The organism is Haloarcula sp. HT12 (assembly GCF_055271655.1).
This window is the reverse complement of sequence record NZ_JBUXKW010000002.1, coordinates 273,197-328,797: the sequence shown is the minus strand read 5'-3', so window position 1 is coordinate 328,797 and position 55,601 is coordinate 273,197. Positions and strand designations below refer to the sequence as shown.

At 66.1% G+C, this 55,601-nt stretch carries 56 protein-coding genes (2 of these 56 running past the window's edge); 28 read left to right on the top strand and 28 right to left on the bottom strand.

Annotated elements, in window-relative coordinates:
- A protein-coding gene (locus tag ACY9XZ_RS06795) for a cation:proton antiporter domain-containing protein (protein ID WP_463456296.1) crosses the window boundary here: on the bottom strand, positions 1-970 show its 5' portion. The gene continues 893 nt to the left of window position 1, outside the view; only the first 970 of its 1,863 coding nucleotides appear in the window; the start codon lies at positions 968-970; its stop codon lies beyond the left edge, outside the window.
- 82 nt (positions 971-1,052) lie between these two features.
- On the opposite strand from ACY9XZ_RS06795, the gene ACY9XZ_RS06790 reads away from it, so the two are divergent.
- From ACY9XZ_RS06790 to ACY9XZ_RS06765, 6 genes are all read left to right on the top strand, one after another.
- Entirely contained in the window at positions 1,053-1,823 is a 771-nt protein-coding gene (locus tag ACY9XZ_RS06790; RefSeq protein ID WP_463456295.1) for an alpha/beta fold hydrolase, read from the top strand.
- Between the two features lie 60 nt (positions 1,824-1,883).
- Positions 1,884-2,471 carry an imidazoleglycerol-phosphate dehydratase HisB gene (gene hisB, locus ACY9XZ_RS06785; RefSeq protein ID WP_463456294.1) on the top strand — a complete coding sequence of 196 codons (588 nt, stop codon included), beginning with the start codon at positions 1,884-1,886 and terminating at the stop codon, positions 2,469-2,471.
- A 74-nt stretch (positions 2,472-2,545) separates the two neighbouring features.
- A complete protein-coding gene (locus ACY9XZ_RS06780) occupies positions 2,546-3,049 on the top strand; it encodes an ACT domain-containing protein (RefSeq protein WP_137683421.1) in 504 nt (167 codons plus the stop codon).
- Positions 3,050-3,088: 39 nt separating this feature from the next.
- Positions 3,089-3,442, top strand: coding sequence for a DUF4260 family protein (locus ACY9XZ_RS06775; RefSeq protein ID WP_463456293.1), 354 nt, complete (start codon positions 3,089-3,091; stop codon positions 3,440-3,442).
- A 2-nt stretch (positions 3,443-3,444) separates the two neighbouring features.
- Positions 3,445-3,777: a 2Fe-2S iron-sulfur cluster-binding protein gene (locus ACY9XZ_RS06770; protein ID WP_463456292.1), complete on the top strand. Its 333-nt coding sequence runs from the start codon at positions 3,445-3,447 to the stop codon at positions 3,775-3,777.
- 61 nt (positions 3,778-3,838) lie between these two features.
- Positions 3,839-4,441, top strand: a complete 603-nt coding sequence (locus ACY9XZ_RS06765; RefSeq protein ID WP_463456291.1) for an IMPACT family protein — start codon at positions 3,839-3,841, stop codon at positions 4,439-4,441.
- Positions 4,442-4,447: 6 nt separating this feature from the next.
- Here the strand turns inward: ACY9XZ_RS06765 and ygfZ are convergent, their stop codons facing one another.
- From ygfZ to mutL, 4 genes are all read right to left on the bottom strand, one after another.
- Positions 4,448-5,533, bottom strand: coding sequence for a CAF17-like 4Fe-4S cluster assembly/insertion protein YgfZ (gene ygfZ / locus ACY9XZ_RS06760; RefSeq protein WP_463456290.1), 1,086 nt, complete (start codon positions 5,531-5,533; stop codon positions 4,448-4,450).
- Positions 5,534-5,571: 38 nt separating this feature from the next.
- The gene (locus ACY9XZ_RS06755; protein ID WP_463456289.1) at positions 5,572-6,810 is read right to left on the bottom strand and encodes a carboxypeptidase regulatory-like domain-containing protein; all 1,239 of its coding nucleotides are present in this window, start codon (positions 6,808-6,810) and stop codon (positions 5,572-5,574) included.
- Between the two features lie 51 nt (positions 6,811-6,861).
- Positions 6,862-7,806: a PfkB family carbohydrate kinase gene (locus tag ACY9XZ_RS06750; protein ID WP_463456288.1), complete on the bottom strand. Its 945-nt coding sequence runs from the start codon at positions 7,804-7,806 to the stop codon at positions 6,862-6,864.
- Positions 7,807-7,882: 76 nt separating this feature from the next.
- A complete protein-coding gene (gene mutL / locus ACY9XZ_RS06745) occupies positions 7,883-10,033 on the bottom strand; it encodes a DNA mismatch repair endonuclease MutL (RefSeq protein WP_463456287.1) in 2,151 nt (716 codons plus the stop codon).
- 135 nt (positions 10,034-10,168) lie between these two features.
- Between mutL and ACY9XZ_RS06740 the strand changes: the two genes are divergently transcribed.
- Together ACY9XZ_RS06740 and ACY9XZ_RS06735 are read left to right on the top strand one after the other, a co-directional pair.
- Positions 10,169-10,309 (top strand): hypothetical protein, encoded by a 141-nt coding sequence (locus ACY9XZ_RS06740; RefSeq protein WP_463456286.1) that lies wholly within the window; start codon positions 10,169-10,171, stop codon positions 10,307-10,309.
- A 119-nt stretch (positions 10,310-10,428) separates the two neighbouring features.
- Positions 10,429-11,685, top strand: a complete 1,257-nt coding sequence (locus ACY9XZ_RS06735) for an HAD family hydrolase (protein WP_463456285.1) — start codon at positions 10,429-10,431, stop codon at positions 11,683-11,685.
- Positions 11,686-11,694: 9 nt separating this feature from the next.
- On the opposite strand, the gene ACY9XZ_RS06730 is transcribed toward ACY9XZ_RS06735, so the two are convergent.
- Positions 11,695-12,552, bottom strand: a complete 858-nt coding sequence (locus ACY9XZ_RS06730; RefSeq protein WP_463456284.1) for a hypothetical protein — start codon at positions 12,550-12,552, stop codon at positions 11,695-11,697.
- 214 nt (positions 12,553-12,766) lie between these two features.
- Between ACY9XZ_RS06730 and ACY9XZ_RS06725 the strand changes: the two genes are divergently transcribed.
- On the top strand, positions 12,767-13,273 hold the full coding sequence (locus ACY9XZ_RS06725) for a hypothetical protein (protein ID WP_463456283.1): 507 nt from the start codon (positions 12,767-12,769) through the stop codon (positions 13,271-13,273).
- Between the two features lie 64 nt (positions 13,274-13,337).
- The gene (locus ACY9XZ_RS06720) at positions 13,338-13,538 is read left to right on the top strand and encodes a hypothetical protein (RefSeq protein WP_463456282.1); all 201 of its coding nucleotides are present in this window, start codon (positions 13,338-13,340) and stop codon (positions 13,536-13,538) included.
- 14 nt (positions 13,539-13,552) lie between these two features.
- Here the strand turns inward: ACY9XZ_RS06720 and ACY9XZ_RS06715 are convergent, their stop codons facing one another.
- The 8 genes from ACY9XZ_RS06715 to mutS all read right to left on the bottom strand — a co-directional run bounded on the left by ACY9XZ_RS06715 (position 13,553) and on the right by mutS (position 23,257).
- Positions 13,553-14,002 (bottom strand): molybdopterin-binding protein, encoded by a 450-nt coding sequence (locus tag ACY9XZ_RS06715; RefSeq protein ID WP_463456281.1) that lies wholly within the window; start codon positions 14,000-14,002, stop codon positions 13,553-13,555.
- Between the two features lie 78 nt (positions 14,003-14,080).
- The gene (locus tag ACY9XZ_RS06710; RefSeq protein ID WP_463456280.1) at positions 14,081-14,392 is read right to left on the bottom strand and encodes a DUF7521 family protein; all 312 of its coding nucleotides are present in this window, start codon (positions 14,390-14,392) and stop codon (positions 14,081-14,083) included.
- A 1-nt stretch (position 14,393) separates the two neighbouring features.
- On the bottom strand, positions 14,394-14,765 hold the full coding sequence (locus ACY9XZ_RS06705; RefSeq protein WP_463456279.1) for an ArsR/SmtB family transcription factor: 372 nt from the start codon (positions 14,763-14,765) through the stop codon (positions 14,394-14,396).
- 361 nt (positions 14,766-15,126) lie between these two features.
- Positions 15,127-16,308 carry a LolA family protein gene (locus ACY9XZ_RS06700; RefSeq protein ID WP_463456278.1) on the bottom strand — a complete coding sequence of 394 codons (1,182 nt, stop codon included), beginning with the start codon at positions 16,306-16,308 and terminating at the stop codon, positions 15,127-15,129.
- A 187-nt stretch (positions 16,309-16,495) separates the two neighbouring features.
- Positions 16,496-17,341 carry an ABC transporter permease gene (locus tag ACY9XZ_RS06695; protein ID WP_463456277.1) on the bottom strand — a complete coding sequence of 282 codons (846 nt, stop codon included), beginning with the start codon at positions 17,339-17,341 and terminating at the stop codon, positions 16,496-16,498.
- 19 nt (positions 17,342-17,360) lie between these two features.
- On the bottom strand, positions 17,361-18,377 hold the full coding sequence (locus ACY9XZ_RS06690) for an ABC transporter ATP-binding protein (protein WP_463456276.1): 1,017 nt from the start codon (positions 18,375-18,377) through the stop codon (positions 17,361-17,363).
- 99 nt (positions 18,378-18,476) lie between these two features.
- Positions 18,477-20,417, bottom strand: coding sequence for an ATP-binding protein (locus ACY9XZ_RS06685; protein WP_463456275.1), 1,941 nt, complete (start codon positions 20,415-20,417; stop codon positions 18,477-18,479).
- A gap of 74 nt (positions 20,418-20,491) precedes the next feature.
- Complete coding sequence (gene mutS, locus ACY9XZ_RS06680; protein WP_463456274.1) at positions 20,492-23,257, bottom strand: DNA mismatch repair protein MutS; 2,766 nt, start codon at positions 23,255-23,257, stop codon at positions 20,492-20,494.
- Between the two features lie 282 nt (positions 23,258-23,539).
- Here mutS and ACY9XZ_RS06675 point away from each other — a divergent pair, with 282 nt between their 5' ends.
- The 4 genes from ACY9XZ_RS06675 to ACY9XZ_RS06660 are packed head-to-tail and all read left to right on the top strand — an operon-like array spanning position 23,540 to position 26,509.
- Positions 23,540-24,253 carry a DUF4129 domain-containing protein gene (locus ACY9XZ_RS06675; protein WP_463456273.1) on the top strand — a complete coding sequence of 238 codons (714 nt, stop codon included), beginning with the start codon at positions 23,540-23,542 and terminating at the stop codon, positions 24,251-24,253.
- Positions 24,250-24,777 carry a DUF7269 family protein gene (locus ACY9XZ_RS06670; protein ID WP_463456272.1) on the top strand — a complete coding sequence of 176 codons (528 nt, stop codon included), beginning with the start codon at positions 24,250-24,252 and terminating at the stop codon, positions 24,775-24,777. The genes ACY9XZ_RS06675 and ACY9XZ_RS06670 overlap by 4 nt, the downstream gene beginning before the upstream one ends.
- Positions 24,774-26,030, top strand: a complete 1,257-nt coding sequence (locus ACY9XZ_RS06665) for a DUF58 domain-containing protein (RefSeq protein ID WP_463456271.1) — start codon at positions 24,774-24,776, stop codon at positions 26,028-26,030. Before ACY9XZ_RS06670 ends, ACY9XZ_RS06665 begins: the two co-directional genes overlap by 4 nt.
- The gene (locus tag ACY9XZ_RS06660) at positions 26,027-26,509 is read left to right on the top strand and encodes a DUF7519 family protein (RefSeq protein ID WP_463456270.1); all 483 of its coding nucleotides are present in this window, start codon (positions 26,027-26,029) and stop codon (positions 26,507-26,509) included. Before ACY9XZ_RS06665 ends, ACY9XZ_RS06660 begins: the two co-directional genes overlap by 4 nt.
- A gap of 20 nt (positions 26,510-26,529) precedes the next feature.
- Here the strand turns inward: ACY9XZ_RS06660 and ACY9XZ_RS06655 are convergent, their stop codons facing one another.
- Together ACY9XZ_RS06655 and ACY9XZ_RS06650 are read right to left on the bottom strand one after the other, a co-directional pair.
- The gene (locus ACY9XZ_RS06655) at positions 26,530-27,876 is read right to left on the bottom strand and encodes an ATP-binding protein (RefSeq protein WP_463456269.1); all 1,347 of its coding nucleotides are present in this window, start codon (positions 27,874-27,876) and stop codon (positions 26,530-26,532) included.
- A complete protein-coding gene (locus tag ACY9XZ_RS06650) occupies positions 27,876-29,486 on the bottom strand; it encodes a methyl-accepting chemotaxis protein (RefSeq protein WP_463456268.1) in 1,611 nt (536 codons plus the stop codon). Before ACY9XZ_RS06650 ends, ACY9XZ_RS06655 begins: the two co-directional genes overlap by 1 nt.
- A gap of 464 nt (positions 29,487-29,950) precedes the next feature.
- On the opposite strand from ACY9XZ_RS06650, the gene ACY9XZ_RS06645 reads away from it, so the two are divergent.
- The 5 genes from ACY9XZ_RS06645 (at position 29,951) to ACY9XZ_RS06625 (ending at position 34,370) form a co-directional block, all read left to right on the top strand.
- Positions 29,951-31,279 (top strand): ammonium transporter, encoded by a 1,329-nt coding sequence (locus tag ACY9XZ_RS06645; RefSeq protein ID WP_463456267.1) that lies wholly within the window; start codon positions 29,951-29,953, stop codon positions 31,277-31,279.
- The gene (locus ACY9XZ_RS06640) at positions 31,272-31,637 is read left to right on the top strand and encodes a P-II family nitrogen regulator (RefSeq protein WP_004517663.1); all 366 of its coding nucleotides are present in this window, start codon (positions 31,272-31,274) and stop codon (positions 31,635-31,637) included. The genes ACY9XZ_RS06645 and ACY9XZ_RS06640 overlap by 8 nt, the downstream gene beginning before the upstream one ends.
- Positions 31,638-31,646: 9 nt before the next feature.
- Positions 31,647-32,105 (top strand): HTH-type transcriptional regulator Lrp, encoded by a 459-nt coding sequence (gene lrp, locus ACY9XZ_RS06635; protein ID WP_463456266.1) that lies wholly within the window; start codon positions 31,647-31,649, stop codon positions 32,103-32,105.
- A gap of 96 nt (positions 32,106-32,201) precedes the next feature.
- Positions 32,202-32,846: a chemotaxis protein CheC gene (locus ACY9XZ_RS06630; protein ID WP_463456265.1), complete on the top strand. Its 645-nt coding sequence runs from the start codon at positions 32,202-32,204 to the stop codon at positions 32,844-32,846.
- 168 nt (positions 32,847-33,014) lie between these two features.
- Positions 33,015-34,370 carry a substrate-binding protein gene (locus ACY9XZ_RS06625; protein WP_463456264.1) on the top strand — a complete coding sequence of 452 codons (1,356 nt, stop codon included), beginning with the start codon at positions 33,015-33,017 and terminating at the stop codon, positions 34,368-34,370.
- 261 nt (positions 34,371-34,631) lie between these two features.
- Here ACY9XZ_RS06625 and ACY9XZ_RS06620 read toward each other — a convergent pair whose 3' ends face one another.
- The 3 genes from ACY9XZ_RS06620 to nasA all read right to left on the bottom strand — a co-directional run bounded on the left by ACY9XZ_RS06620 (position 34,632) and on the right by nasA (position 40,647).
- A complete protein-coding gene (locus ACY9XZ_RS06620) occupies positions 34,632-36,398 on the bottom strand; it encodes a nitrite/sulfite reductase (protein WP_463456263.1) in 1,767 nt (588 codons plus the stop codon).
- 497 nt (positions 36,399-36,895) lie between these two features.
- A complete protein-coding gene (locus ACY9XZ_RS06615) occupies positions 36,896-38,218 on the bottom strand; it encodes an MFS transporter (protein WP_463456262.1) in 1,323 nt (440 codons plus the stop codon).
- Between the two features lie 320 nt (positions 38,219-38,538).
- Complete coding sequence (nasA, locus tag ACY9XZ_RS06610; protein WP_463456261.1) at positions 38,539-40,647, bottom strand: assimilatory nitrate reductase NasA; 2,109 nt, start codon at positions 40,645-40,647, stop codon at positions 38,539-38,541.
- 176 nt (positions 40,648-40,823) lie between these two features.
- Here nasA and hemL point away from each other — a divergent pair, with 176 nt between their 5' ends.
- The 3 genes from hemL to ACY9XZ_RS06595 all read left to right on the top strand — a co-directional run bounded on the left by hemL (position 40,824) and on the right by ACY9XZ_RS06595 (position 43,939).
- Positions 40,824-42,161 carry a glutamate-1-semialdehyde 2,1-aminomutase gene (hemL, locus tag ACY9XZ_RS06605; protein WP_463456260.1) on the top strand — a complete coding sequence of 446 codons (1,338 nt, stop codon included), beginning with the start codon at positions 40,824-40,826 and terminating at the stop codon, positions 42,159-42,161.
- 1 nt (position 42,162) lies between these two features.
- The gene (locus tag ACY9XZ_RS06600) at positions 42,163-42,975 is read left to right on the top strand and encodes an HVO_0234 family beta-propeller protein (protein WP_463456259.1); all 813 of its coding nucleotides are present in this window, start codon (positions 42,163-42,165) and stop codon (positions 42,973-42,975) included.
- Positions 42,976-43,084: 109 nt separating this feature from the next.
- The gene (locus tag ACY9XZ_RS06595) at positions 43,085-43,939 is read left to right on the top strand and encodes a ribose-phosphate diphosphokinase (protein ID WP_463456258.1); all 855 of its coding nucleotides are present in this window, start codon (positions 43,085-43,087) and stop codon (positions 43,937-43,939) included.
- 62 nt (positions 43,940-44,001) lie between these two features.
- On the opposite strand, the gene ileS is transcribed toward ACY9XZ_RS06595, so the two are convergent.
- Together ileS and ACY9XZ_RS06585 are read right to left on the bottom strand one after the other, a co-directional pair.
- Entirely contained in the window at positions 44,002-47,253 is a 3,252-nt protein-coding gene (gene ileS / locus ACY9XZ_RS06590) for an isoleucine--tRNA ligase (RefSeq protein ID WP_463456257.1), read from the bottom strand.
- An 86-nt stretch (positions 47,254-47,339) separates the two neighbouring features.
- Entirely contained in the window at positions 47,340-47,510 is a 171-nt protein-coding gene (locus ACY9XZ_RS06585; protein WP_463456256.1) for a DUF4177 domain-containing protein, read from the bottom strand.
- Between the two features lie 102 nt (positions 47,511-47,612).
- Here ACY9XZ_RS06585 and ACY9XZ_RS06580 point away from each other — a divergent pair, with 102 nt between their 5' ends.
- Genes ACY9XZ_RS06580 through ACY9XZ_RS06570 form a run of 3 tightly spaced genes read left to right on the top strand, consistent with a single transcriptional unit; the run spans position 47,613 to position 49,470 of the window.
- The gene (locus ACY9XZ_RS06580) at positions 47,613-48,236 is read left to right on the top strand and encodes a uracil-DNA glycosylase (protein ID WP_463456255.1); all 624 of its coding nucleotides are present in this window, start codon (positions 47,613-47,615) and stop codon (positions 48,234-48,236) included.
- 34 nt (positions 48,237-48,270) lie between these two features.
- Positions 48,271-48,699 (top strand): HIT family protein, encoded by a 429-nt coding sequence (locus ACY9XZ_RS06575; RefSeq protein WP_463456254.1) that lies wholly within the window; start codon positions 48,271-48,273, stop codon positions 48,697-48,699.
- A gap of 42 nt (positions 48,700-48,741) precedes the next feature.
- Positions 48,742-49,470 carry a ParA family protein gene (locus ACY9XZ_RS06570; protein ID WP_463456253.1) on the top strand — a complete coding sequence of 243 codons (729 nt, stop codon included), beginning with the start codon at positions 48,742-48,744 and terminating at the stop codon, positions 49,468-49,470.
- On the opposite strand, the gene ACY9XZ_RS06565 is transcribed toward ACY9XZ_RS06570, so the two are convergent.
- Positions 49,467-49,841: a universal stress protein gene (locus ACY9XZ_RS06565; protein ID WP_463456252.1), complete on the bottom strand. Its 375-nt coding sequence runs from the start codon at positions 49,839-49,841 to the stop codon at positions 49,467-49,469. The genes ACY9XZ_RS06570 and ACY9XZ_RS06565 overlap by 4 nt on opposite strands.
- Positions 49,842-49,884: 43 nt before the next feature.
- A complete protein-coding gene (locus tag ACY9XZ_RS06560; RefSeq protein ID WP_463456251.1) occupies positions 49,885-50,973 on the bottom strand; it encodes a hypothetical protein in 1,089 nt (362 codons plus the stop codon).
- A gap of 156 nt (positions 50,974-51,129) precedes the next feature.
- On the opposite strand from ACY9XZ_RS06560, the gene ACY9XZ_RS06555 reads away from it, so the two are divergent.
- Positions 51,130-51,294 carry a hypothetical protein gene (locus ACY9XZ_RS06555; RefSeq protein ID WP_463456250.1) on the top strand — a complete coding sequence of 55 codons (165 nt, stop codon included), beginning with the start codon at positions 51,130-51,132 and terminating at the stop codon, positions 51,292-51,294.
- A gap of 78 nt (positions 51,295-51,372) precedes the next feature.
- On the top strand, positions 51,373-52,110 hold the full coding sequence (locus ACY9XZ_RS06550) for a ribonuclease H-like domain-containing protein (protein WP_463456249.1): 738 nt from the start codon (positions 51,373-51,375) through the stop codon (positions 52,108-52,110).
- A 99-nt stretch (positions 52,111-52,209) separates the two neighbouring features.
- On the opposite strand, the gene ACY9XZ_RS06545 is transcribed toward ACY9XZ_RS06550, so the two are convergent.
- The 5 genes from ACY9XZ_RS06545 to ACY9XZ_RS06525 form a co-directional block, all read right to left on the bottom strand.
- Positions 52,210-52,515, bottom strand: coding sequence for a hypothetical protein (locus tag ACY9XZ_RS06545; RefSeq protein WP_463456248.1), 306 nt, complete (start codon positions 52,513-52,515; stop codon positions 52,210-52,212).
- Between the two features lie 149 nt (positions 52,516-52,664).
- Positions 52,665-52,832 (bottom strand): DUF7837 family putative zinc-binding protein, encoded by a 168-nt coding sequence (locus tag ACY9XZ_RS06540; protein WP_463456247.1) that lies wholly within the window; start codon positions 52,830-52,832, stop codon positions 52,665-52,667.
- Positions 52,833-52,893: 61 nt separating this feature from the next.
- Positions 52,894-53,175 (bottom strand): DUF3006 domain-containing protein, encoded by a 282-nt coding sequence (locus ACY9XZ_RS06535; RefSeq protein ID WP_463456246.1) that lies wholly within the window; start codon positions 53,173-53,175, stop codon positions 52,894-52,896.
- The gene (locus ACY9XZ_RS06530; RefSeq protein ID WP_463456245.1) at positions 53,175-54,638 is read right to left on the bottom strand and encodes a lamin tail domain-containing protein; all 1,464 of its coding nucleotides are present in this window, start codon (positions 54,636-54,638) and stop codon (positions 53,175-53,177) included. The genes ACY9XZ_RS06535 and ACY9XZ_RS06530 overlap by 1 nt, the downstream gene beginning before the upstream one ends.
- Before the next feature lie 96 nt (positions 54,639-54,734).
- Entirely contained in the window at positions 54,735-55,367 is a 633-nt protein-coding gene (locus ACY9XZ_RS06525) for a rhomboid family intramembrane serine protease (protein WP_463456244.1), read from the bottom strand.
- Positions 55,368-55,458: 91 nt separating this feature from the next.
- Between ACY9XZ_RS06525 and ACY9XZ_RS06520 the strand changes: the two genes are divergently transcribed.
- Positions 55,459-55,601: the beginning of a hypothetical protein gene (locus ACY9XZ_RS06520; RefSeq protein ID WP_463456243.1), read on the top strand. 148 nt of this gene lie beyond the right edge of the window; the window shows 143 of its 291 coding nt (coding positions 1-143); it begins with the start codon at positions 55,459-55,461; the stop codon falls past the right edge of the window.

The following is a 55,601-nucleotide window of genomic DNA, read 5'->3' as shown; positions in this document are numbered from 1 at the left end:
GGAACACGCCCAGCGGGCGGACGAGCGCGACAACGACGATGACGACGACGAGCCCGCCGAGCCCGAGCGCGCGCAGGTCACCGAGCGAGAGCTGGGCGGCCAGCACGATGAACACGAACGAAAGCACGAACAGCGTGATACCGCCCTTGAAATCGGCGATTTCCTCCTCGTGTGGGATGTCGACGTTCCCCAACACGATACCGGCGACGGCGGCGGCCGCGATGCCGGCCTCCGAGAGCCACATGCTACCCAGCGCGTACGCCAGCAGCGCCGCGGTCAGGACCACGACCCGGGCGTTCTGCAGGGCGTTGTCCGCCGAGAGATTCGGCCGGCGGAGCAGGAGTGTGATACCCCCGCTGACGGCCACACCGACGACGACGCCCACGATCAGCCGGGCGACAAACGCCTCGACGACGACCACCGGTGAGGACTGGCTCGCGATGACGAATTCGAACGTCGCCACCGCGAGGATGGCGGCCGTCACGTCGTTGATGATGCCCTCGGTTTCCAGGGCGGCGGCGACCCGCTCCCGGACCGGAACGACCTGCATAATGGGCGTGATGACTGTCGGTCCGGTGGCGATCAGCAGGCTCCCGACCAGGACGGCCACCGGCCACGCCGTCCCGAACACGACCCTGACGGCCACTGCGGTCCCGGCGAGCGAGACCAATGCGCCAATTGTCACCAGTCCCAGCGCCTCCCTGGACGCTTCGCGGACACGCTCGACGGTGAGGTGGAACGCTCCCTCGAAGACGATGATACCGACGCTGAGGCCGACGATAGCCTGCAACCCGGTCTGTCCGAATATCGCAGGATCGACCAGCCCGAGCGCCTGTGGGCCGACGAGGACGCCGGCGACCAGCAGGAACGCGACGCTCGGAATCTGGAGCCAGTCGGCGACCAGCTGCGCGGCGACACCCAGACTCACGACCAGCACGACGACGCCGATAAGTGATGCTGCTCCGGACACGGGACGGGCGGCCCTTCGACAGCCAGCGACAAAGACCTACTTACCGAAAGAGACACACCGACAGCGCGGGTACCGACGAGCAATGCCGACCGCACGCAACCGCGACGTATCCCTCTACTACGAGACCGACGGTGACGGCCCGACTGTCGTGTTCGTCAACGACGTGGGGTACGGCGCGTGGCTCTGGGGCTGGCACTACGACGCCGTTGCCGGCCCCTACGAGACGGTAGTGTGGGACCTCCGTGGGACCGGCCGCTCGGACGCGCCGCCGGGACCGTACGACGTGGGGACGCTTTCGGCCGATCTGGAAGCCGTGCTGGCCGACCACGGCGTCGGGAGCGCCCACCTCGTCGGAGCCGGGCTCGGCGGCATGGTCGCGCTCAAATACGCACACCGGTACAACCGCGCCCGCTCGCTGACGCTGTACTGTACGGTCGGGTCGGGGGACGCTGTGGACCGAGACGCCCTAGACGGACTTGCGCTCGATGCCCCGTCGTCACTCGAAGGAGCGTTCTCGCCGGCGTTCCGCGAGCACGACCCGGACCTCATGGAGCGAATTGCGGACTGGCGCGCCGACGAGGACGCCACTGGCGAGGCACGGGCGGCACAGGCCGACGCAATGACGGCCTTCGATGCGCCGCCCTTGTACGAGATCACCCAGCCTGCCGAGGTGTACTACGGGCTGGACGACCCTGTCGTCGAACCCGAGGCCGTGGAGTCGCTGGCGGCCGACCTCCCTCGCGGGACCGGGGAAGCCGTCGAGGGCCGCCACTGCTGTTACGTCGAGCACGCGCCGGCGGTGACCGACCGACTGCTCGCGTTTCTCGACGAGCAGGCCGGCAGACCGTCGTAGCACTCGGCGACTGACGGGGCGGACACAATGCACAAATACGCGGCCTGATAGGTGCTAAGTATGACTGACCGGACGGCGGCCGTCACCCGGACCACGGCCGAGACGGACATCGAGGTCACGCTCGATGTCGACGGCCACGGCGACAGCACCATCGACACCGGTATCGGCTTTTTCGACCACATGCTCGACTCGTTTTCGACCCACGGGCTGTTCGACCTGACCGTGCAGTGTGACGGTGACCTGGATATCGACGACCACCACACCGTCGAGGACGTCGCCATCACGCTCGGCGAAGCGTTCACCGAGGCACTTGAGGACAAGCGTGGTATCCGCCGGTTCGCCGACCGCAAGGTCCCGCTGGACGAGGCCGTCGCGAGCGTCGTCGTCGATATCTCCGGCCGGCCGTACTTCGAGTTCGACGGCGAGTTCTCGCAGGCTTCGGTCGGCGGGATGACTAGCCATATGGCACAACACTTCTGTCGCTCGCTGTCGATGAACGCCGGGCTGACGCTGCACTGTGGTGTCGAGGGGGAGAACGCCCACCACGAGATCGAGGCGCTGTTCAAGGGACTCGCGCGTGCACTCGACGATGCGACCCGCATCGACGAGCGCCGCTCCGACGTGGCGAGTACCAAAGGCGAATTGTAGCCGATTGCGGTCTGGGGCTCTTCCGTTTCGGCCGCTGTCGGCATCGATTAGTGGCCCCGCGTCCACCGTTCGGTATGTTCGACGAGATTATGCAGAAATTCGAGGACTCTCCCGGCCAGCAGGACGTCATCCGCCTGCTGCTGGAACGGGGGTTCTCCGTCAACGAGGACGGCCGTGTCGTCTCGGGCGGCATCGAGATTCCGAACACGGGCATCGCCCGCGAGGCCGGCGTCGACCGCCGCGTGGTCAACGCCACGACGGACGCGATACTCGACGACGACGACCTCCGGCGCATCTTCCGCAACATCTCCTCCGTGCCGAGCCTGCTCGACCTCGCCCCGGTGCTCGATCTGCACGCGGTGACCGTCACCGTTCGCGCCGCCGACGAGTCCGGCATCGTCTCGACGGTCACGTCGGCCATCGCCGACCGCGACATCTCCATCCGGCAGGTCCTGAGCGAGGATCCCGAGTTCACCGACGAGCCGAAACTGTACGTCATCACCGACGAGGAACTGCCCGGCGACCTCATCAACGAGATCCGCCGCCTGGCGTTCGTTCGGACCATCGAACTGGCGTAGCGCCGGCCGATTTTTGACGGTTCCTGCCCACAATCCGGTATGAAGCCACGAACACTCGTCCGCCTCGAAGGCGCACTCGTCGGGGCCGGGGCGACCGGGCTCTACGTCCTGCAGGGGCGGTCCTTGCTCCTCTTTCTCGCCCTGATTCTGGCCCCAGACCTCTCGATGGCCGGCTATCTCCACAGCACGCGCGTCGGTGCAGCCAGCTACAACGCGGTCCACACGTACCTGGGTCCGGGGTTGCTGGCCGTCGCAGGTATCACCGCCGCGGTAGATATTGCCGTCGGCGCGGCGCTCGTCTGGGCAGCCCACATCGGGGCGGACCGCCTGTTCGGCTTCGGGCTGAAATACGCCGACCGCGAGTTCGGCGACACGCACGTCCAGCAACTCTGACGATGCCGGCAACGCTCACCGTCGAGACACCCGCGGGCGAAACGCACGAACTCAGTGCCGAGCCCGGTGCCGTTCTTCGGGACGTGTTGCTCGATGCCGATCTCTCACCGCATGGCCGCTACGCCACACGGGTCAACTGCGGTGGCCGCGGTATCTGTGCGACCTGCGGCGTCCGTCTCGCCGAACCGCTCGACCCAGACCACTGGCACGACGACCTCGCCGACCGATTCGGCTACCCGCGGCTTGCCTGTCAGCTCCGGGTCCGGGACGGAATGGCGGTCAAACTGCTTGACAAGCGGGTCTGGGGGTCGCGCCAGCGAGAGGACACCGGGTGAGCCTGCATCCGAGAACGTCCGAACGACAAACGCTATTCCGGCCCCGGACCTACGCCGGTTCGTGACGGACAGCTATCGGACCGTTCCGGGCCGCGGCGAGGCGCGCTTCGAGGTTCGGGGCTCGGAGTTCATCGGCCACGTCGCGCCGGCGACCACAGTACAGGACGCCGAGGCGTTCGTCGACGCCGTCCGCGAGGAGTACGCCGACGCGACCCACAACGTCCCCGCCTACCGCGTCCGATCCGACCCCTTCCGGGAGTACGCCAGCGACGACGGCGAACCGAGCGGCAGCGCCGGCGACCCCGCGCTGAACGTCCTCCAGCAACGTGAGGTCGAGAACGTCGTCGCCGTCGTCACGCGCTACTACGGCGGGACGAACCTCGGCGTCGGCGGCCTAGCCAGTGCCTACTCCAGAGCGGTGAAAGAGGGCGTCGACGACGCCGGCGTCGTCGAGGAGGTGCCCCACGAGCGGTTCACCGTAACCGTCGCCTACGACGACTCCGGGAGCGTTCGGAGCGTGCTTGAATCAGCAGGCGTCGAGTTTGGGGCCGACTACGAGGCCGAAGTCGTCTTCGAGATTCGGGTCCCGACAGCCGACGGGAGCGACCTGCGGGACCGGATTCGGAGCGCGACCAGCGGACGGGCGGCTATCGAACTGGCGTGACCCCCGCTACTCGTAGGTCGGCAGCCGCGCCGACTGTGCCGACCCGTCGATAAAGGGCAGGTCGACCTGCTGTGCGCTGACCGGCTCGCCGTCGACACGGATGGTGAGTGCGGCTTCGGGCCGTTCCCAGCTGAGATTCGCCAGTGCGATCGGGGCCTCCCGCATCGGGCTCTGGCCCGCTCGGGTGACCTCGCCGACGTGCTCGTCGCCGGCGAACACCGCGGCACCGGGGTCGGGGCACTCCTCGACGGCGAGGCCGACCAGCCGCTGGGTCGGGTGGCCGCGGTTCTCGATCCGGGAGACGACCTCCTGACCGACGTAACAGCCCTTCTCGAAATCAAGCGCGTTGCGGAGACCGAGATCGTTAGGGAGTGCTCCCTCGATTTCGGTGTCGAACAGCGGTGTACCGGCCTCTAACGTCAGCGTCTCCCAGGTCTGGTAGCCGAAGGGAACGGCGTTGAGCCCGCGGTTGACCAGCGTGTCGAAGACCGGTTCGGCGTCGTCGGCGCTACAGACCACGTCGTAGCTCTCCTCACCGGCGAGGTTGTCCGTCCGGATGACGGAGACGCCGGCGTCGCCGAGTTCGCCCCGCTCGAAGGTAAGCGGCGCCGCCGGGGTTCCGGTCTGGTGGAGCACGCTGGCGATCTTCTCGGTCGCCTTGGGGCCGTGGACGCCGAAGACGGCGAAGTCGTCGGTCGCCACCTCGAACTCGACGTCCTGAATGAAGGTCTTATCCGCCCAGTCAGCCGCGAGGTCCTCGGCCTTCTGGGGCGGCGTAAACACGAGCAGGCGCTCGCCGGCGTTGTACACGTACATATCCGTGTCGACGCGGCCGTCGGGATCGAGCAAGAGCGCGTAACAGCCTGCACCGTCCTGGTCGGGAACACGATTCGAGACGGCGTTGTCGACGTAGTCGACGCGGTCCTCGCCGGTGACGACGATCACGCCGTAGCCGTACTCCATCGCTCCGACGACGTTCCGAACCGCGCGGTGGGTCCGCTCCGGTCGCCCGTAGTTGTCGACGACGCGCTGACCACCGACCTCCCTGAACGTCGCTCCGTGGGCCTCGTGAACGGACTCGAGAACAGTCATTGTACTGGTATGCGGCCCTCGTGGGGAAAAACGTCCCGTTACCGCCGTCGGTGTGCGAGGGCGGCCACTGCGAGTAGTGCGGCCATCGTCAGGGCGACAGTGAAGCCCGGGCCGCTGCCGTCGGTCGTTTCGGTCTCCGTCTGCGTCTGGTCCGGTGTCGTGGCTGCTCCGTTCGTCGGTTCCTCGCCCGGTCTGAACGAGGTAATATTCGTCGTCGTGGTGAGGTCGCCGGAGGTCGCGGTGAACGTGACGTTTCCGGCCGTCGGGACCGTCGCGGTTATCTCACCGTCCGCGTCGGTCTCTCCCAGTTCGGTCCCGTTCCGAGACACGGTCGCGTTCGGAACCGGTTCGTCGTACTCGTCGGTGACCGTGAGACGGACGGTCGCGTCGACGACGACCTGTCTGTTATCGGGCGAGAGTGTGATCTCCGGAGTACGCCGGATATCGACGTCGATCGACTTCTCGTCTTCGGCGACGCTGACGCGTCTCTCGACTGTCTCGTAGCCCTCTTTGGTAACTGTGACGTCATAGCGGTCGTTGACCGGCACGCTGACCGATGCCGTCCCGTCAGAGAGCGTCGGGACGGTCCCGTCGAAGCCGTTGTTGGACTCGACCCGGACCGTCGCGTCACGGATCGGCCTGGAATCGTTGAAGTGATCGTCGACGACCGCGGCCTGCAGCAGAACCGACCCTTCCCGTATTTCCACCGTTGTGGTCGTCTCGCCGGTAACCGCCACTTTCGTCAGGTTGCGGTAGAACCCCGGCTTGGTGACGATGACACTGTACTCGCCGTCCTCGATGGGCTGTGTCGTGATGGTGCCGTCACTGCCTGCGTTCCTGTCGACCACGTAGTTCCCGTCTCGATACAGTCGGATGCGAGCGTTCTCGGCCGGTTGGCCGTCCGCGTTCACAGCGTTAACGGTGGCCGTCGCTGACTCCGAGACCGCCACCTCGATGGGCTCCGTCTCGGCGTCCTCGATCACGTACGGAACGTTTCGGACGTACTCGTCGTCGTATATCTGAAGCGTGACGGTAGCCCCCTCCGGGACGTCGACGAGCGCCTGTCCGTTGGCCCGCGTCGTCTCGTTGACTGGCCCGCCTGCGCCGTCGTCCCACGTCGCCGAAATGTCAATACCGCTGAGCGGATCGCCGTCCTGGTCGACCACGGTGACGGTGAGTGTCACCTGTGACTGTGCAGCAGCCGTTCCCGCCACCACCCCAGCCCCCACCAGAAGTGTCAACAGACCGATTGTCACCGTGCTACGATGGTCGAACATACCTGACTAATAAAAGGGTGGACGTAAATCAGTACTGGCGGTAGGGACCTCCTACGGCCGCCTAGATTGCTGTGTACTGACAAGACGGTCGACCTCTGACGGTTCGAGCGGGGTCAGCGGCCCCGACATCGTCCGAGAAAGCGCCGCTGCCGAGACACCGTGGAGCAGGGCCTCGTCCATGTCAGCACCAGCGGCCAGTTGCTGGAGTGTCGCGCCGATGAAAGCCCCGTGTTGTCCCGATTCGTCGACTGCGGTCGTTTCGATGGCGTCCTGTTCGTGTACGACGCCGTCGTGGTAAGCCACCGCGCCGTACTCGCTCCGTGTGAGAATCACCCGGGTGAGATCGTACTCCGTTGCGAGTGTGTGGACGACTTCCCGCGGGCTCCCCGTCGTGTCAAACACCGCGGAGACCTGATCTTCGGCGGCAAAGAGGGTGTCGACGGCCGGGAGCAGGTCGTCGAGTGCGGCCCGCGCGTCGTCGGCGTCCCACAGCCCGGGGTGGAAATCGAGGTCGAACGCCCGCATTCCCGCAGCCGCTCTGAGCAGTGCTCCTGTCGTGTCTGCGGCGGTATCGGAGAGTGAGAGTGTTGCGCCCGAGGTGAACACCACGTCCGCGTTCTGTATCTCGCCCATCGGCAGTTCGCCGGGCGTCAGTGTCGCCATCGCAGTGTTGCCGCGGTCCTGTAGCAGCCGCTCGGCACGGGGCGGGTCGGCGTCCTCGTGGAACGTGAGCCCCTGCCGGCCGGTGTCCGGATCGGCCCAGACGACATCCGTCTCCAGACCGAATTCGTGGAGTTCCGCGACGACGCGCCGTCCGAGCGGCGTGTCCGGGACCTTCGAGAGCCACCGTGCGTCGGCACCGAGCCGGCCGGCCGTCGCCGCGACGCTGCTCGCGGTCCCGTCGACGCGAATCGACGCCTCACGGGCCGTCTCGAACCGCTGTCCGTCTGGAGGGGCAAATCTGAGAGCGGTCTCGCCGAACGTTACGAGTGACATACCGCGTGCATCGGGAGTCGTAGGTTTAGTTTAATCGGCTGTATCGACGGCTGTGTCGCGGACGACTTGCATCCGCTTATCGTCGTCGACCGTCGTGTCCGGGGTAGTCACGCTCGAACCGGTCTTCGAGTTCCTGCCGGTCGATGTGGATGATCGTCGGCCGTCCGTGGGGACACGCGTAGGGGTTCTCACACTCGTCCAGCGCGGCGAGTAGCTCCCGGACCGAGCCTTCAGTCAGCGACGTGTTCCCGGTCACGGAGGGGTAACACGCCAGGTCGCCGAGTAGTTCGTCGGCCGCCGCTTCGACGGTCGCCGCCGCCTCGTCGTCGCCGGCGACGAACGCGCCCAGCACGTCCCTGACGATGTCCGGGCCGGCCGCATCGGCGATGACGCCCGGGAGGGTTCGGATCTCGACGCTTCGCTCGCCTGTACGCGCCGTGTGGAACCCCAGACTCGCCAGCGCGTCGCTGCGCCGGTCGAACACCTCGGCCTCACGCGCGGTCAGTTCCAATTCGACGGGGTCGGCGAGCGCCTGCGTCGTGGTTTCGCCCTCGAACTTGGCCTTGAGCCGTTCGTAGTTGACCCGCTCGTCCGCCGCGTGCTGGTCGACCAGTACGAGGCCGTCGTCCGTCTCCGCGACGACGTAGGTGTCGGCTAACTGCCCGAGAATCCGCATCGAGGGAAGGGACTCGTGGGTCGCTTCCGATCCATCGCCGAAGCGTGCCTGCACCTGGTTGCCGGTGAACTTCCGTTCCCCGGTCGCTGCCTCTGTCCGCTCCGCTGGGGACGGGTCGCGGCGTTCACCGGCGGGATCTCCACTCGAAACACTACCCTCTGTCTGCCCCACCCCTGATTCGCCCGACGAGTCGGCCGTCGTCTCGGTCGCAGGGGACCGTTTCGTGTCGGCTGATTGACCTGATTGGGAGATGTCGGACGACTGGCCGGCTGTCTCGGTCTGCCCGCTGGTCGGTTGGGTTGTCGACGCGGTATCCGGCTCCTGGGCTGTCGCATCAGCACCGCTCTCCGTTGCGGTGGTGTTCGTCCGGCCCGACGTTTTCCCTTCGTCTACGGCGCTCCGGCCGTCCGCGCCCGACCGTCCGTTGTCGCTGTTGCTCGCGCCGGCCGGTTCCGGTGTTATTTCCGTTTGTTCGGGTGCTGACCGGCCACGCGGGGCTGTCGAGCGCAGGAACCCTTCCCGTAACAGCGCATCCTCGACCGCAGTCCGGACCTGCTCGCGAACGCCCTCGTCGTCGGCGAAGCGGACCTCTAACTTCCGGGGGTGGACGTTCACGTCCACGTCGCCCGCGGGCACGTCTAGGAAGAGGACGGCGAAGGGGTAGCGATCCGGGGCGATCTGGGTGCCGTAGGCGTCGATGACGGCGTCCCGAACGGTGCCGGCCCTGACGTAGCGGCCGTTGACGTACGTCGAGAGGTACTCGCGGCCCGCGCGGTTCGTCTCGGGGTGGGACACGAGTCCGTGGACGCCGTCGAGCGGGCCATCGGGGAAACTGCCGGTGTCGTCACCGTTCGCGTTCGCCCCCGACCCCGCCCCGACCGAAATCATCGACTCGGCGACCTCTCGGCCGTAGACCGACATCACTGCCTCGCGCAGGTCGCCCTGACCGGTCGTCGAGAACGTCTCGCGGTCGCCGTGGGTCAGCGAGACGGCGACGGCCGGGTTAGCCAGCGCGTAACTGGCGACGACGGTGTTGACGTGGGCGAACTCCGTCGACTCCTGTTTGAGGTACTTCCGGCGGGCCGGGACGTTGTAGAAGAGGTCTTCGACCGCTATCGTCGTCCCTTCCGGACAGCCCGCGGGGCCGACCGACGTGACCTCCCCGCCTTCCAGCACCAGTTCGGTCCCCACGTCGCCGCCGCGGGGCCTGGTCCGGATCGTCAGCCGCGAAACCGCGCCGATCGCGTGCAGGGCCTCGCCGCGGAAGCCCAGCGTCCCGACCCCGCCCTCCAGGTCTGCGATGTCGCGGATCTTCGACGTGGTGTGTTTCTCGACGGCCGTCTCGACGGCCTCGCGGTCCATCCCGACCCCGTCGTCCGTGACGCGAATCCCGTCGGTGCCCCCGGCCTCGACGACGACCTCGACCCGGTTCGCGTCGGCGTCGATGGCGTTCTCGACCAGTTCCTTGACGACGGAGGCCGGTCGCTCGACCACCTCGCCGGCCGCGATGCGTTCGACGGTCCGGTCGTCGAGTCGCTGGATATCGGTCATACGTGCCTCCGCATGTGGTTGGTACCGGCTAACGGGCGAAGCGACTTGATACTGTCTGCCCTCGCGCGAGCGTATCAGTCTAATCATGAAAATAGTTAACACAAAACAGTCCTGACCCTCGCATGGTGACAGCCCATGTGCCACCACAGAGAACGCTCCTGGACAGAAGCGAGGGCGGATGACGAGGCAACTGACGAGGAGGAGGAACTGCCGTCCTTCCTCAACGAGGAGGCGACCGAAACCGAGGTGCTGACCGACGGCGGCGACGAGGCGTAGCAGCGGCGCGTCTCCCGACAGTAGTGTTGGCAACCCAGCCGCTTTTTTGCCGTGAGTACCGCAAACCCGATAGCTAAAGTACGCTCGCCGTCAGTCGCCAGTATCCCGCAGAGTTCGACATGGAACAATACGACCAACTCTACCGTCTGTATAAGAGCGTAGACACGACGACGCTGCGCGGGTATCAGGAGTTCGTCGACCTGTTTCCACCACTCAGTTCGACGGTCGCGCTGGAACAGTGGGAAACCGCCAGTGACCGCCTCGACGCACTCAAGGCCGATATCACCGAGGAGTTCCCCGGAACCGGCGAGACATACGCGGAGATCGCGGCCCGACTGACCCGCGACGAGGCCTTTACCGCGCTCGATCTCTACTCGAAGTACGGCCGGTCGGTGAACGTCCTCGTGCTGGACGTCGACGAGACGCTCCGGTCGGCCGGCGACACCGACAACGAGATCCCCCGCGATACGCTGTATCTCCTGACGCAGTTCCACGAAGCGGGTATTCCCATCGTCGTCTGTACCGGCCAGACCCTAGAGAACGTCAAGGGGTTCATGATACAGGGCCTTGGCAACGACCTCGTCTCCTCCGGACAGATGAGCATCGTTTACGAGTCCGGCAACGGCGTGTTCACGCCCAAGCACGGCGAGGACACCAAGCGACTTCTCTACGAACGCCTCGACGATGCGGTCGTGGACGTGTTCGAGACCGTCCGCCGCCGAGCCCTCTCGGAGGCCCCCGACGCCGTCGGCAAGCGCTGTCACCTCCAGGGCAACGAGTTCAACGTCACGCTGAAACCCAACGCCGAGGTCGGCAGCGACAACGCCGTCGAAATCATCGACGAGTCGCTTCGCTACCTCTGTGGCCTGGTCGGGGACGCCATCGCCGACCAGGTCGACGCAGAAGTCGCGGACCCGGCAGCGTACGCCCGGGCCTACTTCAGCCGGGACCCGGAGATCCTCGACGTACTGGCGGCCGGTGGCCTGTCGACCGACGCTGACATCGACGATGCACCCGAGGCGTTCCGGGACATCCTCGAACGCGTCGATCTGGGCTACTACGAGGGCGACGCGGCCGAACTCGTGAGTCTCGAACTGGACAAGTCCGCCGGCGTCGAGGAGGCCTTCGACGTGCTCGGCATCGACGATCCGTTCGCGCTCGTGATGGGCGACAGCAAGAGCGACCTGCGGGTGATGCGCTGGGTCGACGACAACGACGCCGGCATCGCCGCCGCGCCCGCGCACTCCTCGCCGGACGTACTCGACCACGTCAGTTCGAGGGACGACCTGGTGTACGAAGCCGGCGACGCCAGTACAGTCCTCCGGACTATCTACGGTATCAGCCTCGTCGAGCAACTGGACGAACAGGGCGGGTGAACCGACGTCCTACGTGTTGATCGGGGCTTCACCACTGCGGTGATGTTCGGGCCACTCGCCAGCAGCGGGAGACTGGGGATCGATATCTGCGACGAACCGCATCGTCGTGATATTGAGCGCGAGTCCCAGAAAGCCGCCGCCGATGATTCCGATGGGGAGGCCGACCGCAGGAACGTTGACGACGACGGCGGTCGCCATCGCCGAGACGAGCACCACGAGCCCCACATAGCCGACTGTGTAGGAGAGATACGGCCCGCCGTCGACAGCCAGTTCGTACGAGCCCCGAGCCGCCGCCAGCAGGCCGGTTTCGCGCAACACGAGCAGATACGGCGTGGCCCAGAACAGATAGCCGACAGCCAGCAGCAACGGCACGAGGACGACGAATACCCCCAGAACCGCGCCACCGCCACCGACCCCTCCAGCACCGACTGCGCCCAGCGCGAACGGCACCAGGAACAGATACGGCAGGACGGTGACCGCGAGAAACGAGAGGAAATAGGCCCGGGCGCTCGCAGCGAAGTCGTCGTCGCGGTCGACGAGACACGCGGCGATAGCGCCGAAGTAGCCCGCACTCAGGCCGGCCCGCAAGAGAACTGCCAGCGGGACGACCACCACGGTGAACGGAAGCGATAGCGGGAGGCCGGCGTTCACCGACACGCCGGTGCTGGGCGGATCAACGAACTGCCAGATGGTTACGACGGACACGGGGACGCCGAATTTGATGCCGACGTGGACCCCGTCGTAGGTGAGTACCTGCCGGAGACTATCCGTCTGCATGAGCGCCAGCAGTATCGGAATCAGTGCCAGCGGCAGCTGTTCACGCGCTCGTCGCCACCCATCCGCCAGCCGAACGGTGAATATCGGCATCAGTCGCGCTCTCCCGGCGGATTCGAGTGCCTGTCTGGCTCAGAGCGGGGCACGCACAGCGCCGCCGCTCCGAGGCGTCGCTGTGCAGCGGTCGGGCGATTGGTGGAGGGCATCGGCTGGGATATCCGCACACGCTATCATATTTGTTCTGGTGGGGCAACGTTGCTGTCCCGTGCCACCCAACAGTTAGGCGTCCACCGACCGAACTGCCGCCATGAGTCTCGATACCGTGTTCGGGCAGGTGCCGGACCCGCAGTCGTACTCCTTTCCGGACTACTCGCTTCCCCAGGGTGACCCAGTCAAACCCATCGCGCTGACCGCCGACGAGCTGACGGCGCTGCTCGACCTCTATGACGCGTTCAGTTCCGTGGACCCCACAGGCATGGACTCGAACCCGTTCCTCCGGGCGACCAGCGAGTTCCTCCAGCAGACGCTCGGCGCGCCACTCACCCGCCCTGACGAGGAACTGAACGACGACATCGCCGCCCTGCTCAACGACTTTTCGGGCGATCTGAGCGACCAGTCGATGGGCGTCGTCGACGCGACGCCGGCCCACCACCGGACGCTGTACTTCTTTCTGACCAGTTGCAAGGCGTACCACGTGGCCCCGCACCTGCAGTTCGACCCCGACCCGGCCGCCGTCGAGACGCTGTATGCCGTCTACGAACGCGTTACCGAGCAGGCGTTCTACCTCAAGCGGCCCAAAAGCGTGCTTGAGTGACCGCCGAGACGTGCACCGGTGACGCTCCGGTCCGTTTATCGGGGAGCGAGGTAAACTGCCGCCAATGACAGCCGACCAGCCCGAGATTCCGGTCGTTTGCGAGGCCTGTGGGACGCGGACCTCGGTCGCGTTCGAGGACGTCGAGGACGCCGTCGCGCGCCACAACGAACAGCTCCACGACGGGGAGCCGGTCGCCGAAGTCGACCCTGCCGTGCTGGAGGAACTTGCCGACCGGCTGGCGAAGGACATCGGCCTGCTGGAGTAGGCAGCTGTCCAGCGTCAGTCGTCGAGCGGGAGCCGCTCGTAGGCCTCGCGATCAGCGCCGGCGGCGAGCGCTTGCGGCCACAGTCGGCAGACGTTCTTCACGGTCCGTGGGCCGAGGACGTGTGGCGAGACGAACCGGGGCCGCTCTGGCGCGGTCCCGGCCCCCTCGCCCAGCGCGAGCACCGCGCCGGTGAGGTCGGCGAGCGGGATACACGCGAGGTCGCCGTTCGCCGATTCGAACTGGACGTGCGTCGTGTCGCCGGGCATCGCTGCCGCCTCCAGCAGGTCGAACACGGACACACCTGTGTACTCGCGTTCGATACGGTCGCCCGAGGCACACTCGAACGCGACCGGCCCGCGGACGACATCGAACGGGAGCGCCGCAGGGTCGACATCCCAGGGGAGCAGGAGTGGATCTGCCCCGTCGATACGGACCGTCTGGCGGCTCTCCGACCTCCGTTCCATACCTGTCGTTGCTACTGGACGGCCTTCAGATGTTCGCTGCTGGAGGGCTGAAACTCGCGGACAAATCGGTTAGGTCACTCACTCCCGCGAGTGAAGCGAGTACGCGATAAAGAGGACGCCGACGAACTGGAACGCACGAGTGACGAGCGTGAGCGGTTGCTGGAACTGGCTGGGGAGCAGCCCCTGCCGCAGGAAGAGCGAGCCGACGAACGCGACGGCGAAGGCCACCGCCGTGAGACAGAACAGCCCGACCGAGAGGTACTGCATCGCGCGGCTGTTGTGCCGTCGATACCCCCGGTAGGCCTGGTAGCCGACGTACCCGCCCAGTACTGTCGAGCCGAACGCCAGGGCGGTGATGAGCCAGTTCATGAGCGATTCGATGGCGACCATCTCAGAGGTTCTCCCACATTTTTGTGAATCGGTCCGCGGTGTCCTGTTCGTCCTGTCCCGGGAACGCCGGCGGTTCGGTCCGCTCGATTGCGGTCTCGAAATCGCCGTCGGCAAGCGCCAGCGAGACCTCCGAGAGCGTGGCAGCGAACAGGCTGTAGTCGTTGCCGCCCGTCTCTATCTGGGTCTGCTCCTCGATGAGGCCGTACTCCTGGAGCCACTCGACCCGTCTGTACACGGTCGGTTGTGACATCTCACACTGGTCGGCGAGCTGTTTCGCGGACATGGGTTTGACACTCGTTGCTGCGAGGATGTCCCGGGCGTACTCGTCACTGAGCAGGTCGAGGATGTCGCCCACGGCCGGGTCCTCACTCACGTACTGGGCCAACGTCCCGTCCCTGAATAAAAGGTCCCGTCAGTTTCCGAGTCAGAAGTCAGCCGCGTCATAGAAGGGCGCAGTGTCAGCGGAGACCAGCGCAGTCAGGGCGCGTCCTCGGGCACAGGCGGACGGAGCGGGGGGACCAGTTCGCGGGCGGCATGGCCCACATCACCCCCAGGGTGACAGCCCCGGGAAGCCCGGGGCAGTGTGGTGGACAGACAGCGGCCGTCGCCGGAGGGCGTTGGTGGCACGGTGTTGTCAGGGCCGCTGCACTCGTATCGAGGGACGGTTGCATCATATAAGGTGGAGTCGAACTTCTGGCCCAGAAAACGGCGGCTTGATATGCCAGCGAGAGGGGTCACTCGGCGGCCGGACAGCCGACCGACTGGCCGACCGCAATGAGTCGGTCCGCGGACACCCCCTCACCGCGAATCGTGTACCGGTAGCGCTCACAGCTCCAGGACAACGACGACGTCGGTCCGCGGGTGAGCTGTGCCTGCCGGCCATCGATTGTCACCTGCTCGTCGCCATCCGAGAGCGAATACGTGTAGTTGTACTTGGCGACGGTGATCAGACTCGTCCGGTTCGCGTATCGGAGGCCGACGCCGCGGATCTGACCGCGGGTCTGTGTCGCGTAGGTCAGTTCGTATCCCGGCGGGATGTCGGGCTCCGGGACCCGCATCTCCGCCTCGGCTTCGAGTGCGCTGACCGATTCGTAGGTCACCGTGTCCGGCGTCTCCGGGACGGTGACGGTCGTGTCGTCCGGGAACTCTGGGGTGAACACGTCCTCGGCGACGCCGGTGTCGTAGCTGACGTTCGTGTACGTCGTGGTCACGACTGTGTGCTCACCGTCTGTCGTCCAGGCAGTGCGCTTTTTCACCGGGAAGAACCGTTCCGTATCGACCCAGATCGTCTGCTCGTAGGCCGCTGTGTCGTTTTCCGGTGCCACGTGGACGACGTACGCTTCGCGCCCGTCGACGGACTCCGTGCCGCGGTAGCTGACGGTCATCGCCTCGGCACGTTCGGCCGGTTGCCCCTCGCCACGGGGAACGACAGGCAACGGCTCGACTGATTGTGGGTCAGCCGTCTCTGTCGCCGTGGACATGTTGAGCTTCGTAAGGAGGCGCTGCAGCCGCTCACCCCGGTCCGATTCGGCCCCGCTGAGCGAGATACGTGTCGCGGTCGCGCGGCTTCGGTTGTACAGCCACAGCGCCGACCCGTTGGACACCCGCAGATCGTATCGCTGTGCGGTGCTGTTGACGACTGCCAACCGTTTCTTTTCGGTTCCTGGCTGGAGCGTGGCGTCGTAGGTCGTCCGGCTCGCGACCGTTCCGTTTCGCGTAATCGTGGTCGTCTGGGTCGCGTTGACGCCGTCTATCGACGCGTAGCGTTGCTGGACGTCCGCGTCGATCTGGGGTTGGTCGGCTGTCCCGGTACTCGTGAACGCGAGCGACCACGTCGCAACAGCCAGCACACCAACGACGACCACCGTCGCGATGGTGAGCACCAGTCGTTCCGATGTGAGGTGTCGAGTGACCATATCTGGGGAACAGGGCGGGGGACTGCCCGACGCTGTGCGCTCTCTGAGCGACAGTGTTACCTATCACATAACCGGCATCATAAGTAAAACCTCCTGTCCGCCGCGGTCATACTGTCGGCTGTAAGTCTGTGAAGAATTTCGCCACCCCGGGGTGGCGACTATCTTGAAATAGTTACAGCCGACAGTATCAGTAGTCCCCGAGCACGCCGAGCCGTCTGGCCCGCCGGGTCGTGTACTGGAACACGACATAGCCCAGCAGGACGTAGCCCAGCGGGACGCCCACGAGCAGCCCCAGGTCGGCGGCGGAGAACTGCCAGAGCCGGGTCCCGTCAACCATCGCCCGCTGGAGCAGCGCGCTCCCGTGAGCCAGCGGCAGGACCCGCGTCCAGCCGAGTTCGAACACGGGCGCAGAGATAAGGATGATGAACCCGAACTGGAGCAGATTGAGCCAGTTGCCGATACGCTTGTACAGCACTGCGACCCCACCCGCCGCGAATCCCAGGCCCAGTACCGACGCGATGGTCAGCGACGCGACCACGACGACAGTGAGGACGTTCAACTGGAGCGATGTCCCGGTGATCGCCAGCATCACCGCCAGCACGACCGTCGAGGTGATGAACGTCCGGACGACTTTCGCGATGCCCTTGCAGAACGCGACCGGCGCGAAGCCAAACGGCGTCATGACGTGGCGTTCGAGCGTCCCCCACTGGGCCTCGCTCCCGATGTCGTTCGAGATGGACTGGTACGCGCCGACGGAAAGCGACCACAGGAAGTAGCCGACGATGATCCCCTCGATGGAGTCGGTTATCGCCTGCCCGGCGAGCATCCGGCCGCCGTAGAACAGCAGGCCGAAAAAGAACACCGAGATGACGATGCCGCCGACGGCGTTGGCCGGATAGCGGACGAAGATGAGGTACTCGCGGTACAGCACCGCCCGCGCGAGGTCGAGATAGCCCGCTTGCATGGCAGTATCGATAGACGGGGTACCGGCACCGTCACCGCTGTCCGCGTGCGTGTCGGCGCTCGGTGTCATCGATCTGGCTCCGTCTCCGTCATCGTTCCTGCCCCGTGATTTCGACGAACACGTCCTCTAAATCCGGTTCGACCGTGCCGACACCCGTAAGCGTCACATCGTGGTCGCGACACAGCGCGAGCAGGCGGTAGAACCCGTCGCTGTCCGTCGCCACCTCGACGCGGCGGCCCCGCTCGACGCTCGTCACGTCGACCACCTCGAAACGCTCCCGGATAGTCGCGAGCAGGTCGTCGGTGATGTCGGGACTGGTGACGGCGAACGCGCTTGCGGTGAACTGGTCGAGCACGGCCGGGACGCTGTCGTCGGCGATAATTTCCCCCTCGTTCATGATGATGACCCGGTCACAGACGTCCTCGATGACGTCCATGTCGTGGCTGCTGACGACGGCCGTGAGGTCGCGCTCGTCGACGATGCGGCGCAGTTCCCGTCGCAGCGTCAGCGAGCTTTCCACGTCGAGCCCCAGCGTCGGCTCGTCCAAAAACACCAGGTCGGACTCGCTTGCCAGCACACTCGCCAGCGACACCTTCTGTTTCATCCCGCGGGAGAGATCCCGAACGGGTTCGTCGGCCTTCTCCAAGAGGTCCAGTTTCGCCAGCAGCCGCTCGTGTCGATCGGCGACGGCGTCCGGTTTGACGCCCTTGATCGTCGAGAAATAGCGCAGGTTCTCCCGGACGGTCAGCCGCCAGTAGTCGTTGCGCGCACCTTCGAGCATCCCGTCGACGTGGCGGTACGCCGCCCGGGGGTTCTCGCTCATGTCGATGCCCTGAACACGGATGCGGCCGGAATCGGGCAACACCAGCCCGAGAATCGATTTGATCGTGGTCGTCTTGCCCGCCCCGTTGGGTCCCAGCAGGCCGACGACCGTACCCTGCTCGATGCGAAACGACACGTCGTCGACGGCCGTCACCGCGTCCGCACCGCTGCCGAACTGCTTGGACAACCCCTCGACGGCGAGCGCGGGCCTCGCTCCGTCCCTCGTCGCAGTCGACCGCTCGGTGGTCCGCGAGCCCCGCTGGTGGGGCCGCTGGGATGACATTACCGACAGTGAGGGCTTCAGAACCAAAAGGCCAGTCACGCCCCGCGGTGGGGCTGCCGTCGGCGTCGCTGTTCCGTCCCCGGTGTCTCCCCTGCCTGCTCAGGCCGGTTCGAGGCCCGTTACCTCGAACCGTGCGCCGCCGGTCTCGCTTTCGGTCGCTGTGACCGTCCAGCCGTGGACCTCGGCGATCCGCTGGACGATTTTGAGCCCGAACCCGGTCCCGTCCTCGCCGGTCGAGTACCCCCCTTCGAACACCTGTTCGCGGTCGTCCGACGGGATGCCCGGCCCGTCGTCCGCGACGTAGAAGCCGTGCCGATCCGCGTCTTCGATGACTCCGACCCGCACAGTTGCGGTCGCCCCGCCCTGGTCGGCGGCGTCGCTCGACTGCGACCGACCGCCCGTGGAACCATGTTCCACACTGTTCCGGAGGAGGTTCGCCAGCAGTCGGCGGAGTTTCGCCGTATCGGCCCGTACCTGGCGGTCGGCCTCGACGACGAGCGTGGCCCGGTCCGCGTCGACGGTCTGCCAGCACTCCTCGACGATGTCCGCGAGCGCGATAGATTCGATATCGGTCGCCGTTTCGCCGGCGCGCGCAAAGGCCAGGAGGTCGTCTATCAGCGCCCGCATTCGCTCGTGGGCACGCGATACCTCGTCGAGCGAGTCGCTGTCACAGTCCGCTTGGGCCAGTTCTAGATTCCCTTCTGCGACGGTCAGTGGGTTTCGGAGGTCGTGGCTGACGATGCTGGTGAACTCGTCGAGGCGCTCGTTCTGGCGTTCCAGCCGCCGTTCGTACGCCCTGCGTCGGGAGATGTCCCGGCCGATACCGACCGCTCCGGCTATCTCCCCGTCGGTGTCCGTCAGCCGGGCACCGGTAAACTCGTATGGAACGCGCTCCCCGTCGGCAGTCCGGAGCTCAGCTTCGACAGTCGTTCGCCCGTGTTCCACCGCCTGATTTATCGCTTCGCGGATCGTCTCGCGCTCGTCGGCGGGGAAGAAATCACGGACCGCCATACCATCGATCTCGGCGTCGCTATATCCGGTGACTTCTGGAAAGCGTGCGTTCCACCGCCGGAGGTCACCGTCAGACCCGACAACGTAGAACAGGTCATCGAGCGTATCGAGCGCCTGGTCGATGAATTCGCGCTTCTCGCGGAGCTGGCGCTCACGGTCGAGGCGGTCAAGCGCCGCCGTCGCGTGGACCGAGAGCGTCTGTGCGAGCGTGACGTCCGTATCGTCGAACGCGCTGGCCTCGCACGACCCGATGAGGAGGACGCCGTGGTCCCCGATCGGAAGGATGAGTTCGCTGCGGATGTCCGTCTCCGGGTTGTACCGGTCCGGGTTCGAACTGATGTCGTCGTGGACCTGCGTCTCGCCGGTTTCGAAGGCCTGCCACGCGAGCCCGTTCCCGGGTGTGAACACCGGCGGAGTGCCGATGAGTTGCTCGACCTGTTCGGTCCAGGCGACCGGGTGCAGATCGTCGCCGTCGGCGAAGTGGACCGCGTTGGCCGGCATGTTGAGGATCGTCCGGGCCGCGTCCACTGTGACCTGGGCAATCGCGTCCTCGGTCGTGGCTCGCATGAACGCTCTGGCAGTCGTGTGTAATTCTTCGATGGCGCGCTCGCGCCGCGTGTTGTGTCCGCGTTCGATCGCATCGGCCGTCCGTTCGACGGCGTCGACGACGCTGTGTGCGAGTCGCGCGTACGGCTCGGCGCTACCGTCGACTCGGAGATACTCGGTGACACCGGCCGAAATCGCGTCGCTGGCGGCTGCCTCGCTCCCCTCGCTCGTAAACAGGACGAACGGCAGGTCCGGCGCTCGCTTGCGGACCGCATCGAGGAACTCGACGCCGGTCCGCTCCGGCAGGTCGTAGCCGGCGACGACGCAGTCGAACGCACTCTCGTCGAGTCGGTCGAGTCCATCGGAGACGGTCGTCTCTGTCTCGACCGTGATACCACAGTGCTCCTGTTCCAGAGCACTCGTAGCCTCCTCGACGAGGGCCGGATCGTCGTCGACGTGGAGCACGCGGATCCGGTCTGGCATTGCCGTATAGCAGTGACGACGCGTGTATACCTTTTAGGGCGTGAGTATCTCTGCTGAGAATCAGGTGGCAGCCGCTACTCGTCGTCCAGTTCCGCCTGCCACTCCTGGACCTTCGCCATCAGTTCGACCGGCGGCGTCTCGTTGACATCCAGCTCCGTCAGCTCCGAGAGGACGGCCTCGGTTTCCGGATCGAGTGATGCTGCTGTCTCGTCGCCTGCAGACCCCTCGGCCGCGGCCTCCCCGGGCGCCTGTTCGGGGCTGCCGTCGGTCGCCACTGGTTCGGCAGCCGAGCCGGCCGACGTGTCTCCCGACTGGGCCGTGCCGTCCCTGAACTGGCCCGAATCCAGGTCGAAGACGGCCTGTGTCGTCCCGCCGCCACCCCCTTCACTCCCCCGAATCTCGATGGCCTTGTCGTCGCGCAGGCGGTCGAGCACCGCCTGTGACCGGTCGACGACCGGCTCGGGAACGCCGGCGAGGTCGGCGACGTGGACGCCGTAGGAGCGGTCGGTCGGCCCGTCTCGCACCGTTCGGAGGAATGTCACGTCACCGTCGCTCCCCGCTGAACGCGGTTCACCGTCGACCGCGACGTGGACGTTCTCGACGGTCGGCAGCTCCTCGCCCAGTGCGGTCAGTTCGTGGTAGTGAGTCGCAAACAGCGTCTTCGACTGGATCGAGTTGACGATGTACTCCGTCGCCGCCCAGGCGATAGAGATGCCGTCGAAGGTAGCGGTCCCGCGGCCCACCTCGTCCAGGATCACGAGTGACTCTTCGGTCGCCGAGTGGAGGATATTGGATAGCTCCTGCATCTCGACCATGAACGTCGAGCGGCCCTGTGCGAGTTCGTCCAGCGCGCCGACGCGCGTGAAGATGCCGTCGACAAGTCCGACCGTCGCGGACCGGGCCGGGACGAAACTGCCTACCTGGGCAAGCAGCGTGATGAGCGCGGCCTGGCGCATGTACGTGGACTTCCCGCTCATGTTCGGGCCGGTGACGATGAGGAACTGGCGGTCCTCGTCCATGGAGAGGTCGTTCGGGACGAACTCGGTGGTCTGCTCGACGACGGGGTGGCGGCCGGCCTCGATTGAGAGTTCGTTGCCCTCGACGACAGCCGGCCGGGTCCAGTCGTTCTCGACGGCATGAACCGCGAGCGACGCGAACGCGTCCAGTTCAGCAAGCGTCCGCCCCACGTCCTGCAGCAACGTCGCGCGCTCGGCCACCCGCTCCCGGAGTTCCTGAAATCGCTCGTACTCCATGTCGTGGCGACGCTCCTCTAGTCGTAACACGTCCCGCTCCTTCTCGTCGAGTTCGGGCGTCGTGTAGCGTTTGGAGTTCTTGAGCGTCTTGACGTGCTGATACGATTCTGGGACGGCGTCGGTCTCGCTCTTGCCGACCTGGATGTAGTAGCCGTCGGTCTTGTTCCGGTCGACCGAGAGGTGGGTGATACCGGTCCGCTCCTTCTCGCGGTCCGGCAGCGTCTCCAGCCACTCCAGGGCGGCCTCGTGCTCGTCGATGATCGCATCGAGGTCGTCGTCGTACCCCCGCCTGAACAGGCCGCCCTGGCGCACCGTCCCGGGCGGGTCCGCGACCAGCGCGCTGTCGAGGTCCGCGGCCAGCGCGTCGGCCGCCTCGCGGTCGGCACCGGCAAGGGCATCGGCCAGCGGCGACTCGGCCAGGCGCTCGGCCTCGGCCACGGCATCGGCGACTTGCCCCAACAGTGCCAGCGTCTCCTGAACCGCCCGCAGGTCCCGGGCGTCGGCACTGCCCGACGTGGTCCGCGCCGCAAGCCGTTCGAGGTCGTAGGCGTCCGACAGCGTCTCTCGGATCCGCTCGCGGGCCATCGCTGACTCCGCCAGCGCCGACACGCAGGCCTGTCGCCGCGTGAGTTCCGCCCGGTTTCGCCGGGGCCGCTGGAGCCACCGCTGGAGCAGTCGCCCGCCGGCGGCCGTGACGGTGTGGTCGATAGTGTGGAACAGCGACCCCGAACTGTCGCCCTGCATCGTCTCGGTGAGTTCGAGGTTGCGCTGGGTCGTCGCGTCGAGGTCGACGTGGTCGCGCTCGCCGTACGCCTGGAGGCGCGTGACCGCCGCGAGCGTGCCGACGCCGGTATCTTCGACGTAGGACAGCACCGCGCCGGCGGCCTGCACGGCTACGTCCTGCTCGCCGATGCCGACGCTGTCGACCGTTTCGTCGCCGAACTGCTCGCGGACAGTGTGGCGCGCCCGGCCCGGTTCGAACGACGCCGAATCGTGCAGCGTCAGCGCCGCGTCCGTGCGCTCGCGCAGGCGGTCGAGGAACTCGTCGTCGTTCCGGAGTTCGGGACCAGGGAGGATTTCCGCGGGCGCAAACGTGTACAGTTCCGTCAGCGCCTCGCCCGCGTCGGCGTCGTCCAGTTGCGTAACCTGGAACTGGCCCGTGGTCACGTCCGTCGCGGCGATGCCGTAGGTGTCGCCGCCGTCCCGGCCGGTCTCCCGGACGACCGCGGCGAGGTACTGCGCCGACTCGTCGCCCGTCTCCAGATGCGTTCCGGGCGTGACGACCCGCGTTATCTCGCGGGCGTGGCCGTCCTCGGTCTCGTGCTGGTCGGCGATAGCGACCCGGTAGCCCCGCTCGACCAGCGCGGAGACGTACGGCGTCAGGTCGTCGACCGGGACCCCCGCCATCGGGTACGAGGAGCCATGTGAGGACTTCTGGCTCACCTTCAGGTCGAGTTCGTCGGCGACGATCTCGGCGTCTTCGGCGAAAAACTCGTAGAAATCGCCACACTGCATCGCCAGCAGGTCCGCGTCGGTCCCCTCCTTGATCGTGAGGAACTCCCCGACGATTCCCGTCGCCTCTGTCATACACGTCCGTGTGGCCGTCCCGGGCGTAAGGATTGCGGGTCCGGTGTCGACTGTGGTACCGTTGCCGACCTGCCAGTAGCCAGAACGCCTCTCGGGGCTCACTTCCCATGTCCCGGTTCGAGAGCGAGCACAGTGAGCCCTCGGCATCTTTCAGCCCCATCCGTTCTGGATTGGTCGATCTGCTTCGCTCGTGGCTTTCCGGGCGTTCGAATCGCCGCGGTCACGGATCGCGACAAGCGACAGGTCCCTAACCTATTCATGTGCCAGGAGCGGAGTGGCCGTATGCAGCGACAGTCCCTCCTCGTGGCGGTTGTCGCCGCGATCGCGCTGCTGTCGTTCAGCGTCGGCGCTGCGAGCATCGACGCCGCGACCGGCTCCGACCGGGCGGAGATGACCCGGGACGACAGCGAGATCGACAACCCCGACGGACAGGGTCTCAGCGACCCGCCAGGTAGTATCGACCCGCCGGAAAGCGACGGCGGTGCCCGCGCGCTGCTGCCGAGCGTCCCCGCCCCGGCAGTCGGTGCGCTCGCCGTCGGCCTCGCGGTGGGCCTGGTCGTCCTCTGGCGACTGGCCGGCCAGAGCCGGACAATCGACGAAACAGGGGGCGAAACACCCGCAGTCGCAACCGCGGAGTCCGCCGGATCACCCTCCCATAGCGCGACTGAAATCGACGTCCCCCTGACCAACGACGTGTACCGCGCGTGGGCCGCTCTCGAAGACGCGGTGACACCAGCGGACAGCGCGTCGTCGCCACGGGACATCGAGGCGGCGGCAACGGGTTCCGGGGCCGACCCCGACGCCGTCGCGTCGCTCAGGTCGGTGTTCGAGCGGGTGCGCTATGGCCGGGAGCGGCCGGACGCCGGTCTGGAGTCACGAGCACGCGAAGCGCTGGAACGGGCCGCCGACAGCGGGGACGGTATCGCGGCGAGTCCCGACGACGTGGCTCCGGAGAGCGAAGAGGCTAATGAGTCCGCAGGGGAGGGAGACACGTGACGCTACGCCGGGTCCCGCTGGCACTCGGCCTCGTCGCCACAGCCGTCGGCCTCGGACTGGCTGCCCTCGGCGCGCCGTTGTTGCCCTCGGGTGCCGTCTCGGACCTCCCGATACTCGCCGTGGCCGTCTTCGCCGGCGGCGTCGCGCTCCTCGCACTCCTCGTTCGGTCCCTCGACAGCGAGCGCGGCGTGGCGCTGCCGGACACTGACAGCCAGTACGTCACGGTCCCCGGCGACGATATCGACGAGGCGCTTGCCGCTGGGGCCGGACAGGAAGCCATCCGGCGGCGCGTCGAAGGGGTCGCGATCACCGTCCTCCAGCGTGATGGGCTCTCTCCCGACGAGGCGACGGCCGCGCTCCGGTCGGGTGCGTGGACGGACAGGGAACCGGCGCGGGAACTGTTCGACGGCACACCGATATCGCTCCGGGCGCGGCTGTCCGGGTGGCTCTCGGGCGTCCGCCCGTTCCAGCGGCGCGTCGCCCACGCGACGGCCGAACTCCGGCGGCGCGACGAGGAGCGATGAGCGAGACCCACCGCACCGGCCGCTGGTTCGGGCTGGCCGGGGCCGCGCTGGTCGCCGTCGGCGTCGGGTTGGTCGGGCAGGTCCCATCGCTCGTGTTGCTGGGCGGGCTCGGCGTCACGCTGAGCGCGTACGACCGCGTCGCTGTCCCGCCGGCGGCGAACGTGTCGATACAGCGGACCATCACGCCGACCGACCCGGCGCTGGGCGAGCGGGTGACCGTCGCGCTGACCGTCCGCAACGACGGGTCCCGGACGATTCCGGACCTCCGGCTCGCAGACGGGGTCCCCGACTCCGTTCGAGTGGTCGAGGGGTCGGCGTCGCTCGGGACGGCGCTGCGGCCCGGCGCGTCGACGACGATTACCTACGAGATCACCGGCGGGACCGACCGCTGCGTGTTCGACCCGGCGACGGTTGTCGTGCGTGACGTGGTCGGCGTCGTCGCCCGGCGGACCCGGGTCACGGCCGAACCCGATACGGTCACCTGGGAACAGCCGGCCAGTTCGGCCCTCCTCCCGCTGGTTCCGGCGGTGGCCCGCCGGCCCGGAACCGTCCCCGTCGACGAGGGCGGCGAGGGCCTCTCCTTCTACGCGGTCAGGGAACACCGCTCGAACGACCCGCTCTCGCGCGTCGACTGGAACCAGTACGCCCGGACCGGCGACCTGCGGACCGTCGAGTTCCGCCGCGAGCAGTCCGCGACGGTCGTGGTCGTCGTGGACGCCAGATCAGCGGCCGCGCTGGCTCCACGACCGGACGCCGAGACGGCCATCGAGCGGTCGACGATGGCCGCCGTCGCCCTCGTCGAGGGGCTTCCCGAGGACGGCCACGAGGTCGGTATCGCGGCGTACTCGCCTGAAGGGGCGTGGCTCGCGCCCGGTACGAGCGCCGCCCACCAGCAACGGGCCCGTGACCTGCTCAGGACCGACCGCGCCTTCGCCGCGACAGCAGTCACTCGGGAGCCGAACACGACCAGACTCATCGCACAACTGCCGACGGCGGCGAACGTGGTCTTCCTCGGCCCGCTGTGTGACGACGACAGCGAGGCGCTGGTCCGCCGGTTGGCGGCCCAGGGCCACCCGGTGACGGTCCTGAGTCCCGACCCGACCGCGACGGACACGTCGGGACACCGGCTGGCGCGGCTCGAACGCCGCGAGCGGCTCCGTCGGTTGCGGGCGGCCGGGATATCGGTCCACGACTGGCACGGGACGGAGCCGCTGGCACAGGTGACCGAACGGGCCTGGCGGGGTGGCCGATGAGAGCGCGAGCCGGGGTCGTCTGTGGCGGTGCGGCCCTCGCACTGAGTGTCGTGACGCTGTTTACCGCCGGCATCAGCGCGGTTTCGACCGCCGCCGCCCTCGTCGGCGTGGTGCTGCTCGCCGGCGGACAACTGATCCAGTCCGGCCGGCTGGTCGACCTCGCCAGCGCGTCGCTGTTCCTTGGGCTGCTAGTGGCCGCCCTCCAGGGAGCGACGACCACGACAGTGCTTGTCGCCGGCGGTGCGACGGTGCTGGCCTGGACGTTCGCCCATGCGGCACTCGACATCCACGCGGACCTCGGGACCGCCCCCGGAACGCCCGTCGAACTCACGCACGTCGCGGGGACGACGGGACTGGTCGGCGGGAGCGTCGTCGTGACGACTCTGCTGTTTCAGCTGAACGTCCCGCCGCTGTCCCCGCTAGCGCTTGCAAGCGTCGTGTTGGGTGCAATCGCGTTGACAGCGGCGCTCAGGCGGTAGCGGGGCGGGGGCGGTTTCGGTCACTCCCGCGTCGGTTCGGCCTCGGACTCCGGGGTGTCGGCCAGCGTAAGTACGTCATCGGCATCGGAGAGCGGCAGCCTGAGCGAGACGGTCGTCCAGCCGTCGGCGCGTTCGTACTCGATGCCGCCCCCGGCCGCTTCGGCGACCCACCGAGCGAGCCAGATGCCGAGGCCGCTCCCGTGCTGGAGGTTGGTGATGTCCTCGTCCTCGAACACGACGGCCCGCTCGACGGCTGGGATACCGGAGCCGTCGTCGAGGACGCGGACGAAAGCGTCGCCACCGGCCCGCTCGGCCGTGATTCGGACGGCTGTGCCGGCAGGTGTGTGTCTGACCGCGTTCTCGACGAGATTGTCGACGGCGTCGTAGACGGCCGTTCCGCCGGTGACCGGGAGTGTCCCGGGAAGGGCCGTTTCGACCGGTGTATCGGGACGGTAACTGTCGGCGACGGCCCGGGCCAGCGCCGCCGCGTCGACCGACTGGCCGGCTTCCCCGTTGAGTGCGGTCTCGACGCTACGGGCCTTCTCGCTGACAGCGGCGAGCCGGTCAGCCGCGTCAAGGGCGCGAGACGCGGCCAGCGAGACTGACGAGTCGGCTGCGTGGGCACGGACGTATTCGGACATTCCGAACACGACGGAGAGCTCGTTGCGGAGATTGTGCCGCAGGACGCGGTGGAGCACGCGGAGACGGCGCTTTTGCCGCCGGCTGTCAGTCACATCCGTGTACATCGCGAACCCGCAGCGACGACCGTCGGCCGTGTCGTACGGGACGCCGCGATAGATGAACTCGCGGCAGCCGTCAGCCGTCTTTCGGGAGACGACAGCGTAGTTGATTTCGCCCGAGGCCGTCCGCTGGTCGTAGCTGACCGCCTCCTCGACGCGGTCGTTGGGGACGATGTAGTCGTTGAGCGGTTCGCCGACGATCTCCGCCCGGTCGTATCCGAAAGTTTCGACGAACGCGGGGTTGACGGTTCGCACGACGGGGACGAAGTTGACGATTTCAAAGCCGACGACCGCGTCCTGAATGAGGTCGAACAGGTACCGGAACGGGTCGGCCGCCTCGGCCGTTCGACAGAGCGAACCGACGACGGCCCCGTCGGCGGCTGTCGTGAGCTCAATCGTAACTGGGCCAGGGAGACTGCTCTGGGGAAGCGTGACTTCGCACGTGCGGGTCAGCCGGTCCGATGCGCCACTGACGGCCTGTCTCGCTGTGGCCAGCGCCTTACGGTCTTCGGCTGCGACGACCGCCTCGACAGGTGTCCCGATAAGTTCGTCACGCGTTCGGCCGAGCAGTGTGGCGAACTCCTCTGTCGCGAACGTGAACCGACCAGCGTCGTCGATGCCGAACATCAGTCGTCCCGGACGCGGAGGAAAGGCGGACTCGACAGCTGTGATACCGGTCGTTTCTCACCCACAGTGCCACGCGGTGAGGCCGTGAGCGACAGGGATACGCGGCCGTCAGTCCGCGTCAGCGTGAGTTCCTGGTCGGCAGCGCCGGAGTAAAAGGCCCCGAGCGTGGCCGGGACCGCGTCGTCGTTGATGACGTTGACTACTGTGTCGCGGGGTTCGAAGACGCCGTCGTCGTTCTCGTACCGGGCTTCTCTGGCGGCCTGTTCGCCCATCATCCGTATCTCTCCTTGAATGTTCCCGACAATGACCAGCGGGGCGTCCCGTCTGGTAGCTGTCGTCTCGTTAGCGGCAGCGAGTGAGGTCCGTTCGAGGTCGAACACGTTGTACCGGGCGTCCCAGTTCCCGAACGGGTCGAGGATGAACAGGGCGTCGCTGTCGAGTGCGTCTTCGAGCGACCGGTCGGTCGCCGCGAACGCGGCGGCCAGCGTCGACCGGTCCAGGGAGGGGGGCGGTGTCAGCGAGACCGCCCGGTCGGCGGCGACCGCCGTCGCACACAGTTGCGCGACGGCCCCGTCGACCTGCGTCCCGTCAGCGTGCCGGAGCACGGCCTGTCCACCCATGACGAGCCCGCCGCCACAGAGACCGTCGAGGCCGTCGATACCGGTCGGGACTGTCGGGGCGTCCGCCAGTCGGTCCTGCCGATCGGCCTCGGCAGCGGCGAGCACGTCGTCGATCTCATCGAGCATCGCGGTCTGTTCGGAGCGAGCGGCACGTATCTCCGAGAGGTCGTCTTCGATGGCGGCGGCGCGGTCCGAGACCGTTTCACACCGCTGTGCGACTGCCTCACTCGTCGTTGCCTGCTCGTCGGTCGCCGCCGAGACGGACGCGATGCCGTCGGCCGTCTCCGCGACGGTGTCGGCCACGTCGTCGAGCCGAGCCATCGCCGTGGTGACCTGCTCGGCCCCGGCGTCGATGCCGTCGATGGCCTCATTGAGCTGTGCAACGGTGTCGTCTGTGGCGTCCCGGACCGCCGCCAGCGTCGTTTCGATCTCCTCGGCCTGTTGCTGGGACTCTTCGGCGAGTCCCTTGATTTCGTCTGCGACGACGGCAAACCCGTCGGCATCGGTGGTGTCGCCCGCCCGCGCCGCCTCTATCGAGGCGTTCAGGGCGAGCATGTTCGTCTGGTCAGCGATGCGGTCGATGCCGGCCAGTGCATCGGCGATACTGTCGACCCGGTCCTGCAGGGCGGCCACTTCCTCGGCGACCGCCTGGCCCAGTTCGCGGACCTCGTCCATCGACTCGATGGCGTCGGACGCGGCCTCCCGACCGTCGTTCGCTGCGTCCGTTGCCCGCTGGCTCTGTTCGCTGACCTCGGTCGCGGTCGCAGCGATCTCCTCGATCGTAGCCGAAAGCGACGAGACGTCGTCGGCGATCCGCTGGGCGTCGGTCGCCTGTGCCGTTGCACGGTCGTCAATCGCCGCGAGCTGCTCGCCGACGGTCAACGACGCCGCCTGGACGACATCCAGTGCACCCTGTGCGTTCGCGACTGCCCGGTCCTCTGTCACGGCCGTCGACTGGTCCGGAACGGAGGGATAGTGATCCGAAGCCATAATCAGCTAGCTCCCTCCTGAAGAATGATCAATTTGTACAGTTTATCGGTGCTTTGTGCCACGTCTCTCCACTGTTTCCCGGGCATTTAAACTAAATCCGAATCTGTGGTCGCGAGATATAACCCTGTTGTCGCTGGCAACACCCGCCAGACGACTGCGCGCGCAAGGGAAAACGGCCTATTTGGGCCCCTCCGGCCCGAACTGGGGTCGACAAACGTCCAAAATTCCAGTGTGCATATACGGACTTTCTTGACGGAGAACAACCTTATATCCATAATATCATACCATAATCTGGACGGTCGTCTACCATATCCCCTCTAATTTCCGTGTTCATAAAGGCAAACCTTATGTAGTGGTGTTACCAGAGCCTTTCTCGTGAAAGAGTTGAAGAAGTTGAGCCAGAATGGGGGAAAGTTGGACATGCAGACGGCAGTCGATAACAAAACGAAACAGGTGAACTAGAAATGAGCTACACTGCACTACAGGTAGATCCGAGCGTACTCGCAGAAGGTGTCAACCTTCTGTGGGTACTGACAGTAACGTTCCTAATCTTCTTCATGCACGCAGGCTTCGCCATGCTCGAGGCGGGGCAAGTGCGCTCGAAGAACGTGGCGAACCAGCTAACGAAGAACCTCTTGACCTGGTCGGTCGGGGTCGTGATCTTCTTCCTGATCGGCTCAGGGATCAGTTCCCTGGTCGGCGGTAGCGGGTTTGCGCCCGCATTCGGCGCTGAGGCCGCAAACGACTACGTCGGCTGGCTGTTCGGCGCCGTCTTCGCGATGACGGCGGCGACCATCGTCTCCGGCGCGGTCGCCGGACGAGCCAAGCTCCGCGCGTACATCACGTACACCTTCCTGCTGGCAGCGGTCATCTACCCCGTTGTCACCGGGATCACGTGGGCCGGCGCGTACATCAGCTTCGGCGGCGAGGCGTTCCACGACTTCGCCGGCGGGATGATCGTCCACGGCATGGGCGGCATCGCGGGCCTCACGGCGGCGTACGTCCTCGGTCCACGCATGGGTCGGTACAACGAGGACGGTTCCGCGAACGTCATCCCGGGGCACTCGCTGACGTTCGCCGTGCTGGGAACGCTCATCCTCGCGTTCGGCTGGTACGGCTTCAACGTCGGGACGGCAGCGTCCGTCTTCGTCGTCGAGGACGGGTCGCTTGCGCTGGGGGCGTTCGCGACGGTCGGCCGTGTCGCGATGGCGACGACCATCGCGATGGCCTGCGGTGCGATGGGTGCCGGACTGGTCGCGTGGCTGAAAACCGGCAAGGTCGACACCCTGTACGTGGCAAACGGACTGCTCGCCGGGCTGGTCGGCATTACCGCGATTCCCGACACCACGACGTGGTGGGGCGCAATCATCGTCGGCGGCCTCGCGGGCGGACAGCTACCGGTCGTGTTCAGCTTCATCGAGAACCGGATGAAAATCGACGACGTCTGTGCCGTCTTCCCGGTCCACGGCAGCGCCGGCGTCCTCGGCACGCTGCTGTTCCCGTTCGTCGCCACGTCCGGCACGGTCGGATCAGTCGTCAACGCTTTCATCGCACAGCTGATCGGCGTCGTGGCCATCGCCGGCTGGACGATCCTCGCAACCGGGGTCGTCTGGTACGCGCTCAAACTGGCCGGCCAGGCGCGGGTCACGCCCGAACACGAGCAGGAAGGGCTGGACGTCAGCGAGCACGGCGTCGAGACCTACCCCGAGTTCGGTGGTGGCGAAAGCGTTGTCGCCGATGGTGGTAAAGTGAGCCCGAGCATGCGTACTGACGGAGGTTCCAAAGATGACTGACGAAACCGACGACTCCGAAATCAAGATGGTAGTCGCAATGGTTCGACCGGACAAACTCGGCGACGTGAAGAAGGCGCTCGCCGAGGTCGGCGCGCCCTCGCTGACAGTGACGAACGTCTCCGGCCGCGGCTCACAGCCCGCGAAGAAGGGGCAGTGGCGCGGTGAGGAGTACGTCGTCGACCTGCACCAGAAGGTCAAAGTCGAGACAGTCGTCGCGGACATCCCCGCAGAGGATGTCGTCGACGCTATCGCCGACGGTGCCCACACCGGTGAGAAAGGTGACGGCAAGATATTCGTCCTCCCCGTGGACAACGCCTACCAGGTCCGAACCGGCAAAGAAGGCCCAGAGGCAGTCTGAGCGGACGAAATGGTCGATGATACCGACAGACAGGTAGTGAACGCACTGCTCCAGGACGGCCGGGCGAGCGCCCGTGACGTCGCCGCTGCAACTGGCATCGCGGCGACCACGGTGTCGCGTCGGATGGACGACCTGGAGGCGACCGGTGTGATCGACGAATACACCGTCGACATCGATTACGGGGCGCTGGGCTACGACGTGACCGCCGTGTTCCAGCTCTCCGTCGAGGGCGACGGGCTCGGACGGGTGGTGGACCAGCTACGGGACCGACAGGAGATGATCGCGGTCTATGAGGTGACCGGCGACCACGACATCGTGGCCGTCGGGAAGTTCACCGACACGCAGTCGATGAACGAGCGGATAAAGACGCTGTTGACCGACGAGGATATCCGATCCGCCTCGACGTCGGTCGTGCTGAATACGGTGTGTGAACACGAGCAGTTCCCGGTCGACGGGACTGACGCCTGAACGCCTGCAGTTCCCTTTTCGCTGTCGGCCCGAACCGGCGAGATACGCAGACAGCCCCAGCGGTGGCGTTAAGCCGCTTGCGACGTTCCAGTAGGTATGGGCCTGAAAGTGGACGTGCGGAAGCTGGATCTTTTCAACCAGATGGCAAAAGAGGGGTCGGGGACAGTCGCCGAGAACCTCGGTCAGTTGACCGGGCTCGACGCGACAGTTCGGACCTCACAGATCAATTTTCTCGACATCGAGGACGTCAAAACACACATCGGCCACGAGGAGGGCGTCGGCATCTACGTCGAACTGAACGAACCCCCGTATGGCTACGTTCTGTTTCTGCTCGAACCGGCCGACAGCAAGCGGCTGGCCGGAGCGATGATGGGCGGGATGGGGGAACCGAGCGAGGGGGACGGGTTCTCCGACATGGAGCGGTCGGCGATGCAGGAGATCGGCAACATCATGACTTCGGCGTTCATCGACGGGTGGGCCAACGTCCTGGAGACGACCATCGACATGGGGACACCGAACTTCGTGTTCGGACCGGCTGACGGCATCGTCGACAAGATGGGCGGCTGGCCGGACTCTGACCTGGTGTTCGTCGTCGACTCGCGTATCACCGTCGACGACGGCGACCTCGGGATGACCGTGTACACGTTCCCCGAACTGGCGGACCTCGTCGCGCTCATCCAGGACATCGATCTCGACACCGACGTGGCCGTCGACACCGAAGCCGGCGACGTTCTGGACTGATATCGACCGCTGTCCCTGCCCCTGTTTACGAAGCGGCGGCGGTGTCCTGATTCGCTGACGGGCCAGTCGTCGGGCCGTCGATGGCTGGTACCGACGCCAGCTATGCTAATTGTTCACTTATTCCTATTGAAAAAAGTATTATATATATTTATCATCAAAGCGAATGGTATGCGATTGGAAAGCGGGGGCGAGACAGTTGACAGACGGTCTCTATTACAGGCCGCCGGTGGGGTCGGCGCCGCGGGGCTCGCAGGGCTGGCGGGATGCCAGGGCGGGGGTTCGACGACCGAAAACACGCCGGAGCATCCGCCGCTCGGGAACTATCCGGTCGAGGGCGACGCGGTCACGCTCGGATTCAACGTGCCACAGTCGGGGACCTACGCTGCCGAAGGACGCGACGAACTCCGGGGGTATGAGCTCGCTGTCAGGCATCTCAACGAGGGCGGCGGCTGGGTCGGCCGGAGCACCTTCGACGTGCTCAGCGGCGACGGCGTGCTCGGGAAGACCGTCGAGTACGTCACTGGGGACACGGAGACGAAACCGGAAGTCGCGACGGCCAACGCCGAGGAGATGATCGACCAGGACGACGTCGTCATGTTCTCCGGCGGCTCGTCCAGTTCCGTCGCCATCGCCCAACAGGAGGTCGCACAGGCACAGAACGTCCCGTACATGTGCTGTCTGACCCATTCGAACGACACGACAGGTGCGGACTGTGTCCGCTACAGTTTCCGGGAGATGTTCAACGCGTACATGACCGCACAGGCGTTGCTCCCGGTGCTCAAGGAACGGTTCGGCCGGGACGTCCAGTACGCCCAGATCTACGCGGACTACAACTGGGGTGAGACAATGGAGTCGTCCATCCGTGATTTCTTCACGTCGAGTGGCTGGATCGAACTCACGAGCATCGCGACGCGTCTCGGGACGACGGACTACGAGGAGCCGCTCAAACAGGCCCGGGACGCCGGTGCGGAGGTCGTCTTCCTCGACCACTACGGGCTCGACGCCGCGAACTCGCTGATAAAAGCCCAGGAGATTCTCCCGGACGAGGTGGGCATCGTGGTGCCGCTGTACAACCGTATCGTGGCACAGAACGCCTCGAAGGCCCTCGACGGCGTCGTCGGAACAGTCGCGTGGGACATCAGCATCTCCTCGGACCTCTCCGATGAGTTCAAAAACGCCTTCACCGCCGAGTACGGGAACGCACAGCGGCCCTCCGGCGTGGCCCATCTGGCCTACGCACAGACGCTCCAGTACGCCGCGGCCGTCGAGCGGGCCGGAACCTTCTACCCGCCGGCGGTTATCCGGGAACTGGAAGACCACGAATACTCGGTCGGGCTGGGCAGCCAGACGATGCGGCGCTGTGACCATCAGGCCCAGCGTGGCGTGCCGGTAGTCGAAGGGCTCCCGGAGTCCGAGCAGTCCCTCGGCCGGTTCTACGACCTGCTCAGCGTGACCAAAGCGGTCGGCTACGACTGTGACGGCGGCCCAGCCACAGAGTGCGAACTCGGAGACTACGGCGACTAGGCTGTGACTCGACGACTGCTGAGCACCGGAAAAATACGGCAAACGGAGAACCGAGCGGGGACGTGGACACGAGCAGTCCCCGTCTGTCAGCGGCAGACGGACACGCCCTGAGACGGACATGTCACGTCGCTGAGGCCGGCTGTTCGGAGCCGGGGCCGCGTTACTCCAGGAGCTCCGGTGCCGCGTCGTATGCCACCCCCTCGACCGCGGATTCCGACGGCTCGGGCGCTTCGTCGTGGTCGGTCGAACTGTCCGTCATGGTCAGTCGTCCGCGGAGATCGGCTGGCCCTCGGCGTCGGTCGGGGCCGGGCTGTCGCCGTCGTCGAAGGGGTACCACGACTGCTTGCCGTCGGCCAGGCACGGGTCGGTGTACCCCTCGACCTCCTCTGGCTCGGCCAGTTCGACGATGGTCTCGTGGCCGGTCGCGTCGACCCACTCCCGGAACGTTTGGCCCTCCGAGCGCAACGCGGCGTACGCTTCGACGATGTTGGCGATCATGCCCGGCACTTCGTCGGCAGGCACGCGCTGGCGGACCCACTCGATGAACGTCGGCTCCGCGCCGATGCCGCCGCCGACGCCGACGTCGACGGCTTCGACCATCTGGCCGTCCTTGCGGGCGCGCATCCCTTGCAGGCCGATGTCGGCCGTCATCGCCTGGCCGCAGTCGGCCGTACAGCCCGAGAAATGCATCTTGATGCGGTCCACGTCGTCGGGCACGTCGACGTTGTCGCCGAGCCAGCGGAGCAGGCGGGCCATGCGCGCCTTCGTCTCCGTGAGCGCGAGCGAGCAGAACTCCGTACCCGTACAGGCCATCGCGCCCTGAACGAACGGGTTCGGTTCGGGCGAGTGCTTCTCCAGCAGCGGCTCGTTGAGGAGGTTCGAGAGCTTGTCGTCTGGCACGTCCATGATGAGAGGGTTCTGTCGACGGGTCAGTCGCACCTCGCCGGAGCCGTAGGCGTCGGCGAGATCCGCCAGTTCGATGGCGTCCTCGGCCGAGAGCCGGCCCACCGGTACCGAGAGGCCGACGTAGTTCCTGCCGTCTTTCTGGTCGTAGACGCCGACGTGGTCGTGGGCACCGTACTCGGTCCGCTTGCCGGCGTTGTACGTGTACTCCCCGCGGAAGTCGGTGCCGGCGGTCTCGAACTCGAAATCAAGGCGCTCGTCGAGTTCTTCCCGGATGGCGTCGGTGCCGTGCTCGTCGACGAAGAACCGCGCGCGGTTCTTCGAGCGGTTCGTCCGGTTACCCGCCTCGTGGTAGTACTCGACGAAGGCCCGGACCGTCTCGACGGCGTGTTCGGGCCGGATGAACAGGTCGAGCGGGCGGGCCTCGCGGGGTTCGCGGCCGCCGAGGCCGCCGCCGACGCGGACGTTGAACCCCTCGACCTCCTCGCCCCCGATGAACTTGTGGGCCGGCTCCAGCCCGATATCGTTGATGCTGTCCTGGGCACACCCCTGTTTGCACCCCGACACCGAGATGTTGAACTTCCGGGGCATGTTCGACAGGTCGTTGTCGTCCCGGATAGTCTCCTGAATCTCGTCGAGAATCCCGCGAGAGTCGACGTACTCCGCTGCCTTGCCGGCGACCGGACAGCCGGAGATGTTCCGCATCGTGTCCCCGCCGGCCGAGCGAGAGGAGACGCCGACGGCTTCGAGTTTCTCCCAGATTTCGGGAATGTCTTCGAGCTTGAGCCAGTGCAGTTGGATGGACTGGCGCGTCGTGAAGTCGATCCAGCCGTTCCCGAACTCGGGGTTCTCGGCCGGTCCCTTCGCGTAGTCCCGGGCGACCTCCCCGATGGCCCGGAGCTGGTCGGGTTCTAAGACGCCGCCGCAGTTGGTCAGCCGCATCATGAAATACGACTCCTGCCCGCCGCGGTGGTGGAACACGCCCCAGAACTTGAACCGCGAGAACCACTTCTCGCGTTCGTCCTCGGGGATGGAGTCCCACCCCTTCTCGGCGAACTCCTCTAACTTCTCTCGGACTTCGTCACCGTACAGCTCCTCCTTGTACTCCTCTTTCTTATGTACCATCTTCGACCCCCGCAGTTCTTAATGGATGTACTGTTTTATCACTCATATGTATTCGAACGTCCGCTAATTCACGTCTGAATACTGAGCTTGATTCCTTATAACCCTATTCGTTAAAGAAATAAAGACTTCCATCTCTTTCGACAACAGCCGTCCAGAATTATACCGTCTGAGAGGTGTTTAAGGAGGTTATACATCGCAGCAACAGGGCAGAAAAACCGCAGGTAGGCGACGTGACAGGCGGAAAACGACAGGACTTCGATCTGGTTGTGATGTGTTATCGTGATCTGGCGATCCCTGTCAGTGTCCCCAGATGTGCGGTGTCAGTTGCGCGCGCCAGGTCAGCGCTATCCGCTCCTCGGCATCGACTGTCGAAAGCCGTGCGAGTGGGTCGAGGGACAAACCGGTCCCCGGTGTCTGTTCCAGAACTCGACACTAAATCAGTGTGAGAAACTGCTGGCAGTGGCCGTCACCTGCCACTAACGGCTGCCGTGAGGATGTCAGTCGTCGCCGGAGGCGACGGTGGGACCTTCCTGCGTACTCCCGACGAACCCGGCCGTGTTAGCGACTTTCGCGATCTCCGGTCGGAACACCCACGCCGACAGGGCGACGATGGGGAGCATTGTGAGAGCTGCCACGGAGTACCCGATATGGAGGTTCGCCAGCCACGGCGCGGAGTAAAACAGCGGGTAGACGATGCCGCCGACGGTGCCGACGCCGCCGACGACGCCCGCAACCGAGCCCGAGTCGTTGGGAAACATCGCGGGCACCTGTGCGAAGATCGCGCCCTCAGCCCAGGCACAGCCCGTGCCCACGAGGAAGCCGATGACGACGGCATTCAGCAGGACTCCGGAGAGGCCGGCCAGCGTCATGGCGAACATCATCACCACGATGAAACAGAGCCCGAGGAACGTCCACTGTCCGCGGTACTGGCCCTCGAAGAACGGCAGGATGTTCTTCTCCTTGCGGGCCAGCAGGTCGCTGCCGTAGCCACCGAACGGCCGGAGCAGCCCCGCGGCAATCGAGAACGTCGCCGCGAAGGTGCTCGCGATGACGAGGTTGTCCTGGTTGAACGCTTCGCGGTAGTAGGTGGCGAGCCACCCGTTCATCGACAGTTCGAGACCGAACGACATGATGTAGGCGGCGGCGAGGACGACAGTGCCGTACCGCGTGGCCGTGTGCAGCCAGCCTTTGAAGCTGGTGTTCTCTTTGGTCGCCTGGCGTTTCTCCTCGGTCTTCGCGGCCTCGCCGAGCGTGTAGTAGGCGATGGCGAGGAAGATGGAGACGATGCCGGTGTAGAAGAACGCGGCTCGCCAGTTCGTCGAGAACAGCGGCCCGTTCCAGCCGGTCCCGAACACGCGGGGGAGGATGAGCGCCCCGCCGGCGGCACCGGCGTTCCCGACGCCGGCGTAAATGCCCTCCGCCAGGCCGAGGTTCTCCTCTTCGAACCACTCGGCGACGTGCTGGATACCGATGACGAACGTGATGCCGGCCGTCGCCACGATGAGTCGCAACACGAAGAACACGGAGTAGTTCTGTGCGAAGGCGCTCCCGATCGAGAACACGCCGACGTACGCCAGCACGATGGCGAAGATGGCCGGCGCACCGAACTTATCCGAGAGCCACCCGGTGAGCATCCGACCGAACGGTGCCATCCAGATGGCCGAACTCGCCAGGATACCGATCTCCGCGGTCGACAGCCCGAACTCCTCGGCCATCGGGCCGGTAAACGGCGCAAACGAGAACCAGATGAGAAACGAGAAGTTGAATCCGATGGTCGCCAGCAGCAGCGTCCGGTACTTCGTCATCTTGATCAGACCCATGGCAACACCTCAGTTACGGAGTGAGGGTTATTTACGGTTATTAACGAATTTTTGTCCACCAATTCGGTTTTATTTTGGATGTGTGACCACATCAGTACATGAAGTCCGAAAGTCCCACCATTTAATAACAGTATCCCTTTACATAACGGCTATTCCACCCCGACTGAGTGGATGGTTGGGAAATATATCATCGAATATCCCCTCTTTAAGGACATTGAACGCCCAACATATGCGGGGATAATTGGACATATTTGGAGTGAGTCGCATTCAGCCAGAGAATCGTGCGCTGACGAATCGAGCAGGCTGCGCCGTGGCTGGACTCAGTCAGCCGTCGCCGGCGGCAGTTCGGCCTCGGCCGCCACGAGACGGGCGGCACACTGTTTGAAGTTCGGTTCGTCGGACTGGGGGTCCCGGTCCGAGAGCGTCAGCCGGTTCGTCGCCGGGTGGTGGATCGGGAGCCAGACCATCCCGCGAGGAACGCCCTCGTCGCGGTCGATGGCGACCGTCGCGGAGCCACGGCGGGTCTCGACGGTCAGCTGCTCGTCGGTGACGAGCCCGCTGTGTTCCGCAACCGTCTCGGGGTGGATGCGGGCCACCAGCGTGCCGGCCTCCCCGCCGCGGGACCGGACGCCGGTGTTGTACCCGTCGGCCTCGCGAGCCGTCGTGAGCGTCAGCGGGTAGTCGTCGTCGGTCGGCTCCGGGAGCGACCCCTGACGACTGGTCGAGAACTGCGCCCGGCCGGACGGCGTCGGGAACGACCACGACTCGTCGTCGTAGTAGCGGTAGCCGCCCGAACTCGCCTCGTCCGGTGCCGGCCACCGGACCGCGTGGACGTCGTCCAGCCGCTCGTAGGTGATGCCCGAGCAGTCGGCGACCGTCCCTTCAGTGAGCGCGGCGAACTCGTCGAACACGTCCGACGGGTCTGGAGAGGTCTTGCCGTCGAAGAGGCCGGGGAACAGCCGCGAGCCAATAGTGGCGATGATGTCCAGGTCCGACCGGACGCCGCTTGGGACGTCGGTCGCCGACCGGACCCGGGAGATGGTCCGCTCCATGTTCGTTGTCGTCCCGTCGCTTTCCCCCCACGTCGCGGCGGGCAGGACCACGTCGGCGATTTCCGTCGTTTCGGTGTGGAAGGCGTCCTGCACGACGACAAAGGCGTCTTCGAGTGTCTCGCGGACCGAATCGGCCTCGGGCATGCCGGCCACGGGGTTCGTTGCGACGGCCCAGACGGCCTCGGGGCCTTCTTCGAGCATCCCGACCGGACCGGGACCGGTGTCGTCGGGGAGGCGGTCGACCGGCACGTCCCAGTGGTCGGCGACGAGCCGGCGGTGGTCCGGGTCCTCGAAGGCCCGCTGACCGGGCCAGGACCCCTTCGAGGAGCAGATGCGGGTCCCCATCGAGTTGGCCTGGCCGGTCAGCGAGAACGGGCCGCCGCCGGGCCGGAGGTTCCCCGTCGCCAGCGTCAGGTCGATGAGCGCCCGGGCGGTCTCGGTCCCCTGGACGTGCTGATTGATGCCCATGCCCCAGTAGACCAGCGCCTGCTGGTCCATCGCGTCGGCCAGCAGGTCCACGTCGGCCATCTCGACGCCAGCATCGGCGGCCGCGTCGTCGGCGTCAGGCAGCGTCGAAAGCAGGTCCTGGAACCCCTCCGTGGCCTCGTCGACGAACTCGCGGTCGACCCGCCCCGTCTCGACGATGCGGGCGAGCACGGCCCGGGCCAGCGCGAGGTCCTTCCCGGGATCAGGTGCGACGTGGTGCTCGGAGTTCTCCGCGGTTTCGGAGCGGACGGGGTCAACGACGATGATTTCGACGCCCTCCTCGTCGGCGGACTGCTGAATCCAGCGGAACATCACGGGGTGGGCGACCGCCGGGTTCGCCCCCCAGACGAGGTGGCGGTCGGCGTCGCTGATGTCGGCGTAGGTACACGGCGGCGCGTCGCTGCCGAAGGCCTGGTAGTAGGCGGTGACGGCACTCGCCATACACAGCGTCGTGTTGGCGTCGTAGTTCGTCGTCCCGAAGCCGCCGCGAGCGACCTTCCCCAGCGCGTAGGCGGCCTCGTTGGTCTGCTGACCGCTTCCGAGGACGGCGACGGAATCGGGGTCCTGCTGATGGACGGCCTGGAGCCCCTCGACGGCGCGAGCCAGCGCCACGTCCCACTGGGTCTGGCGGAGTTCGCCGCCGCTACGGACCATCGGCCGGGTGAGCCACTCCCCGTCGGGGGCCTTGCTCTCCCTGAGGCCACGGGCACAGGCGAGTCCCTGGCTGACCGGATGGGCGGCATCGCCGCGAGCGGCGTCGATACCGTACCCCTCGTCAGCGCCCTGATGCATGTGGCCACAGCCCACAGCACACCGCATACATGTCGTCGGAACCCAGTCGCTCACAGCCACCCACGCGCCGTTCCGACGCCCATATGTCCAATTTTGCATAATATTCCAGTACGTTCGGATGTTATCATCGTGCGTATATAGATGAACACCCACCGTATAACAGTAACTCTTTACGAAATACTTATTTTTCTCGTCAGAGTGTTACATCCGTCTACTAGGTTATAGTGCGGCCGGGTAACAACAGTTTCTTTCTGGCAGCGGTCAAACGGCAGCGTATGAACCACGAGCAGTCACGAGCGCTGTACGACCGCGCCCTGTCGGTGCTGTCGGGCGGCGTCAACTCCTCCGTGCGAGCCACACGGCCCTACCCGTTCTTCGTCGAGAAGGGGGACGGCGGGCACGTCATCGACGCTGACGGCAACCGGTACATCGATTTCGTCATGGGCTACGGGCCGCTACTGCTCGGCCATAGCCTCCCCGAGCAGGTCCAGTCGGCCATCCAGCAACACGCCGCCGAGGGGCCGATGTACGGCGCACCCACCGAGGTCGAGGTCGAACTGGCCGAGTTCGTCACCCGACACGTCCCCAGCGTCGAGATGCTGCGGTTCGTCAACAGCGGGACCGAAGCGACGGTCTCGGCGGTCCGACTGGCTCGTGGCTACACCGGCCGGGACAAGATCGTCGTGATGCAAAGCGGCTACCACGGCGCACAGGAGTCCACGCTGGTCGAAGGCGAGGGGGATCACACGGCCCCATCCAGCCCCGGCATCCCCGAGAGCTTCGCCGAACACACGCTGACCGTGCCGTTCAACGACGAAGAAGCCGCCCACGAGGTGTTCGAGGAACACGGCGACGACATCGCGGCCGTCCTCACCGAACCCATCCTCGGGAACTACGGCATCGTCCACCCGGTCGAGGGCTACCACGACACGCTCCGGGAACTGTGTGACGACCACGGCTCCCTGCTCATCTTCGACGAGGTCATCACCGGCTTCCGCGTCGGCGGCCTCCAGTGCGCCCAGGGCGCGTTCGACATCGACCCCGACATCACCACGTTCGGAAAGATCGTCGGCGGCGGTTTTCCTGTGGGAGCTATCGGCGGCAAAAGCGAGATCATCGAGCAGTTCACGCCCGCCGGCGACGTGTTCCAGTCCGGGACGTTCTCGGGCCACCCCGTGACGATGGCGGCCGGCCTGGAGACGTTGCGGTATGCAGCTGAACACGATGTATACAACCACATCAACGAACTGGGCGACCGACTCCGCTCGGGCCTGCAGGACATCCTCCGTGACCAGGCCCCCGAGTACACCGTCGTCGGCCGGGACTCGATGTTCAAGGTCATCTTCACCCGTGACGGTCCAGATTCCTTCGAGGGACATTGTGAGACTGGCTGCCGGCAGCGGGAGTCCTGTCCGCGGTTCGAGTACTGTCCGAAGACCGGGGGCGACGTGACACAGGCCGAGACAGAGCGGTGGGAGCGACTGTTCTGGCCCGCGATGAAGGACCAGGGCGTGTTCCTCACGGCGAACCAGTTCGAGTCACAGTTCATCTGTGATGCCCACACAGGTGAGGACATAGAGAATGCGCTCGAAGCATACAAAGAGGCGATATGAGGTGAGCGACGACGACATCGCACTCTCGGAAAAACGGATGTACGGCGAGAAACGCCCGGAGACCCACGCGTACGTCGCGTCAGGGCTGGGCGTCACCCGCGTCGAAACGGCCGGCGGCCAGATCGGCCGGTTCAGCCTGAGTGAGCGCTGTACCGCCCGGGACGTTGCCGGCGCGAGCGGCGAAGTCGCGGTCGCCACCGACGAGACCGTGCTCGTGTTGACCGACGACGGCTTCGTCTCGACCGGGTTCGGACCGGCCACTGCCGTCGGCTACGACGGCGAGGGACTGCTCGCGGCCGGCAGCGGTCGCGTCGCTCGATACGACGACGGCGAATGGACCGAACTCGGAAACGTCGACGACGTGCGTGCCATCGACGGCGACCGTCTCGCCGCGGCAGAAGGCGTGTACGCCCTGCCCGACCTCGACCGGCTCGGTCTGGTGGACGTGGCCGACGTGGCCGGCGACTACGCCGCGACCGAGAGCGGACTGTACCGGTACGAGAGGGGGAGCAGCGACGGCGAGTGGACCGAGGTCCGGTCGGGTCGCCACCTCGCGGTTGCAAGCGACGGCGACCGGGTCCACGCCGCCGCGGCGGACGGCCTGTACGAACTGACGGACGGCGCGTGGGAGCCCTGTGCGTTGCCGGCGACCGAGCGCGTGGTCGACGTGACCTACGGCGACGACACCTACGCCATCACCGAGAACGGCACCTTCCTCGTTGCGACCGCGGCCGAGGCGACTGCCGACGGACAGGGCGGCTGGCGACAGCGCTCGCTGGGCGTCCCCGACGTCGTCGGCGTCGCTGTCGCCTGACCGAGCGCGGCCCGCCCCGGCAGAGCCAAGCGCCCGCGTGACTGTCTCACGCGGCCCACCCGCTTACGGAACCGAAACAGGGTTTAGCCCGGGCAGCCACCCACCGGATATGATTATCCCCGGGGCGGACACGCAGGCGTTCGCGGCGACCCTCGCCGACGTGACGGGCGAGCGGCTGGGACGGGTCGAGTACGAACGGTTCCCCGACGGTGAGCACGTCGTCCGGGTCCCCGAGGCGGTGTCGGGCGAGCGAGCGGTCGTCGTCGCCTCGACCGTCGACAGCGACGCGCACCTCCAGTTGCTCCAGTTGCAGGACGCGGCCCGCGAAAGCGGCGCGAGCGAGGTCGTCACTGTCATCCCGTACATGGGCTACGCTCGCCAGGACGAGGCGTTCAAGCCCGGCGAGCCGGTGTCCTCGCGAGCGATGGCCCGTGCGATCTCGACGGGAACCGACCGCGTGCTGACGGTGAACCCCCACGAACCGGCCGTCTGTGGCTTCTTCGACGTGCCGGCCACCCACGTCGACGCCGCGAGCGTGCTCGCCGATCCGCTGCCGGAGACCCTGGAAGACCCCCTGTTTCTCTCGCCCGACGAGGGCGCAATCGGCCTCGCGAAGACAGTCCGGGACGCCTACGGCGACGGCGAGACGGACTTCTTCGAGAAGGAGCGGGACTACGACACCGGCGACATCGAAATCAGCCCCAGCGACGCGCCGGTCGAGGGACGGGACATCGTGCTGGTCGACGACATCATCGCCACGGGCTCGACGATGAGCGAGTCCGTCGGCGTCCTCGACGAGCGGAACGCCCAGCGAATCTTCGTTAGTTGCGTCCACCCGATGCTCGCCAGCAACGCCCTGACGAAACTGAACAGCGCCGGCGTCGAAGCGGTCTACGGCACCGACACCCTGGAGCGGGCGGTCAGCGAGGTCAGTGCCGCGCCGGTCGTCGCCGAAGAGCTGTAGACACCGGTGCTGAAACACGAGGCCGAAAAATCCCGCTCGTTGTAACGCGGCTGCGTGCCGCGTTAATCCGACGCTTCAGCCGTAGCGACCGGTGCTATCGCGATCTCCATCTCGATCCCTTCCACGTCCCACGTCTTTCGATGGCCGTCCTCAACCGCACCGAGTTCGTCAGCCCGGACCTCTTCCTTGATGAGCGCCTCGTGTTCTCGGACGAGCGAATCCACGCGCTCGTCGTCGATAGCGAGGTCCACGACGATGCGTTCCTCGATATCCAGTTCCAGGTCTTTCCGCATCTCTTGGACGCGGCGGATGACCTCGCGAGCGTAGCCTTCGCTCTCGATGTCCTCAGTGAGGGTCGTGTCGACGTAGACGACGCCGCCGCCGTCCAGCGCCGCGAACTCCGTCCCGGTGACGCCCTCGGGCGTCTCGCGGCGGAACTCGACCATCTCCTCGGTGAGGTTGACGTCCTCGCCGAGCGCGCCGCTCACCGTACCTTCGAGGGTATCGAGTGACTGCTCGGCGACGCGGGCTTCGTTGAGCGCGTTCATGACGCGGCCGGCGTCGTCGCCGAAGGCCGGGCCGAGTTCGCTCATGTCCGCCTCGGCGGAGTACTGGAGTTCGCCCCACTCGGCATCGGCCCCGACAACCTCGACGGAGCGGGCGTTGAGCCGGTCGGCGATGATGGCCCCCTGTGCGCGGACGGCGTCGGCCACGTCGTCGCTGTCCACGTCGACGACGACGCGCGTGACGGGCCAGCGGAGCTTGCGTTCGGCCTGCTGGCGGGCGTTCGAACCCGCTTCCTCGACCTCGCGGACGACCTCGATTTCGCGTTCGAGGGCGGGGTCGTGGAGGTCGGCGTCGACCTCGGGCCAGTCGCACATGTGGACGGTCGGGTGGCCGGCGTCGCCGGTGAGCGCGCCGTACACCTGCTCGGCGACGAACGGCGTGAACGGTGCAAACAGCGCCGCCACGGATTCGAGCACGCGATAGAGGGTGGCGTAGGCGGCCTGCTTCGAGGCGCTGTCCTCCTCGTCCCACATCCGTTCGCGGACGACCTGAATGTAGAAGCGGGAGACGTCCTCGACGACGAATTCGAGCAGTTCGTCGACGGCCTTGTCGTTCTCGAAGTCGTCCATCGACTCGGTCATCGCCTCGGTAACGCTCTGGAGCCGCGAGAGGACCCACTCGTCGACGAGTTCGAGGTCGTCGCGGACATCCTCGACCGTCGTCGCTTCGGCGGCTTCGCCGCCTTCGCCTCGTTGCCCCCCGATGGCAACGCTCTCCGGATCAAAGTCATCCGCACGCATGTACGGCAGCGGGAAGCGCGCGACGTTCCAGAGGATGTTGAGACGGCGCTGCATCTCGGCGGTCTCCTCCCAGGAGAAGTTCATGTCCTCGCCCTGGGCGGTCACCGACAGGAGGAACAGCCGCATCGGGTCGCGGCCGTGCTTCTCGATGACCTCGTGGGGGTCGATGAGGACGCCCTTCGATTTAGACATGCCGCGGCCGTCGGGCATGTTGGCGTAGCCGTGCATCAGCACCTGCTTGTACGGGATCTCGCCGGTCGCGGCGGTGCTCATGCCAAGCTGGGACCAGAACCACCCGCGGGTCTGGTCGTGGGCCTCCATGATGAGGTCGGCGGGCCACAGCTCCTCGAAGTCCTCGGTCTGCTCGGGGTAGTTGACGGTTCCCCACGTCGCCACGGAGGAGTCGAGCCACACGTCGAACACGTCGCCGACGCGGGTGTAGGTCGTGCCGTCCTCGGTGATGGTGAGGTCGTCGACCGTGCCCTTGTGCAGGTCGACGCTCTCGGGGTCGATGTCCTGGTCGACCCGCTCGGCGAGTTCCTCGCGGTCGCCGACGACGATGGCGTCGTCCATGTCGCCACTCCAGTCTTCCGGCAGCCAGATGGGGATGGGGATACCCCAGTAGCGCTGCCGCGAGACGTTCCAGTCCGGCGCGTCCTCGACGAAGTCACGGAAGCGGTTGTCCCGCGCCCACTGCGGGTACCACTCGCTGTCCTCGATGTTCGCCAGCAGTTCATCCTTGATGTCGGTGACCGTGATGAACCACTGGTCGGTGACGATTCGGACGATGTCCGTGTCACAGCGCCAGCACTGTCCCTCGCGGACGGTGTGGCCCTGTTCGCTGGAGAGGAGCTGACCGTTGGCGTCGAGGTCGTCGATGACGTCGTCGTTGGCGTCGCGGACGAAGGTCCCGGCGTACTTCCCTGCGGCGTCGGTGTAGACGCCGTCGGAGCCGACCGGACAGAAGATTTCGAGGTCGAGTTCCTGCCCGCGTTCGAAGTCCTCCTCACCGTGGCCGGGCGCGGAGTGGACCAGCCCGGTGCGATCGGCCTCGACGTAGTCCGCGGTGTACACCTGCCCGGAGCCCTCGCCCTGGGCGTGGTCGGGCACTTCCTCGGCCAGCGGATGGTCGTATTCCCAGCCGACCATCTCTTCCCCAGTGAGTCGCTCGACGACCTCGTAGTCGTCGTAGCGGCCCGCCTTCAATACGTCCTCGACGCAGGCCTCGGCGACGTAGAGCCGTTCGGTGTCGCCGTCTTTCTCCGCGTCGACGCCCACGTAATCGAGGTCGCCGTCGACGGCGACGAAGGTGTTGGCGACGATGGTCCAGGGGGTCGTCGTCCAGATGACCAGACTGCCCTCGCGGTCGGCGAGGTCGAATTTCACGTAGATAGACGGCTTGCCGATGTCGTGGTACTCGACCTCGTTGTTAGCGATGCCGGTCTCACAGCGGGGACACTGATTGATGGAGCGCTGGCCCTGCTCGACAAGGCCGCGCTCGTGGGCCTGTTGGAAGCCCCACCAGGCGGCCTCCATGTACTCGGGATTGACGGTCTTGTAGGGGTCGTCCCAGTCCATCCAGACGCCGAAGTCCTGGAAGTCGCTCTGGAGGCCGTCGAGTTGCTCCTCGGCGAAGTCCTTGCACTCCTCGATGAAGTTCTCCTCGCCGAAGCGCTCGATGTCCTTCTTGTTCTCGAAGTCGAGTCGCTCCTCGACTTTCGTCTCGATGGGGAGGCCGTGCATGTCGTAGCCCGGCCGGTCGGTGACGTCGTAGCCCTGCATCCGCAGGTAGCGGATGTAACAGTCCTTCAGGGTCTTGTTCCACGTCGTCCCCATGTGGGCCGCGCCGGAGGTGTATGGCGGCCCGTCGACGAAGAAGTAGTCCTCGCCGTCGGCCCGGTGGGCCTTCGTCTGCTCGTAGGCGTCGACGTCGTCCCAGTACTCGAAGACGCCCTCCTCGACGGCGTCGGGGTCGTACTGGTCGTCGACAGCGGCGAAACGTTCCATATCCGTTCCATCCGCCGCCGGCAATAAAGGACAATCGATTGTGTGTGTACCGTTCAGACGGCACGGCCGGCTGCTCCGTGGCACCGTCAGCGCTCGCGCTGGAGGAGCAAGCCGGATGTCTGCCCGCTGTTTTCGGTTATCGGTGCGGCGATCTCCCAGCCGTCAGCACCGAGATCGTTCAGTTCCTGCAGCGGAATACTGCTGCTACCGAACACGCCGGTCTCGACATCGAGCGTCTTGTACTCGTAGGAGGGCATACAGGCGATGACAGCGGCCACGGACAAACGTTTTGTGCTGCCCGGCGGCTGAAACGCGCTCCTATCGCCACCGATTTGCCGCTCACAGCCCTCACGTCACATGTGCCAGAGTTGCCGGACAGAGCGGAGCGGAACGCGCTCACGGCGGACTGTCGGCGCTGTCCGGTACTCGCCGAGAGCCGGACCTGTATCTCGTGGGGCAACGGGCCGCTATCGGCCGATCTCGTGGTGGTCGGCGAAGCCCCGGCCGACGGGGATCCCGACGCTGAACAGTGGCAAGGGGGTAATCTGACCGGTATGGCCTACACCTCACGACGTTCCGGCCGGAAAATCCGGCAGGTGCTGGCCGACGCCGGGTTCGGTCACGAGGACTGCTACTACACCAACGCCGTGAAGTGCCACCCGCCGGGGAACCGCGACCCGACCGACGCGGAACTGACGAACTGTCGCCCGTATCTCGTCGAAGAGGTCACGACGGTGGCGCCAACGGCGGTGCTGACCACCGGCAAGCATGCGACGAAGACGGTGCTGGCGCTGGACGATGTGAGCCTCGACGGCTTCCTCGACAACGTGCTCGAACCACGGCGCAGCGAGGCGCTAGCCGTGCCCGTGGTCCCGTTGCTCCACCCGTCGTATCAGGAAGTCTGGCTCTCGCGGTTAGGGTACGCCTACGACGAGTACGTGGCGGCTATCGCCGAGACGGTAGCCGGCGTCGGTGACACCTAGAACCTTCTTGTGACCACCGGACGCAGGGACGCCTATGAGCGAGGACTGCATCTTCTGTAGCATTGTCGCCGGCGACATCCCCGGTCGAACCGTCTACGAGGACGACACCGTGCTGGCGTTTCTGGACGCCAATCCGCTGTCGCCGGGCCACACGCTCGTCATCCCGAAGGCCCACCACGAGCGGCTGAACGACACGCCCGCCGACGTGGCCGCGGAGGTGCTGTCGACCATGCACGAACTCGTCCCCGCCGTCGAGGCGGCCGTCGACGCCCCCGCCAGCACGGTCGCGTTCAACAACGGCGAGGTGGCCGGCCAGGAGGTTCCCCACGTCCACGGGCACATCATCCCGCGGTTCGATGACGACGGTGGCCGGCCGATCCACGCGCTGGTCACTGACCGCCCCGAGCTCTCTGATGACGAACTGGACGCCATCGAGTCGGACATCGTCGCTGAGCAGAAATAATATTCCATATCTTTTTACCGAAAGATAGTCCAACAGCGACGCATGGGGGTTTCGACGCTCGCGTTCGTTGGGTGTACCGGTGGGGCTGGCACGACCAGATTGGCAGTCGAGACGGCGGCGACGCTGGCCCGAGGTGGGCGGTCCGTCGCTGTCGTCGACGCGGCCTTCGGCACGCAGGGGCTGGCGACTTACGTAGAGGGCCGACTCGACGCCGACGTGACCGCGGTAGCCGTCGGCGACGCGCCGGTCGACGACGCGCTGTTCGAGTGGGACATCGACGCCGAGGGACGGGTCGCGCTCTGTCCGGCCCACGCGCCGTTCGAGCGTCTCGCTCGCGCGAAGACCGCCGAGGCGGCACAGACGGTCGAACGGGCCATCGAGGAAGTGGCTGGACGGTTCGACCACGTGTTACTCGACGTGCCGCCGGTTGCGGCGAACCAGGCCGTCGCCGCTGCCACGACAGTACAGCGGCGGGCGCTCGTCGTGCCGGCCAGCCAGCGCGGCAGCGACCTGCTTCCGAGACAGCAGGGGCGACTGCGAGACATCGGTGCGCCGGCCTCTGCCGTCGTCGCGACGCGTGTCCACGGCGAGGACGGCGAGGCTATCGACGACGCGGCACACACGGTTCCACACATCGGCCCGGGGGAGCCCAGACCGCTCGCGACGGCCCCCGATACCGATGTCGCGCCGACCGTCGCCGCGATGGCCGAGGACTTGCTCGATGTCGACCTCGGTCTGACCTTCGAGGACGACGGCCTGTTCTCCCGCTAGGGAAGCGGGAGGACGACGACAGGACGGTCGACTCGGGTCAGAATCGCCTGGGCCGTCGACCCGACGCCGTCGCTGTCGTCGGTCCCGCGGTGCGGCCCGATGAGGATTTCGTCCGGGTCTTGCTCGTCGACGGCGGCCTGTATCTGGGTCACAGGCTCTCCTTCCCGCAGATCCGTTGTGGGCACGAAAGACGCGAGCCGGGAGCGGGCGACGTTGACGGCGTCACCTGCGTCACGCGACGGAGCCTCGGGGTCGCGGACGGCGACCACGACGATATCGTCGTCGCCTGCCGGATCGAGTCGGTCCTGCAGGTAGTCAGCGGCGGCCGCGGTGACGTGGACGGAGCTGGTCGCGAGCAGAAACGTCGTCATGGGCGACTGTGTGGCGCGGTCCGGCTTCGGGTTTTCGCTCGCCTCAGACAGCCGCCAGCAAGAGCTGGATGGCCTTGGGTATCATGACGCCGACGATGAGCTGGGTCCACATCGTGAACGTCGCCGGATACTCCTTCGTCCCGGTGACGAACTCGACCTGCTTGCGGTAGCGGCGGTACTCCGCCGGCGGGTTCAACGCGTCGAACGACTGGATGTCCCACGGCGCGTCGACCTGTTCCCTGGCCCGCCGGTCGAGATCGTAGAGACGCTCGCGCTTCTGTCGGGCCATGTGCTGGTGGAGGACGTAGATGCCGTAGGCCATGATGCCGACCGAGAGTATCCAGACAGCTGTGAACGCGGCGTTGACCGCCAGACCGGGCGCATCCAGCGCGCTGTAGCCGAGGGCACCGCTGAGGATGTGCGGCCCGTACGTCGCGATCGCGTACGCGACGAGCCCGACCATCAAGTAGTAGTACGCCAGTTTGACCAGTTCGCCGATGGGGCGCATTCCGCCGAGTTGCTCCGGATCGAGATAGTCAAGTTCGACATCCGTGGCCGCGATTCGCCGCGGCAGCACCACCTCGACGGCGACATACGTCGCGAGGAACGTCGCCAGGACCGGGACGTATCCGAACGGCGTCACGACGAGGAAGCGAAACACCCGCGTCGCGCCGCCGGCGGCATAGAGCTGTGGAATCGTGAGAATGACAACGGCGTTGACCAGTGTGAACCCCGTGCCGAGCCCGACCAGCAGCCAGACGAGCCGGTCCGGAACGAGCCCGTCGAACCGTTCCGCGTTCTCGACGCGTTCCTCGATATTGCTCCGGGTGAGCGCCCTGTCGTAGCGCCGGTACAGCGATTCAGTCCCGAGCGCGGCGCCGAGCAACACCAGCGGCCTGATGAGCCACAGCGGGTTCTGGACGAAGGTCAACACCTGGCCCGTCAGCAGGCGATACCCCTGCAATCCCACCAGCTCCACGGCGATAACGGCGACGGCGAACCACACGAGCGGTCCCCAGGTGGTCGGTGTCCTGTTCGAGGCGTCGCTGTCGAGGGTCAAGCGACCGACCAGCCTGGCAATCAGAGGTCGGCCGGCACGCGGATGCTGCCCTGAATGGTCACCGTTGGACATACGTCGACTGTCACGCTGAACGTCTAATCAAAGTGACGGCGAACCGCACTTTCCAGTCCCCGTCTTGTGGTACATCCTATACAGATAGCGGGAGGACCACGGCCGTCGTATGCACGTAGCGGACGAACATTCAACGGCAGATCCCCTCCTGTCGGTATGTCCAGTTCGCACCCCGGCGGCTCCTCCCAGTTCGTCTGCCCGTTCTGCGAGCGGACCTTCGACCGGTCGCAGACGGCGTGTGACAACTGCGACAGCACGGTCGTCGTGTCGCTGGAGAGCCACTCAGTGTACAACAGCATCCTTCCGATGTGTAAGCGGTAGGACGGGAGGGCGTGACCCACCGGCCGTCTGTCGCCGGCACCGACGGGCTTACATACAGCCCAGCCAGTACCCGAGAGCGTGCGCGTCGAGAACAGTTTCATCGGCACCGACGGCGTCGGAGAGAAGACCGAGCAGTCCATCTGGGAGCAGGGCGTGACCCACTGGGACGAGTTCGAACCGTCAGTCGTCGGCGGGCAACGCGGCGACCGGATCCAGCAGTTCATCGACGAGGGACGGGACCGGGTCGCCGAGACAGACGTCACCTACTTCGATCATGCGTTCCCGAACAGCGAACGCTGGCGGCTGTACGAGACCTTCCGCGAGCGAGCCTGCTTTTTCGACATCGAGACGACAGGGCTAGACCAGGACCGCAATCAGGTGACGACGGTGAGCCTCCATCAGAACGGGGAGACACAGACGCTCGTCGCCGGTGACGACCTGACCGCCGAGAACCTCCGGGCCGCGTTCGACGGCGCGGACCTGCTAGTGACGTTCAACGGCAAGCGCTTCGACGTGCCGTTCCTCGAAGCGAACTTCGACGTCGACCTCGACCGGCCGCATCTGGACCTGATGTACACCTGCAAGAAAATCGGGCTCTCCGGCGGCCTCAAACAGGTCGAGAAGGACATCGGCATCGAACGGGACCGACCGGACATCTCGGGTCGGGACGCAGTGCGGCTCTGGCGGGAACACGAGCAGGGCCGCGACGGCGCACTCGAAACGCTGGTGTCGTACAACCGCGAGGACACGGTAAACCTCAAGGCGTTGGCCGAGACCACAACAGAGCGGCTTGACGAGCGTGTTTTCGTCGGCTGAGTTCGAGGGCGGCAACCGTCAGCATACCCCCTTTGTTTCGTGTGGAGCGGGCCCGTGTGACAGAGTCCCGTCACATCCCAGTGGGGCTGAAAACGGCGGCTATCGGCTCCAGAAGGGCGTATGTCCGTGCCCGAGGACGATAGCGACGACGTGCCACGCGAGGAGTTGCATAAACAGTGCCGTGTCCTGTCCGGTTCCGACGCCGTAGAGCGACGGGAGATACAGCAGGGGCAGCAGTACCGCTCCCCAGAACGCGAACGGTCGGATACCGGCGAGTGTCACGGTCCAGAGCCCGCGGACCGCGAACGCGAGGGCGTGAAGGTATCGGCCGGTGTCTGTCGGTCGCAGGCTGTCGGTGTCGCTCCGGTGTGGTAGCGGCGGGCTATCGCTGCTCGATGACCCCACCGTCACTCACCCTGTCTGGCCTCGGTATCATTGGTCGAAACAACGGTATACCGCACCTAATCGGTGGTTACTACACATATAGAAGCCCACATCAACGGATCTATGTGTATTCACGGACCCGCGTACTGTCATCTCTGTCCAGTGGGCGATCACACCGGATTCACGGCGTCCGCACAGTCCGGGCACTCGGCGAGCATTCGGGGCCAGTCGCCGGCCGTGTCGTACGCGATGACGAGATTCGCCGCGGGGATCGTCACGTCGCAGACCGGACACCTCCCGAGCGGTGGGTCGGCCGTCTCTATGTCACTGTCCCACATGCGCTGGGCTACGCATCCAGTACATATTGTTACCAGGCTCCTACGAGATGGGGCGGCAGCCTTACGTGTCGTCGCCGTCCCGCGGCGGCCGCTTCGATAGTCGGTCGAACCGGCGCTGCGCCTCACTCGCCCGGTCAGCGGTTTCGTCGGGGTCGTGCGTGACAGTCACAAGCGCCGAGTCCTCGACGGTGATTTCCAGGACTGTGTCGGCCGTCCGTACTTCGGCCGGCAGTTCAGTTGCCTCGATTTCGAGGGCTGACAGCCCGTCTTCGGTGTCGATTTCCAGCGTGGCGGTCCCGTCCTCGATCCGGTCGACGACGGCGGTGTAGGTTCCATCTAGCATTAGTAACTCCGTTCCAGTACGGTCTCGTTGTCGGCGTCGGTCACAGTCACGGTGTCGCCGCCGTTGTTCCATATGGGACGCCCCGACCCCCAGTAAAGGTCGGTGTCCGTATCGGTGCCGCTCCCGGTGTGGAGGGTCACGGTCGCGTCCGGTTCGAGCGTGAATCCGTCGGGGACGGTGTAGCTGTGACCGGCTTCGTCGGCGACCGTCCAGCCGCCCATCGCCAGCGGCTCCGCGCCCGCGTTCCGGAACACGACGTACTCGTCGTTGAGGTTGTCCCGGTCGTCGCCCGCCGCGTCGGCGCGGACCCGGTCGATGACGAGGTCGCCGCTCGTGTTCTCGGTGGGCGTTCCGCCGTCGGTCGCTGCCGGCGTGTCGGTTGCGACCGGTGTGTCGGTCCGCGGGGACGAGCGGGCAAGGTAGGTCGCTCGCGGCTGGACCGGGTCGGTCGTGCCCGGCGGGATCGGGTCTCCGGACCGCAGTGACAGCGGTTCGGTCGGCGCTTCTCGTTGCGTGCTGACGGTCACGGCAGTCCCGTTGCTGATCAGCACAGTGTCGCCGTGGGTGGCGGTCCAGTAGGTCGGAATCGACCGCGCCGTGAGCCGTTCGAGCGTCTCGTTGCTCGGGTGGCCGTACCGCGAGTCGTAGGCGCTCGACACCACGACGGTCCGGGGTTCGGCGGTGTCCAGCAGCGGCCCGCTCGTGCTGGACGCGCTCCCGTGGTGGCCGGCTTTTAACACGGTGGACCTGAGTTCCGTCCCGTACGTCTCGACGAGGTACGCCTCCTGGTCGTCCTCCGCGTCGCCGGTGAAGAGAAAGCTCGTCTCGCCGTGTTCGATCCGGAGCACGATGCTGTTCTCGTTTCGGGCCTCGTTTTCGAGGTACGGCTCCGGCGGGCCGAGCACAGTCGTCTCGACGCCGGAAAACTGAATCCGGTCACCCTCGCGAGTCTCGTACAGCGTCACGTCGTGGGCTTCGACCGCGTCCAGGTATCGCTCGTAGGTCTGCGTGCTCGCGGCGATTCCGGGGTCGTACACCGCGCCAATGCCGTTCTCCTCGGTCTCGTAGTGCCTGATAACGGCCGCATTACCGCCGATGTGGTCGGCGTCGTTGTGCGAGACGACGAAGTGGTCGATACGGTCGATTCCCTGTCGGTCGAGGTACTGCAGGACGTACTCGCCGTCGTCGGTGAAGTCCCCGGAGTCGATGAGCATGGTCTGGTTGTCGGGGCTGACCAACAGGGTCGCCACCGACTGGCCGACGTTGATGAAGTGGACCTCAAGCGTGCCGTTCGGTGCGCCCGAGGAACCGGCGTCCGGTGTTGCAGCCGGCGGGGTCGCCGTCTCCGTGGCGGTCGATATGTCCGCACCACCGTCGACGCCGTTGGCCGTGAGTCCGCCACAGCCGGCAAGCACCAGCAGCGCCGCAACGACCAGGGATTCGAGCCCGCGACTCCGTTCCATCCCGTTAGCCTACGCATCCGAGTTATTTGGTAGCAGTTACCAACTACGTGCCATCGGGAGTCGCATGACACAGCTATCCCGGTAGAGCGGAGCCGTTCAGTAGTTCGCGGCCTCTGGCGACTGGGGCGAGTTCGTCGGCCGCAGCAGGTGGACACGTCCGGAGAGGAACCCTACCAGAAGGCCGGTGAAGTGTGCGATGAGCGCGACGCCGGGATTCGCGGTCGCGAGCGTGATCGCGGCGGCGACGATGCCGGCCAGTACCAACTGGACGCGCGGGGCGAGTTCGAACCCCCCGATGACGGTATCGGTCAGGCGGTTGGCGGCGAGTAGATAGCCGAAGAGGGCAAACACCGCGCCGCTGGCACCGAGGACAGAGACGTGGCTGACCATCCCAGGAACGAGCGGGCCGAGGATGCTGGTTACGGAAACCTGTGAGACGCCCGCCAGCGCACCGGTCGAGACGAAGAAGGCGTGAAACCGGAGCGGCGTCGTCCGGCGTTCGAGAACGACGCCAGCGAGGGCCACCCCGGCGGCGTTTGCGAGGAGATGCGAGGGGCCGGCGTGGGCGTACACACTGGTGACAATCGTCCAGGGGCGGCTGAACAGCGGAGGCGAGAGGGCAAACAGGCCCCGTGGAGCGGTCACCACGCCAGCGATCTGCTGGGCGAGGAACACGCCGACAATGACGGCCAGCGTGACCACGGTTGGGCTTTCACGCAGCGGCTTCATTGGACCGATATTGTCGCCCGCAATACAAGAAACGCTCGGACGCCCACGTCGTTTCAGAACGCATAGGTGGCGTCGTCGCGTCCACTCGTGTATGTCCGAACTGAGCGAGACGCTCGCCGCGGCGTTCGCCGACGAGACCGACGAGGAGGTCGCACAGACAGCCGCCGACAACATCGCCGCCTTCGCCGAAGAGTACGACGAGGACCTGACGAGCGACCGCGTCACCGACCTGCT

Coding starts and splice junctions, on each gene's coding strand:
- hisB (WP_463456294.1), top strand. CDS start 1,884: ATGACTGACCGGACGGCGGCCGTCACCCGGACCACGGCCGAGACGGAC.
- ACY9XZ_RS06615 (WP_463456262.1), bottom strand. CDS start 38,218: ATGGGTCTGATCAAGATGACGAAGTACCGGACGCTGCTGCTGGCGACC.
- ACY9XZ_RS06565 (WP_463456252.1), bottom strand. CDS start 49,841: ATGACGACGTTTCTGCTCGCGACCAGCTCCGTCCACGTCACCGCGGCC.
- ACY9XZ_RS06665 (WP_463456271.1), top strand. CDS start 24,774: ATGAGCGAGACCCACCGCACCGGCCGCTGGTTCGGGCTGGCCGGGGCC.
- ACY9XZ_RS06755 (WP_463456289.1), bottom strand. CDS start 6,810: ATGTTCGACCATCGTAGCACGGTGACAATCGGTCTGTTGACACTTCTG.
- ACY9XZ_RS06775 (WP_463456293.1), top strand. CDS start 3,089: ATGAAGCCACGAACACTCGTCCGCCTCGAAGGCGCACTCGTCGGGGCC.
- ACY9XZ_RS06740 (WP_463456286.1), top strand. CDS start 10,169: ATGTGCCACCACAGAGAACGCTCCTGGACAGAAGCGAGGGCGGATGAC.
- ACY9XZ_RS06560 (WP_463456251.1), bottom strand. CDS start 50,973: ATGTCCAACGGTGACCATTCAGGGCAGCATCCGCGTGCCGGCCGACCT.
- ACY9XZ_RS06780 (WP_137683421.1), top strand. CDS start 2,546: ATGTTCGACGAGATTATGCAGAAATTCGAGGACTCTCCCGGCCAGCAG.
- ACY9XZ_RS06710 (WP_463456280.1), bottom strand. CDS start 14,392: ATGGTCGCCATCGAATCGCTCATGAACTGGCTCATCACCGCCCTGGCG.
- ACY9XZ_RS06730 (WP_463456284.1), bottom strand. CDS start 12,552: ATGCCGATATTCACCGTTCGGCTGGCGGATGGGTGGCGACGAGCGCGT.
- lrp (WP_463456266.1), top strand. CDS start 31,647: ATGGTCGATGATACCGACAGACAGGTAGTGAACGCACTGCTCCAGGAC.
- hemL (WP_463456260.1), top strand. CDS start 40,824: ATGAACCACGAGCAGTCACGAGCGCTGTACGACCGCGCCCTGTCGGTG.
- ACY9XZ_RS06750 (WP_463456288.1), bottom strand. CDS start 7,806: ATGTCACTCGTAACGTTCGGCGAGACCGCTCTCAGATTTGCCCCTCCA.
- ACY9XZ_RS06720 (WP_463456282.1), top strand. CDS start 13,338: ATGACAGCCGACCAGCCCGAGATTCCGGTCGTTTGCGAGGCCTGTGGG.
- ACY9XZ_RS06595 (WP_463456258.1), top strand. CDS start 43,085: ATGATTATCCCCGGGGCGGACACGCAGGCGTTCGCGGCGACCCTCGCC.
- ACY9XZ_RS06725 (WP_463456283.1), top strand. CDS start 12,767: ATGAGTCTCGATACCGTGTTCGGGCAGGTGCCGGACCCGCAGTCGTAC.
- ACY9XZ_RS06715 (WP_463456281.1), bottom strand. CDS start 14,002: ATGGAACGGAGGTCGGAGAGCCGCCAGACGGTCCGTATCGACGGGGCA.
- ACY9XZ_RS06655 (WP_463456269.1), bottom strand. CDS start 27,876: ATGTTCGGCATCGACGACGCTGGTCGGTTCACGTTCGCGACAGAGGAG.
- ACY9XZ_RS06640 (WP_004517663.1), top strand. CDS start 31,272: ATGACTGACGAAACCGACGACTCCGAAATCAAGATGGTAGTCGCAATG.
- ACY9XZ_RS06660 (WP_463456270.1), top strand. CDS start 26,027: ATGAGAGCGCGAGCCGGGGTCGTCTGTGGCGGTGCGGCCCTCGCACTG.
- ygfZ (WP_463456290.1), bottom strand. CDS start 5,533: ATGACTGTTCTCGAGTCCGTTCACGAGGCCCACGGAGCGACGTTCAGG.
- ACY9XZ_RS06575 (WP_463456254.1), top strand. CDS start 48,271: ATGAGCGAGGACTGCATCTTCTGTAGCATTGTCGCCGGCGACATCCCC.
- ACY9XZ_RS06690 (WP_463456276.1), bottom strand. CDS start 18,377: ATGTCATCCCAGCGGCCCCACCAGCGGGGCTCGCGGACCACCGAGCGG.
- ACY9XZ_RS06630 (WP_463456265.1), top strand. CDS start 32,202: ATGGGCCTGAAAGTGGACGTGCGGAAGCTGGATCTTTTCAACCAGATG.
- ACY9XZ_RS06625 (WP_463456264.1), top strand. CDS start 33,015: ATGCGATTGGAAAGCGGGGGCGAGACAGTTGACAGACGGTCTCTATTA.
- ACY9XZ_RS06650 (WP_463456268.1), bottom strand. CDS start 29,486: ATGGCTTCGGATCACTATCCCTCCGTTCCGGACCAGTCGACGGCCGTG.
- ACY9XZ_RS06675 (WP_463456273.1), top strand. CDS start 23,540: ATGCAGCGACAGTCCCTCCTCGTGGCGGTTGTCGCCGCGATCGCGCTG.
- ACY9XZ_RS06530 (WP_463456245.1), bottom strand. CDS start 54,638: ATGGAACGGAGTCGCGGGCTCGAATCCCTGGTCGTTGCGGCGCTGCTG.
- ACY9XZ_RS06790 (WP_463456295.1), top strand. CDS start 1,053: ATGCCGACCGCACGCAACCGCGACGTATCCCTCTACTACGAGACCGAC.
- ileS (WP_463456257.1), bottom strand. CDS start 47,253: ATGGAACGTTTCGCCGCTGTCGACGACCAGTACGACCCCGACGCCGTC.
- mutS (WP_463456274.1), bottom strand. CDS start 23,257: ATGACAGAGGCGACGGGAATCGTCGGGGAGTTCCTCACGATCAAGGAG.
- mutL (WP_463456287.1), bottom strand. CDS start 10,033: ATGACCGATATCCAGCGACTCGACGACCGGACCGTCGAACGCATCGCG.
- ACY9XZ_RS06685 (WP_463456275.1), bottom strand. CDS start 20,417: ATGCCAGACCGGATCCGCGTGCTCCACGTCGACGACGATCCGGCCCTC.
- ACY9XZ_RS06620 (WP_463456263.1), bottom strand. CDS start 36,398: ATGGTACATAAGAAAGAGGAGTACAAGGAGGAGCTGTACGGTGACGAA.
- ACY9XZ_RS06535 (WP_463456246.1), bottom strand. CDS start 53,175: ATGCTAGATGGAACCTACACCGCCGTCGTCGACCGGATCGAGGACGGG.
- ACY9XZ_RS06540 (WP_463456247.1), bottom strand. CDS start 52,832: ATGTGGGACAGTGACATAGAGACGGCCGACCCACCGCTCGGGAGGTGT.
- ACY9XZ_RS06770 (WP_463456292.1), top strand. CDS start 3,445: ATGCCGGCAACGCTCACCGTCGAGACACCCGCGGGCGAAACGCACGAA.
- ACY9XZ_RS06525 (WP_463456244.1), bottom strand. CDS start 55,367: ATGAAGCCGCTGCGTGAAAGCCCAACCGTGGTCACGCTGGCCGTCATT.
- ACY9XZ_RS06555 (WP_463456250.1), top strand. CDS start 51,130: ATGTCCAGTTCGCACCCCGGCGGCTCCTCCCAGTTCGTCTGCCCGTTC.
- ACY9XZ_RS06700 (WP_463456278.1), bottom strand. CDS start 16,308: ATGGTCACTCGACACCTCACATCGGAACGACTGGTGCTCACCATCGCG.
- ACY9XZ_RS06585 (WP_463456256.1), bottom strand. CDS start 47,510: ATGCCCTCCTACGAGTACAAGACGCTCGATGTCGAGACCGGCGTGTTC.
- ACY9XZ_RS06695 (WP_463456277.1), bottom strand. CDS start 17,341: ATGACACCGAGCGCCGACACGCACGCGGACAGCGGTGACGGTGCCGGT.
- ACY9XZ_RS06570 (WP_463456253.1), top strand. CDS start 48,742: ATGGGGGTTTCGACGCTCGCGTTCGTTGGGTGTACCGGTGGGGCTGGC.
- ACY9XZ_RS06645 (WP_463456267.1), top strand. CDS start 29,951: ATGAGCTACACTGCACTACAGGTAGATCCGAGCGTACTCGCAGAAGGT.
- ACY9XZ_RS06735 (WP_463456285.1), top strand. CDS start 10,429: ATGGAACAATACGACCAACTCTACCGTCTGTATAAGAGCGTAGACACG.
- nasA (WP_463456261.1), bottom strand. CDS start 40,647: ATGCAAAATTGGACATATGGGCGTCGGAACGGCGCGTGGGTGGCTGTG.